Source organism: Streptomyces sp. NPDC002911, assembly GCF_053591835.1.
This window is the reverse complement of the sequence record NZ_JBSFUO010000017.1, coordinates 57,672-115,342: the sequence shown is the minus strand read 5'-3', so window position 1 is coordinate 115,342 and position 57,671 is coordinate 57,672. Positions and strand designations below refer to the sequence as shown.

8 protein-coding genes and 1 pseudogene (2 of these 9 cut by a window edge) are annotated in these 57,671 nt (G+C 72.2%); 2 read left to right on the top strand and 7 right to left on the bottom strand.

The window, feature by feature from the left end; all coding sequences use genetic code 11:
- From ACWD04_RS24020 to ACWD04_RS24010, 3 genes are all read right to left on the bottom strand, one after another.
- Positions 1-10,805: the 5' portion of an SDR family NAD(P)-dependent oxidoreductase gene (locus ACWD04_RS24020; protein ID WP_451135111.1), read on the bottom strand. Its footprint begins 4,522 nt before the window's first position; the window shows 10,805 of its 15,327 coding nt (coding positions 1-10,805); its start codon is at positions 10,803-10,805; its stop codon lies beyond the left edge, outside the window.
- A gap of 62 nt (positions 10,806-10,867) precedes the next feature.
- Positions 10,868-33,745 carry an amino acid adenylation domain-containing protein gene (locus ACWD04_RS24015; protein WP_451135109.1) on the bottom strand — a complete coding sequence of 7,626 codons (22,878 nt, stop codon included), beginning with the start codon at positions 33,743-33,745 and terminating at the stop codon, positions 10,868-10,870.
- A complete protein-coding gene (locus tag ACWD04_RS24010) occupies positions 33,742-48,420 on the bottom strand; it encodes an SDR family NAD(P)-dependent oxidoreductase (protein WP_451135107.1) in 14,679 nt (4,892 codons plus the stop codon). The genes ACWD04_RS24015 and ACWD04_RS24010 overlap by 4 nt, the downstream gene beginning before the upstream one ends.
- Before the next feature lie 655 nt (positions 48,421-49,075).
- On the opposite strand from ACWD04_RS24010, the gene ACWD04_RS24005 reads away from it, so the two are divergent.
- Both ACWD04_RS24005 and ACWD04_RS24000 read left to right on the top strand, forming a co-directional pair.
- Entirely contained in the window at positions 49,076-49,822 is a 747-nt protein-coding gene (locus tag ACWD04_RS24005) for a thioesterase II family protein (RefSeq protein ID WP_451135121.1), read from the top strand.
- A gap of 206 nt (positions 49,823-50,028) precedes the next feature.
- A pseudogene (locus ACWD04_RS24000) lies at positions 50,029-51,273 on the top strand (amidase); the annotation flags it as partial.
- Between the two features lie 51 nt (positions 51,274-51,324).
- Here ACWD04_RS24000 and ACWD04_RS23995 read toward each other — a convergent pair.
- From ACWD04_RS23995 to ACWD04_RS23980, 4 genes are all read right to left on the bottom strand, one after another.
- A complete protein-coding gene (locus tag ACWD04_RS23995) occupies positions 51,325-52,026 on the bottom strand; it encodes a 4'-phosphopantetheinyl transferase family protein (protein ID WP_451135119.1) in 702 nt (233 codons plus the stop codon).
- Positions 52,027-52,049: 23 nt separating this feature from the next.
- On the bottom strand, positions 52,050-52,328 hold the full coding sequence (locus ACWD04_RS23990) for a hypothetical protein (RefSeq protein WP_451135105.1): 279 nt from the start codon (positions 52,326-52,328) through the stop codon (positions 52,050-52,052).
- Between the two features lie 217 nt (positions 52,329-52,545).
- The gene (locus ACWD04_RS23985; RefSeq protein WP_451135103.1) at positions 52,546-54,804 is read right to left on the bottom strand and encodes a UvrD-helicase domain-containing protein; all 2,259 of its coding nucleotides are present in this window, start codon (positions 54,802-54,804) and stop codon (positions 52,546-52,548) included.
- A protein-coding gene (locus ACWD04_RS23980) for a DEAD/DEAH box helicase (protein WP_451135101.1) crosses the window boundary here: on the bottom strand, positions 54,801-57,671 show its end. Its footprint extends 3,885 nt past the window's final position; the window shows 2,871 of its 6,756 coding nt (coding positions 3,886-6,756); its start codon lies off the right edge, out of view — the gene reads right to left on this strand; it ends in the stop codon at positions 54,801-54,803. The genes ACWD04_RS23985 and ACWD04_RS23980 overlap by 4 nt, the downstream gene beginning before the upstream one ends.

Here is a 57,671-nt window from a genome sequence, read left to right as displayed (position 1 = left end):
ATCACGGCCGCCGTGTCCGGCGCCGCGGCGTCGTGGCGGACCAGACCGATCCCCGCCTGCAGGGCCCCGTCCAGGATGCTCGGGTGCAGGCACAGCCCCTCGGCCCCGGTCCGGGCGCCGTCCGGCGTGCTGAGGTCGGCGAAGACCTGCGAGCCGCCCTCGCCCGCGTCGTCGTCGCCGACAGTGAGACGCTCGATGCTCCGGTAGGCCGGGCCGTAGTGCAGGCCCTTGCCCGCGAAGTCCGCGTACACCCGGACACCGTCGAGCTGTTCCCCCGCGCACCGCGCCCGCAAGGTGTCCAGGGACACCTCGTACCGTCCGGGCACCTCCTGGAGGAGGGTCGCCCGGCCTCGTCCGGCCAGTTCCTCGTGATCGTCGACGCCGGTGCCCGTCACGTACAGCTCGTACTCGGTCTCGTCGCCCTCCAGCACCCGCAGCCGCAGGTTCAGCACCAGCTCGCCGCCCTCCAGGGCGACGGGCCGCAGCCACACGACGTCGTGCAGCCGGACTCGGCCGGGCTCGGTCAGCTCGAAGGCCCGGGCGACGGCCTCGCGGGCCATCTCCAGCTGCGCCACGGCCGGCAGCACATACCTGTCACCGACCCGGTGGTCGCGCAGGAAGGGCTCCGAACCGACGAATCGGGTACGGAAGGCCGGCGCGAAGGCCGTGGAGTCGTTGCGGTGCAGCAACGGGTGCAGGACCGCCTCGGACGTCCCGATCGCGCCGATCCGCGAGGCGACAGCCGCGTCGGTGTCGACGGTGATGTCGAGCCAGTGGCGCTCGCGTGCGAACGGGTAGCCGGGCAGGCCGATGCGCCGTGGCCGCGCCCCGCCCGCCGGGTACAGCCGCTCCCAAGCGACGGCCTCTCCCCCGACCCAACGGTGCGGCAACCCGTCGAGGCCGTTCTCGGCCTCCGGGTCCGCGTCGCCCTCTGCGAGGGCGACGCGGGTGTCCTGACCGGGTCGTATGCTGCCACGGGCCCAGTCGCCCGGCCCGGCGGGGTCGGCGAGGAACGCGTCGAGCCGCTGCTCGACGGATTCCAGCGAGCCGGCCGTGAAGGCCAGCCGTTCGTCGAGGGCGACGCGACCGGTCTGCAGCGTCCACGCGAGGGACGGCACGTCGTCGTCGGTCAGTTGGGCGATACGGGACCGAAGCCGCCGGGCCTGCTCCACCAGCTGCTCATCGGTCGCCGCCGAGAGCGGGAGCACGACGGTGCGGGGGACGGACGCCACGGCTGTGCGCGCCGGCTGCTCGCCCGCGGCCGGCTGGTACTCGGCGATGATCACATGGGCGTTCGAGCCACCCGCACCGAAACCGGAGACTCCTGCGATCCGCGGCCCGTTCCACGGCTCCAGCCGCTGCTGGACGCGGAACGGCGTCCCGTCGAAGTCGATGTGCGGGTTGAGCGTGCCGGAGTGCAGGCTCGGCACCAGCTCGCCATGGCGCATCTGGAGCAGCACCTTGGTGACACCGGCGATGCCGGCCGCGCTTTCGCAGTGGCCGATGTTGGACTTGACCGAGCCGATCGCGCAGCCCTGCGAGGACAACGCGCCGCCGGTACGCCGGAACGCCTTGACCAGGCCGGCGAGTTCGATCGGGTCGCCGAGCGAGGTGCCGGTGCCGTGCGCTTCGAGGTAGCTCATCGAGGCGGGGTCGACCCCGGCCCTGTCGAGCGCCCGGGCGATCACATCGCCCTGGGCGACGGGGCTGGGCACCGAGAAGCCATGGGTCCTGCCACCGTGGTTGAGTGCGGTGCCCTTGATGACTCCGTGGATCCGGTCGCCGTCGGCGAGGGCACGGGCCAGCGGCTTGAGCAGTACGGCGCCCACGCCCTCGCCGGGCACGTAGCCGTCGCCGCCCTCGCCGAAGCTGCGGCAGCGGCCGTCGCTCGCGGCGAACTTGCCCTGGCTCAGCATCAGGTACTTGTTCGGATGGACGCTGACATTGACACCGCCGGCGATCGCCGATTCGCACTGGCCGCTCTTGATCGCCTCACAGGCGAGGTGGATCGCGGTCAGCGAGGACGAGCACATGGTGTCGACGGCCATGCTCGGGCCGTGGAAGTCGTAGAAGTACGAGACCCGGTTGGCGATCGAGGACGGGCTGCCCGAGAGCGCGACCCGGTGCCCGCGCGCCTGCGCCTGGGCTCCGTGCAGCTGGTACTCCTCGTACATCACTCCGACGAACACGCCCACCTTGCCCGCCTGCACGACGGACGCCTCGGCGCCACGCTCGGCGGACTGCCGTGCGAGGAGTTCACCGGTGTATCCGGCGTCCTCCAGCGTGTGATGGACGCACTGGAGGAACAGCCGCTCCTGGGGGTCCAGGTACTCGGCCTCACGCGGCGAGATGCTGAAGAACAGGGGGTCGAATCGGTCGACTCCATCGAGGAAGCCTCCCCACTTGCAGGTGGCGTCACCGTAGTCGCGGTGGTCCCAGCGGTCCGCCGGTATCTCCGTGACGCAGTCACGGCCGGAGCGGAGGTTCCGCCAGAACTGGTCGAGGTCCTCGGCCTGCGGGTACCGGCCGCTGACCCCGACGATCGCGATGTCGGTCACCGCGTCGGCCGGACCCGGACCGGCCTCGACGGCCTGGCTGAGCGGTGCTGCGGCGGGCGCGGCCGCACCGGTGCCGGTGCCGGCATCGGCATCGGCATCGGCATCGGCATCGGCATCGGCGGCCAGCGCGGTGTGCAGTCCCTCCGCGTATTCCTCGGCGAAGTGCTCGCTCAGCGCGCGGATGGTCCGCACCTCGAAGAACAGCGTCTTGGGCAGCAGGCCGAAGGTGTCCTCCAGGTGGCGCGTGAGCTCCATGGCCATCATGGAGTCCATGCCGTAGTGCTCCAGCGGAGTGTCGACGTCCAGCCGTTCGGCGTCGACCTGGAGGGCCGTGGCGAGCTGGCGGCGCATGTAGGGCACGGCTCGGTCGACGAGCGGCGCTCCGCCCGGCGCGTCCTGGCCGGAGGGGGCCCCTGCAGGGGCGGACGCCGGCCCGGCAAGGGTCCTCGCGGGAGTGGGGGCCGGCTCGCCGGGGAGTACCCGTGCGCTCAGTCCGGTGAGTTCCACGCACACCCGCCCGTGCTCGTCGACGAGCGTGACGTCGAGCTTGGCCGCGGCGTCCCCGGGTCGGGCACCGGCCTGATACCTGATCCAGGCGTACGCGGTCGCCGGGGTCGCCGCGAGCACGTCGAGTCCCAGGAGCGCGAAGGGCAGCGCGGGCCGTGCCGCGCGCCCGTCACGGCCGTCTTCGCCGCCGGCCGGGAGCCCCAGGCCGATGGTGGCCTGGAGGGCTCCGTCGAGGATGCTGGGGTGGAGACCGTAGGACGCCGCTCCAGCATCCTCCGCGGACGGCGGCAGACGCAGTTCGGCCAGCACCTGGGGCCGTCCGGCGGCGTCAACGCCCACGGTCAGCCCGGCCAGCGAACGCTGCGCCGGGCCGTAGCCCATACCCACCCGGTCGTACAGGTCGTAGATCTCCGCCGAGGAGAAGGCGGACCCGGCGCATGCGCGGCGCAGCTCCCCGAGCGCGAGTGCCGGGCGGTCGGCCGGCGCGGCCGGCACAGTCGCCCGGCCCTGACTGCACAGGGCACGCGCGCCTTCGGCGTCGACGCTGTGGATGGTGTACGCGTACTCGGAGGCGGTCGTGTCCGAGCCCTCCGTCAGGAGCCGCAGGCTCAGCCGGAGGTCCAGCCGGTTCCCTCGGCAGACCGCGGGCCGCAGCCACACGACGTCGCCGAGGCGTAGGCGCTCCGCGGCGCCTTCGCCCAGGGCGCGGACGACCGCCGCCCGCGCCATTTCGAGGTGCGCGGCGCCGGGCAGCACAGGGGCACCCTGCACCTGGTGGTCCCTCAGGAACGGTTCGGTGCCGTCGAAGACGGATGCGTACAGCGACATGACGGTGCCGTCCGGGCCGTTGTCACCGTCGTCGGCCGGTACGTCGCGATGCAGCATCGGGTGGGCCCGCCCGGGACGGCGCGGCGTCGAGGGGTACTGCGTCGAGGGAGCCGCCGATGTCGCCGCGCCCTGCGCGCCCCGCCCGGCCCAATAGCTTTCCTGCGCGAACGGATAGGTCGGCAGGGCCGTGCGCCTCGGCCGTGGTGCCTGTGCGTACCACCGCTGCCAGTCGACGGGGTGGCCCGCCACCCATCGGGCGAGGGCGTGGTCGTACCGACCGGACGTGAGCCAGTGGTCAGCCTCGGCGAGCCGGCCGGCGTCGGGCCGGGCCGCCGTGGACGCGGAGGTCCGCCGGGGCACCGTGCCACGATGCCAGCCGTCGTGGACGTCGGGGTTCTCGACGAAGGAGGTGAGCCTGCGCTCCAGCTCCGCCACCGAGACGACGAGGGTCGCGAGCCGCTCCTCCATCACCTCGCGCCCCACCTGGAGCGTGAAGGCGAGGTCGGACAACTGCACGGCTCCGAGGGGCTGGTCCCTCAGGTGGTCGCGCAGCCGCCGGGCCTGCTCGGCCAGCTGCTGCCCGGTGCGGGCCGACAGGGTGACCAGGGCGGGACGGGAGGCGGAGCGCGAGTCCACGGACGACGCCCCGTTCCGCGAAGCGGGGGCGTACTCCTCCAGTACCAGATGGGCGTTCACGCCACCGAACCCGAAGGAACTGACACCGGCCCGGCGCGGGATGTCCCTGCCGTCGGCGTCACGGGGCCGCTCCCAGGGACGGCGCTCGCGGACGACCTCGAAGGGGCTTCCCTCGAAGTCCAGATAGGGGTTGAGCTCCTCGCAGTGCAGGCTCTCGGCCAGCGTGGCGTGGCGCATCTGGAGCAGCACCTTGATGACTCCGGCCACACCGGCGGCCAGTTCGAGGTGCCCGATGTTGCTCTTGACCGATCCGAGGCCGCAGGGGGCGGGTTCGGGCAGCGTGCCCGGCTTGCCCGCCGTCTCCTCGTACAGCGCCCCGAAAGCGCTCTTGAGTCCGTTGAGCTCGACAGGGTCGCCCAGCTCGGTGCCGGTGCCGTGCGCCTCGATGTAGGTCACGGTACGGGGGTCGATGTCCGCCTCGCGGTAGGCGGCCTTGAGCAGCTCCGCCTGCGCGTGGGGGTTGGGCGCGGTCAACGAGTGGGCCCGCCCGCCGTGATTGACGGCCGTACCGCGGATGACGCCGAGGATGCGGTCGCCGTCGCCTTCAGCCCGGTCCAGGGGCTTGAGGACCAGGATGCCCACGCCCTCGCCCCGCACATAGCCATTGGCCTGGGCCGAGAAGGTCTTGCAGCGGCCGTCCTCGCAGAGCATGCCCGCACGGCTGTACCCGATGTGCAGATCCGGGCTGACGATCGTGTTCACGCCGCCGACCAGGGCGAGGCCGCTCCGGCCGCTGCGCAGCAGCTCGACGCCGCGGTGGATGGCCACCAGCGAACTGGAGCACGCGGTCTCGACCGGCTCGCTCGGGCCGTGCAGATCGAGGAGATAGCTCACCCGGTTGGGGCCGACGGACCCGGAGACCCCGGTCGCCGCGTAGCCGTCCTCGCCCTGTCGTTCCTGGAGGACCTGGTTGCCGTAGCCGCTGGGGGCAGTGCCGACGATGACGGCGGTGTCGCTGCCCGCCAGGCTGGACGGCGCGTATCCGGCGTCCTCCAGTGCCTGCCATGCGTGGGTGAGCAGAAGCCGCTGCTGCGGGTCCATGGCGAGGGCCTCGCGCGGCGAGATGCCGAAGAAGAGCGGGTCGAAACGGTCCGCGCCGTCGAGGAAGCCGCCCCAGCGCACATGCTTCCTGTTGCTCGGCGTGGCCGGGTCGTCGTGCATGGCCCGCCAGTCCCAGCGGTCCTGGGGTATCTCGGTGATGCAGTCCCTGCCGTCGCGCAGGTTGTCCCAGAACGCGGCAAGGTCGGGGGCCTGCGGGAAGCTTCCACTGACGCCGATGACGGCGATCGGCATCGCCGTCCCCGACGGGGAGGCCGCCACGGGGCCGGGTACGGATACGGTGATCGGCTCGGGTACGGAGGCGTCGGCCGGTGCGGAGTCCACGTCCCCGATCGGGTCGGCGTACGTCGCGGCCAGGTGGGCGGCGACGCTGTCGACGGTCCGGTACTCGAAGAACACGGTGGGTGCCAGGCTCACACCGAAGCGGTCGCCGAGCCGGCCCGCCAGCTCCGTCAGACTGATCGAGTCGAAACCGTACTCACCGAACTCACCGTCCACGTCGATCTCGTCGGCCGGAACCTTCAGCAGCGCCGACACCTCCGCGATCAGCGTCCTACGGGCCGTTTCCAGCAGGTCGGGCGTGCCGGGAGTGCGGCCGGCCGCACCGGCGGCGACCCGCGGAGCGGACTCGGGGCCGCTGTGGGCGAGGTGTGCGGCGAGGCGGGCGGGTGTGGTGTGTTCGAAGAACACGGTCGGGGCCAGGCTCAGTCCGTAGCCGTCGCCGAGCCGGCCCGCCAGCTCCGTCAGACTGATCGAGTCGAAACCGTACTCACCGAACTCACCGTCCACGTCGATCTCGTCGGCCGGAACCTTCAGCAGCGCCGACACCTCCGCGACGAGGGTGCGCTGCCACATCTCCTGTATCTCGTATGTCGACGGACGCGGTGCGCCGGCGGCGTGGACCGAGGACGCCGCCAAGGGAGTCGCGGGCTGGGCGGGAGCGGAGACCGGCGAGGGGGGTGCGACTCCGACGGCAGCGGCGGTCCCGCCGATCCACGCCGACAGGCGGGTGAGCAGCAGCTCGCGGTCGCCGCAGAGCACCAGCGTGTGCCGGTGGCCGTCGGCGACGGCGGCCGTCAGCGCCCGCAGCGCGTCCTTGGTGCCCAGCGGGGTCACGCCCAGGTCGCGCAGCCGGGCCAGCATCGCGTCGTCGACGCGCATGCCGCCGTCCGCCCACAGCGGCCAGCCGATCGACAGGGCACGACCGGACCTGGTCCCCCGCGCGGCCAGTTCGCCGCGGTGCGCGACATAGGCGTCCATGAAGCCGTTGGCCGCCGCGTAATCCGCCTGCCCCGCGTTCCCCAGCGTGGCCACGGTGGACGAGAAGACGATCAGCTGGTCCAGCGGCTGGTCCGCGGTGGCCTCGTCCAGGTTCACCAGGCCCGAGGTCTTGGGCGCGAGGACGGCGCGCACGTGCTCGTCCGTCTTCGTGGCGAGGTAGCCGTCGTGGAGCACTCCGGCGCAGTGGACGATCCCGTGGATCGCACCGTGGCGGGACACGACATCGGCGACGAGGGCGTCGACGGCCCGGCGGTCGGTGACGTCGGCCCTGCGGTACTCGACGGCGACGCCCGGCGCTCCGACCGAACCGAGCGCACGCAACCGAGCGGTATCGGGTTCGGAGCGGCCGACCAGCACGATCGTGCCCCGGTGAAGGGTCCGGGACAGCTCTTCGGCGACGATCCGGCCCAGCCCGCCGAGTCCGCCCGTGACCAGGTGGACGCCGCCTTCGCGCCACGGAGCGGCAGCGGTGTCCCCGGCTCGCGGGTGCGGGAGGGGCTCCACCAGCCGGCGGACCTGCCGCCTTCCGCCGTGGTGGCGGATGTCGTGCTCGGCGTGGTCGCGGGCGTCCGCGTCGATGGCTCCGGCGAGCGTGGCTGCGGACGCCGGGTCGGTGTGATCGAAGCGGTCGAGGTACTCGACGCACTGGGTTCTCAGCCAGGGATGTTCGAGTGAGGCCGTGCGCAGCAGGCCGGACATGCCGGCCGGCACCCGGGCGGCGGAGGAGCCGTGGCCGAGGACGACGAGCTGCACGAGGTGCTCACCGGTGGCGCCGCGCTCGGCGACGCGGGTGCGTATCCCGCTCAGCAGGGTCTGCGTCAACCGCAGGTACTCGGCGTCCAGTGGACGATCGGCGGCCGGATCGAACGTCCGCAGTTCGGCGCCCCGGGGCAGCAACGCGGACAGGGCGCGTACCGAGGAGTCGGTGACACCGGCGCCGACCAGCCACACGTCGTGGCCGCCCGGGACAGCGGGCGCACCGGAGGGGGCGGGTCGCAGCTCCCAGCGCGGCTCCAGCGTCAGTACGGCGCCGCCGGCCGTGTCCGGCACGGGCGCCCGGTCGGCCGTGGCCGCGCCGTCGCCGGATCCGGTATCCCGCCGGGCGGTCCCCGACTCGTCGCGGGCCGTGTGCAGCCAGTAGGAGTCCTTGGCGAACGGATAGGTGGGCAGGGAGATCCTGCCCGGCCTGGGCCCGTCCGCGAACAGCAGCTCGAACGCGATGGCCCCGCCCTGCGCGTACTGCTCTGCGAGCGCTTCCAGGTGGCGCGGATCCGTCTGTTCCAGCGCCGTCCCGTCCGGCTTCCGCTGCGGGCGCCGGGGCTTGTCGTCACCGGTCCTGAGGGCCGGCGCGCTGCCGGATTCCAGCCAGGTGCGCAGCGTCCGGACGACCTGCCCGGGAGTGTTCGCCACGTAGGCCAGGCGGTGACGGAAGTGCTTGCGGCCCTGGAGCAGGGTGGCGCTGATGTCCCGCAGGCTCTCCCCGGGGTGGCCGTCGATGTGGACGACGAGCCGGCGCGCCTGCTCCTGGAGCTGCGCGGCGGTACGCGCGGACAGGACGATCAGACGGGCGCCGTCCTCCGGCCCGGGCGCGGGGGCCGTGGGGGCCGTGGGCGCTTCCGCCAGTACGAGGTGTGCGTTGGTCCCGCTGTAGCCGAACGAACTGACCGCGGCCAGACGGGGCCTGTCCCGGCGCTGCCAGGCACGCGCCCGGGTGTTCACGTAGAACGGGGTGCCGTCGAGGTCGATGTGGCCGTTGAGCCGCTCGTACTGGATGGTCGGGGGGAGTGTCGCGTGCTCCAGCGCGAGGATCGCCTTGATGGAGCCGGCCACGCCGGCGGCGCACGCGGTGTGCCCGATGTTGCTCTTCACCGAGCCCAGGGCACAGTGGCCGCGCCGGTCGGTGTGTGCCTCGAAGCTCCGCACGAGGCCGTCGATCTCCACCGGGTCGCCCAGGGCGGTGCCGGTGCCGTGCGCCTCGACGAGTTCGATGTCCGCCGGGTCGATGCCGAACCTGTCGTACACGCGCCGCTGGAGCTGGGTCTGTGCCTCGGCGCTGGGGGCGGTGATGCCGTTGGACCTGCCGTCCTGGTTGACACCCCAGCCCTTGATGACGGCGTGGACGCGGTCGCCGTCCGCCTGGGCGTCGGCCAGCCGCTTGAGGAGCAGGACGCCCACTCCCTCCGCGGGTACGAAACCGTTGGCCCGCTCGTCGAACGCGTAGCAGCGGCCGTCCGGGGACAGGGCCCGCAGCTGACTCATCGCCACATGCACGCCCGGCCCGGGTATGACCCATACACCGGCTGCCAGTGCCGTGTCGCTGTCGCCCAGGCAGAGGCTGTCGCAGGCGTTGGCGATCGCCACCAGGGACGAGGAGCACGAGGTGTCGATGGAGAGGCAGGGGCCCTTGAGGTTGAGCGTGTAGGAAACGCGGCTGGCGAGGACGGCGCTGTTGGTGCCGAGGTTCTGGTGCGCGCTCAGCTCGGTCTCGTCGAGCCTGCCGCCGTAGCCGTTCACCGAGCAGCCGACGAAGACACCGCACTGCGTGCCGGAAAGGGCCTCGGGGTTGTAACCGGCCTCTTCTATGCAGCGCCAGCTCTCCTGAAGGAGGACGCGCTGCTGCGGGTCCATGTACTCCGCCTCGCCGGGCGAGATGTTGAAGAACAGCGGGTCGAAGTGGTGGGCGTTCTCCAGTACGCCCATCCACTTGCTGTACGACTTGCCGGGCGTGCCGGGACGCTCGTCGTAGTACTCGCCCACCTCCCACCGGGAGGGGGGTACTTCGGAGACGCAGTCGCGGCCCGTGGAGATGTTCTGCCAGAACTCGTCGAGATCGTCCGCCTTGGGGAATGCCCCGGACATACCGATGACGGCGATGTCGACGAGTTCGATGCCGCGCCCGGCCGGCCGGCTCGCCGCCACGGGCTCGGGTGCGGCCTGCGGTGCCGGGACCGGCTCGGGTGCGGCCTGCGGTGCGGCCACGGGCTCGGGAGGCTTCACGTCGAGCTCTCCGGCCAGGTGCCGGGCCAGCTCGCCGATGGTCGGGTGGCCGTAGACCGTCGTCGCGGAGAGCGAGAGCCGCAGCCGGGTGTTGATGGTCCGGGTCCAGGTGACGCCGGTGATCGAGTCCAGTCCCAGCTCCACGAACGGCGTGTCGTCGTCGAGATCGGACTCGGCCAGCTCCAGCTCCCCGGCGAGACTCGCCCGCAGCCACGTCGCGAGTGCGGTCTCGGCCCCCACGAGGCTCTGCGGCCGTACCGCGGGGAACGGTTCGGCCCTCTGCGACCGGATCTCCTCCTCAGCCGCCGCCGTCCCGACGACCGGGGCGGTGGAGACGGCGGCCACCGGCGGGGCAGAGGGGTCGTGCGGCGACGACGAAGCGCCGGCCTCTCCGAGCAGATCCGCGAGGTGGCCCGCCAGCTCGTCGACCGTGGGGTGGCTGTAGACCTGGGTGGCGGAGAGCGACAGGCCGAAGTGCGTGTTCAGCCTGCGGGTCCAGGTGACGCCGGTGATCGAGTCCAGTCCCAGCTCCACGAACGGTGTGTCGTCGTCGATCGCCGACTCGTCCAGTTCCAGCTCCGCCGCCAGGCTCCGCCGTAGGTGTGCGGCAACGCCGTGCTCTGCGGAGAGGGAACCGCGCAGGGCAGCCGAGGGCCCAGAAGTCGTGTCACTCATCAGATCTCCCAAGGCGCCCTCGATCAGGGCGGACAACTGGCTGAACGTGGGGTGACCGAAGACATCGGCCATCGTGAGAGAAAGCCCGAGGGAGAGGTTGACCTCGCGCAGCCACACGACGCAGCTGATCGAGTCCAACCCCAGCTCCAAGAGATGCACGTCGCCGGAGACCGGAGCCCCTTCGGTTCCGATGACGCCGGTCAACGATTCCTGCAGGAACCGATGCAGATCGCTACCGGTCGGGATCTTAGTACGCGGTTCGGACATCATGCATCAGAGCCCTCTGCGGACGCCCCGCGTCCGCCGTCGTACCCGGCCCGTGGAACCATGCGGTCGATGCGCCGTCCGAGCAAGGCATTGAAGGTGTCGGGCGCCTCCAGCATCACGAAGTGCCCCACACCCTCGACCAGATCCACCTCCACGCCGTATCTGTGTGCGGCGGCGAGGTTCGTCGGCATCCAGGAGGTCGAGTTGACCAGAACCAGCGGGACGTCGAAGTGCTTCGGCACGTCCTGCAGGTACGTCAGCATCTCGCGGAACGCGGCCGAGACGATCGCCCCGCCCACCCGCGCACGCGTGCGCTCGACCAGCTCGATCAGATCCTGTCGCGCTGTGTCGAGGAAGAGTTCCCGGGCCTTCACCGGCTGGTCCGAGAACGACCGGACGAAACGGTCGAGTCGGGCGGCGTCCAGTCGCTCGGGGTCGAGGTTGTGGAGCGTGTCCACGCCGATCATGCCCTGGACCGATGCTCCCAGCAGCGGCGCGGCGGCCAGCATCACGGGCCCGCCCAGCGAGTGACCGATCAGGACCACGTCCCTCACCCCGGCGTGCTCGACGACGGCCGCCACATCCTGGGCGAACGCCTCGATGGTCCACTTCCGCCGGTCGTTGCCCGACCGGCCGTGCCCGGCGAGGTCCAGGGCGATCACGGTGAACCGCCCTTCGAAGGAGGGGATCTGGCGGTCCCAGTACGACGCGTCACAGCCCAGACCGTGAATGAGGACCAGTGCTGTGGGGCCGCTGCCCCGGACGCGGTAGTGGATCCGGGTTCCGTCGGCCGACCGCGCCTCGGCCGCACCCCCTCTCCCGGTCGTGGTCTCGGTCATGGTCGCGGCCTGCGGGAGGGTCGCGTGGGTGTGGGGTGCGGGCGGGCCCGTCGGCTTGCGCGCGATGATGCCCACATGCTCCATGTCCGGGCCGGGAGCGCCGTACGACTCCCGGTCCACTCCGACGGCGCCGAAGAACCCGGCGCGCTCCACGGCGAACCCGGCCGCCTCGCATTCCCTTCGGAAGACCTCGGGGTCGAGGGCGTTGATCAGGCTCGGTCCGCCGACGACATGGGCCGGGTCGAAGTGCGCGGCGACGTCGTCGATGTACCCGGGCCACGGGTCGCCCGCCCGCTTGCGCTCCTCGTAGTCGGCGGCCTTGGAGGCCCAGTACCCGAAATAGGGCGAGTCCGTGCTCAGGAACACCTTTCCGCCCGGGGTCAGCCAGCGGAACATCTTGCGCAGTATGAGCCGCACCCCGTCGGGGTCGAGGAAGTGCATGACACGGCCGGCGTGCACAGCGGTGAAGCGCTCGTCCTCGAAGTCGACGTCAGGCAGTGTGCCCCGTCGCAGAGTCAGGAGATGCCTGCTCTCGTCGTTGACGCGCTGCTCGAGGATGTCCAGGTGCTTCTGCTCCATATCCAGGGCGACGACCCGAGCCCCGCGCTCCAGCGCGGCGATGCTGGCGACGCCGTAGGCGCAGCCCATGTCCAGCACCTCCCCGCCTCGCAGGCCTGCGAAGTCGGCGAAGTCGGAGGAGTAGGGGATCAGGTGCTCGACCATGACGCCCGTGCGGTTGAGGGTGGCGACCATGCCGCCGAAATCTATGGCGGCGGCGGTCTTGAGATCCTCCAGGACGTCGTGCTCCCTGGTCACCGCGATCGGCGCCCTGGGCGGGGCGGCGGCCTCGGGTGCCGTTGGCTCCTGCGACGAGAGCGGCGTCAGGGACACCGTTCCGCGTGCGTGACGACGTTCCCGGCTGGCCCGGCCCGCGTCGCGGTCGCCCCGACGGACCTCGAGCCGGTGCGGTGTCTCCGCAAGATCGGTCAGTACGACAGGCTCACGTGACGCCGTCCGCGTCCCGTCGACGGGACGCGGCGCACCAGCCGTGGCGGGAACCGTGGACGTGGGCGCAACCGTGACCGTCGAGGCCGCTGTCGGTGTGGGCGTCGGCGACGGCGGGGAGACCGACGTGGTCGGGCCGGGCCGTTCGCCGCCCACCCAGTAGCGGTTCCTGGCGAACGGATATGCGGGCAGGCGCAGCCTCGTGGGACGGCTTTCGCCCGGCCGCGCTTCCGGGCCCGGGATGGTGTGACCCGCGACGTAGCGCTGGGCCAGGTCCACCAGTGCCTCACGGCGGTGGGCGAGGTCGAGCCGGGTGTCCAGGGAGTCTTCCAGCCGGGTCCGGATGTGCTCGGCGTCCGCCGCACGGGTGGTGAAGTCCCGGGGGACCGTGCCCCCGAACCACGCGTCGGCGCGCGCCGGGCGGTCGGACCGCGAGTGGCTGCCGGCCGTCCAGAGCGCGACGGCCTCGTCGAGGGAGCTCACGACGACGGCGCAGCGGTGGCGGAAGTGATGCCGCCCGGTGAGCAGCGTGGCGCTGAGTCGCGGCAGGTCGGCGTCGCTCGGTGCGCCGGTCGCGATCCGGTCGACCAGCCGGCGGACGACCTGCTCCAGGGCCGTTTCGGTCTTCGCCGAGAGAGGCAGCAGGTAGTACGGCTGTGCCGGGGCGGCCGGCGACGGCCCGCCGGTGTACTCGCGTACGACCACGTGGGCGTTGGTGCCGCTCATGCCGAAGGCGCTGACCGCGCCCGTGCGGGGCTTGCCCGGCGGCGGTGCCCACTCCTTGGTCGACTTGTTGACGTAGAACGGGCTCTCGCTCCAGTCGATGTACTCGTTGTCCTGCTCGCAGTGGAGGCTCGCCGGGATGGTGCCGTGACGCAGTGCCTCCGACAGGCAGATCAGGCCGACCAGGCCGGAGGCGGCGAAGGTGTGGCCGACGTTGGGCTTGGTCGAGGTGAGGGCGCAGAACCCCTGCTTGTCGGTGTGCGGGCGGAACGCCTCGCGCAGGGCGTTGACCTCGACGGGGTCGCCCAGCCTGGTCCCCGTTCCGTGGGTGACGATGTAGCCCAGGTCCTCGGGATCGACTCCGCCCCGGCGGTAGACGGTCTCCAGCAGCTCACGCTGTGCCTCTCCGGCGGGGGCGGTGATGCCGTTGGTCCTGCCGTCGTAGTTGATGCCGCCGGCGGTGATCACGCTGTGGACGGGGTCCCCCTCGGCTTCGGCCCGGTCGAGCGGGCGTAGCACCAGCGCCGTCACCGCCTCGCCGGGCACCATCCCGTCCGCGCGCCGGTCGAAGGTGGCGCAACGGCCTTCGGCCGACAGCATGCCCGCCCGGTTCATCGCGGCGAGCGACTGCGGGGTGAGGACGAAGTTGGCCGCGGCGACGACGGCGACGTCGCACTCGCCCCGGCGCAGACTCGCGCACGCCTGGTGCAGGGCGACCAGGCCGGACGAGCAGGACGTGTTGATGGCCAGCACGGGGCCCTTGAGGTCCAGGAAGTACGACAGTCGTGCGGCCAGCACGCCGTCGTGGTTGGAGGTGAGGCTGCCGCCGTCCCCGACCAGCAGCTGGTAGTCGCCCTGCTCCACGCCGACGAACACGCCGACGCGGCTGTTCTTCAGTTCCTCGGCGCCCAGGGCGGCGTCCTCCAGTGCCTTCCAGATCTCCTGGAGCAGATGCCGCTGGCGCGGGTCGATCGTGCGGGCCTCTTTGGGTGCGATCTCGAAGAAGGCCGCGTCGAATTCGTCCGCCCAGTCGATGCCGCCCACCCATGGGTAGCGTTTCGCCGCTTCCTCCTCCTGGTGCGCCCCGGCGGCGCCGAAGCGCACCGGCGGAACCTCGGTGACGAGGTCCCGGCCGTCGGTCAGCGCCTGCCAGAAGTCGTCGACGGACCGGCAGCCCGGGAAGATGCCGCTCATGCCGATGACGGCGATCGGCGCCTCGCCCGGAAGCGGTTCCCGCGGCTCGTCGGTGCCGGTGCGGCCATTCCCGGAGAACACCTCACGAGCACCGTCGAGGGCGGGCTCGGCGCACCCCTCGGACGCCGCTCGGCCTTCTGCGGGGGCGCCCTCGCCGGACGTGTCGTACCGGTCCGGCACCCCGCCCTGGCCGGATGCCTCGTACCCGCCGCCGGCCGCCTCGTTCGTGCCGGTCGTCTCGTCGGTTCCCGGAAGCGGCAGCCCTGCGGCCTGCTCGGTCAGGTGCCCGGTGAGGCGGCCGATGGTGGGGTGGTCGTACAGAACGGTGGGCAGGAGACGTGTGCCGAGGCGTTCCGACAGCCGGTGGGCGAGTTGCGTCAGCCGGATCGAGTCCAGGCCGAGGTCGACGAAGTTGCTGCCGTCGTCGAGCCTCTCCAGGGGTGTCTTCAGGACGTGCGCCACGCTCTCGCGGACCGCTGCCGCGAGTCCCGCGCGGAGCCCGTCGCGGCCGGCCGGGGTCTCCTCGATCGCAGACGGCCGGGTCACCGTGCCGGCGACGGCGCGGTCGACCAGCGACCGTGCCCGCTCGGCGGAGGCGTGCAGGACGAGGGGGGCGGCGGGAGCGGCCGTGAGGAAGCGCTCGAAGAGCGCGAGGCCGGTATCGGTGGCGAGCGGCTGCTGGCCGCTGGAGCCGAGGTAGGTCATGACGAGGTCACGGCCGGACCGTCCGTCCGGCTGCCGCTGGGCGGCCGCGCCCATTCCGCCCTCCTCCCAGAGGGGCCACTGGACGGCGAGGGTCCGGTGCGGGGACCGGCGCCCGTCCAGGGCACGTGCGTACGCCGCCTGGAAGCGGTTGGCCACCGCGTAGTCGCAGCTGCCGAAGTCGCCCAGAGTGGCGGAGCTCGACGAGAAGTGGCAGACGAACCGTGCAGGGCTCGGGCCCGGCACCCGGTCGAGCGCCCGCTCCAGCGCCAGCGTCCCGAGCACCTTGGCACGGAGGACGTCCTCGATCGCGTCGCGGGTCTTCTCGGTCAGCGGTAGTGCCTGCGCCGTGCCGGCGGCATGGATGACACCGTCGATGGCGCGCACGGAGGACGGCAGACCGTCCAGGAGCCGGACGAGCGCCTCCTCGTCGGACACATCGGCACGGCGGCAGACGATCTCTCCGCCGTCACGGCGCAGATGCTCCGCCCACGCCTCGTCGGCCGGCCGCAGCGGTGAGCGGCCCAGCAGCACCAGGTTCGCCCGGTACGCCCCGGCGAGGTGCTCCGCGAGACGGCGGCCCAGACCGCCGAAGGCTCCGGTGACGAGATACGTGCCGCCCTCCCGGAGGGCCGAAGGGCCGTGCGGCGCGGGGAGGCCGACGCTTTCGACCCGGCAGACATGGCGTCGGCCCGCTCGGTAGAGGGCACCTGCCTTGACCTCCTGGTGCTGTTCGGTGAGGAGCAGGCCGGCCCAGCGTTCGGCGTCCGCGACGCCGTCGTGCAGGACGACGCGCAGGGCGGTGCCGGGGAGCACCCTGGACAGCGAACGCTCGTAGCCGGTCAACGAGTCCAGGGCGGCCTGTTCCACGGCATCGCGGAAGTGCCCGGCCACGAGGACGTCGGGGACGTCCAGGGACGTGGCGGCGAGTGCGCGCACCAGCACACCGACGTCGGTCAGCTCGCGCAGGACGGCGACTCCGCCGTCCTGTTCGGTGGGCCACAGGTAGTGGATGGCGTCGATCCGGCCATGTGCCTCGGCGACGGCGCCGAGCACGCGTCGCCAGCTCCGTTCGTCGCTCCGGTGCACCGCGTGGGCGGAGGCAGGGGCGGCCGGGCCGCTCGCCTGTGCGACGAAGACCAGCCGGGCGCCCGGCGCGTGTTCGCGGGCGGCACGCCGGTAGGACTCCTGTGCCGTGCGGTCCGTGAGGAAGACCACGACGTTCTGCCCGGCGGACGCGGCTCGGCGCCGGCCGTCAGGTTCCGTCCCGGGAGGGCAGGGTACCCAGCGCTCCTCGAAGAAACGGGGTTGCGACATGTCATCGGCCGCCGGCGTGACGCGTTCCTGGCCGGTGACGTGTGCCCGGGGCACTCCTTGGGAGGTGTGCGGGGCGTCGGGCCCGTCCGGCTCCCCGGACAGCCAGTAGTACTCCTCGCTGAAGGGGTACGTCGGCATGCTGACCCGGTGCGGCCGCCGGCCGCTGTCGTACAGCAGGTCCCAGTCGACCGGATCGCCCGCCTCCCACAGCCGCGCCACCTTGTCGAGCCTGCGCTCGGCCAGCCACTGCCGTACGAGACCTCGTCGGTCCTCGTCGTCGAGCAGGGGCGACGGGGCCGCACCGGCCCCCTCGCGCACGGGCACGTCCGTACGGTCGGCGAAGTCCCGCAGCGCGCGGATGAGTTCGGGCACGGAGCGGACGACGAAGGCCACCCGCTCCGCCAGGGCGGTCCGCCCGACCTGGAAGGTGAAGGCGATGTCGGCGAGGCGGGGGACCGTCGACCGGGCCGTCTCCTCCTCGGCCAGTCGGTGCGCGAGGTCGCGTGCGTAACGGCGCAGGTTCTCGGTGGTCCGGGCCGACAGGGGTACGAGACGGGGTCCGGCGAGTACCGCGTCCCGGCCCGCCCGGGGCGGGGCCTCCTCCAGGATGGCGTGCACATTGGTGCCGCCGATGCCGAAGGAGCTCACCGCGGCCCGCAGTGGTGCGGCGCCGGGCGCCAGGGACGTCAGACGGTCCACCACGTGGAAGGGCGACTGTCCGAAGTCGATCTGCGGGTTGGGGGCGTCGTGGTTGATGGTCGGCGGCACCGTACGGCGGCCCACGACGAGGGCCGTCTTGACGAGTCCCGCGAGGCCCGCGGCGGCGTCGAGGTGGCCGAGGTTGGACTTCACGGAACCGATGCCGCAGAAACCGGTCGCGTCGGTGTGCCGCCGGTACGCCTCGGACACCGCCATGACCTCGATCGGGTCGCCGATCACCGTGCCGGTGCCGTGGGCCTCCAGGTACCTGATCGACTCGGGGTGGATGCCGGTTCTGTCGAGGACCGAGGCGACCAGCTCGGACTGGCCCGCGACGCTGGGCGCGTAGTAACCGGCTTTCCGTGCTCCGTCGTTGTTCATCCCCACGCCGCGCACCAGCGCGTGGATGTGGTCGCCGTCGCGGACGGCTGACACAGCGTCCTTGAGGAGGACCACGACGGCCCCCTCGCCGCCGATCATGCCGGTCGCGTCTGCCGAGAAGGGCTTGCAGTGCCCGTCGGAGGAGAGCGTCATGCCCTCCTCGTACAGGTAGCCGACGGTGTTCTCGCCGTACATGCCGCAGCCGCCGGCCAGGGCGTGCGTGGTCTGCCCGGAGAGGATGCCCTGGCAGGCGAGCGCCAGTCCGGCGAGCGAGGACGAGCAGTTGCTGTGGACGTACAGGCTGGGACCGCGCAGTCCGAGCTTGTGCGAGATGGTCGTCGGGATGGTCCCGGGCTGGGCCTGGAGGAAGCCGACCAGGGCCTCCGAGTCCCGCCGGGTGTCACGGCCTGCGACCGGGGCCTGGTAGAGGGCGTTGCTGGTGGACATGTAGACCGCCGCGTCCGCGACGTCGCCCGGCAGGTGGCCGGCGTCCTCGATCGCCTTCCACGAGTGCTGGAGCAGCTGCCGCAGCTGCGGGTCCATCAGTTCGGCGTCCCGCGCCGAGACCTGGAAGAAGCCCGGGTCGAAGAAGCCCTTGCCGCGCATGCTGGCGCGCACGGGCACGTGGGCCGGGTCCTGGATCAGCCGTTCGTCGATGCCGAGGCGGCGCATCTCGTCCGGCGGGCAGAACTCCACGCTCTCCTGGCCCGCGAGGAGGTTGCGCCAGAACTGGTGGTGGTCGTCGGCTCCGGGCAGTCCGACGGACATGCCGATGACGGCGACGCTGTCCGCGAGGTATGCGGGCGGTTCGGCAGGGGCGACGGTGTCGCCCACGGTGGTGCCGGCCTCACTCCTGTCGGTGCCGTGGCCGGGGCCGGTGTCCGAGGCCGGGGCGGGGGCCTCGGCGACCGGGACCGGCGCCGTGGTCAGGAGGGTGCGCAGGTGGGCACCCGTTCCCCGCGCGTGGGCGCAGCGGAAGACATCGGCCGCCGTGAAGGACACGTCGAACCGCTGGGCGACGCGATCGGCGAGCAGAACCGCCAGCACGGAGTTGCCGCCCGCCTCCAGGAAGGCGTCCGTGGGCCGGAGGTTGTCGACGCCCAGCACCTCACGCCAGAGGGTCAGTACGTCGTCCTCCTCCGGGGCCGCCACGGCGACGGCGCCGGCCGGCTCCTCGGGCAGCGTCACGGGCCGTCGCGCCAGCGTCAGGCGGTCGACCTTGCCGTTCGGGGTCTGCGGAAGCCTGTCGATCGGGAGGGCGAAGGCCGGAACCATGTGGTCCGGCACGCTGCGGCCCAGGTGCCGGAGCAGTTCCCGGGAGGTGGCGCGCGCGACGCCCGGGGCCTGGGTCCAGTACGCGACGAGCTGGGTGCCGCCGTCCGCCGTGCCTTCCCTGGCGACGACGGCGCACTCGCGCACGGCCGGGTGCCGGGTCAGGACGTGCTCGATCTCGCCGAGTTCGACGCGGAAGCCCCGGACCTTCACCTGGGAGTCGATACGGCCCAGGCACTCGATGGTGCCGTCGCTGAGCCGGCGCGCCAGGTCCCCGGTCCGGTACATCCTGCCGCCGGGCGGGAAGGGGTTGTCGGGGAACCGCTCCGCGGTCAGTCCGGGCTTGTTGAGGTAGCCGAGGGCGAGTCCCTCGCCCGCGACGCAAAGTTCGCCGGGTACGCCGACGGGGGCGATGCGACCCTGCCCGTCCACGATGTGGACCCAGGTGTTGTCGATGGGGCGGCCGATCGTGACGCGCTTGTCCGCCTCGATCCGTGCCACCGTGGACCACACCGTCGTCTCGGTGGGTCCGAACAGGTTCCAGACCTCGCAGTCGAGCGCGACCAGGCGCTCCTTCAGTGTCTCGGATAGCGCTTCACCGCCGCACAGGACGCGGACGCGTTCCTCGTTGGTCCAGCCCGAATGGAGCAGCATCGTCCAGGTCGCGGGCGTCGCCTGCATCACGGTCGGCCGTACGCGGGCGATCAGCTCCGTGAGCCGCCCCGCGTCGCGGGCGGTGGCGGCGTCGCTGAGATGGCACTGCGCTCCGGTGATCAGTGGCAGGTACAGCTCCAGGGCGGCGATGTCGAAGCTGTGCGTCGTCACCGCCAGGATCCGGTCGTCCGCGCACATTCCCGGCCGCTCGGCCATCGCGCACAGGAAGTTGGCGAGCGCGCTGTGGGGCACCACGACACCCTTGGGGCTGCCGGTGCTGCCCGAGGTGTAGATGACGTACGCAGGATCGGAACCGGTCACCCGGCTGTCGGCGTCCGCGCCGGTCGTCCGGAGGGCGGTCCCGTCGTGGTGCGCCCGGTCGGGCCCTGGGTCCGTACCGTCGATCAGGAGCACACGGCGGCCGTCGGTCTCGGCGCCCTGGTCGAGTTCCCGCAGCTGCCCGGCCAGCGCCGAGACGCTGAGGATCATGTGCGGCGCGGCGTCGTCGAGGATGTACGCGATCCGGTCCCTGGGGTACGCCGGGTCGAGCGGGATGTACGCGCCGCCGGCCCGCATCGTGGCCAGCAGCGCCACGACCAGCTCGGGCGACCGCTCCAGGTGGACGGCGACCAGGCTTCCGGGTCCGACGCCGAGCCCGCGCAGCCGGCCGGCGAGCCGGCTCGAACGCTCGTCGAGCTCCGCGTAGGTCAGGGTCTCGGTCCCGTCGGTGAGCGCGATCGCGTCCGGGGTGCGGGCGGCCCGCTCGGCGAACAGTTCGTGCGCCCACCGCTCCGGGCGGGTCACCACGGTGTCGTTCCACTCCACGGTGAGGGTGTGCAGTTCCTCCGGCGACACCAGCGAGCAGTCGTCGACGGCTCGCGCGGGTGCCGCGGCGGGGACGGTCTCCAGCAGGTGCACGTACTGGCGCAGCAGCCGGTCGGCCGTCTCCCGGTCGAACAGCGCGGGGTCGTACTTCCAGTTGACGGCGTACCGGTCCTCCGCTCCGTGCGGCTCGACGACCTCCAGGACGAGTTCGTACTCGCCCTCCTGGCGGATGTCCTCGACGTGGGTGAAGGAGGGGCTGTCCGCGGTGACGTCCTCGTGCCAGTCCTGGTACATGAAGGCGTGGCTGAAGACCGGCGCGGAGCCGTCCGTGGTGCCGAGGCCGAGCTCGCGGACGAGCGGCCCGAACGGGTAGCTGTGGGCGATGCCGTCGAAGAGTGTCTTCTGGACGTCCCTGCACAGGTCGGCGAAGGGCTGCCGCCCGGACATCCGGCTCCGGACGGGCACCATGGTGACGAAGTGGCCCACGGTGCCGTCGAAGCGCGCGCCGGTGCGGTTGCTGACCGGCATGCCGACCACGATGTCGTCCTGTCGGGTGTACTGGCGCAACAGCACGTTGTACGCCGCCAGGAACGCCGCCGACGGGTAGACGCCGTGGGTGCGGGCGAACCGCGACATCCGCTCGCTCAGCTCCGCCGTGAGGCGACGCGTCACGGTGGCGCCGAGCGCGCCGCGCCCGGGCGTGGCGCGCGGCCGGTCGGCGGGGAACGCGGGCGCGGGCAGCGGGCCGGCCAGCTGCTTCTGCCAGTACGCGAGCCGGGCCGTGCCCTCCTCGCCCCGCAGCAGCGCCGCCTCCTCGGCGACGAACTCCGCGTATTTCGCGCGCGCCCGGGGGTCGTCAGGCATCGGCAGACCCTCGGCCACGGCCCGGTGAGCGGCCAGGAGATCCTTCACGAGGACGACGGCGGAGGCGCCGTCGAGGACGAGGTGGTGGGCGTTCAGGAGGACCCACGATGCGTCGCCCTGGGTGCGGAAGACGGTGAGCGTGCAGAGCGGCCCGTTGTCCAGGTCGAACGGTTCCTTGGCGTGCCGGCGCAGCAGCGCGAGCGTCTCGTCGTGGTCGAGAGCGGGCAGCCCTCGCTCGGTGAAGGCGGGGCGGGGAGCGCCGGGCCGTGCCAGGACGAGTCGGCCGTGCTCCTCACGCACCACGCCCCCCAGGACGGGGTGGCGGACGACCATGTGCTCGAAGGCGCGGCGCAGAGCGTGGGTGTGGAGCCCGGTGACCCGGAAGCAGAGCGGCACGTTGTACACGCTCGCTCCGGGCGCTGCCCTCTGGAGGGCCCACAGGCCCTGCTGGTCCTCGGAGAGGGGGTGGCCCTCGGGGAGAGGGTGCGGCGCGGGCGTCCCGGATGGCTCGGGGGCCTGCGCACGGGGGTCGCCGCCCAGGTGGGCCGCCAGCTGGTCCACCGTCGTGTGCTCGAAGAGTGACGCGGACTCGAACGCCGGGTCGAGCTCCCGCTGGATCCGGCGGGCGAGGTGGACGAGGGCCGTCGAGGACAGCCCCAGCGCGAGGAAGTCCTGGTCGGTCCGCACCTCGTGGGGCGGGGTGTCCAGTTGCCCGCCGATCGCCCGGCGGAGCCATTCACGGGCCCCCGGGGCGGCAGCCGGCGCGGCGTGCGGCACCTCCGCTTCCCGCTCCGGCTTCTGCTGCGGCTGCGGCTGCGGCTGAGGCCGGTGCTCGTGCTCCGGCCGGTCCTCCCGCCCGGGTCCGTACGTCGCGGGCGACGGCTTCTCGTCCTCGTACCAGTACTCCTTCCGCCCGAAGGGGTACGTCGGCAGGCTGACACGGCGGGGCGGACGGGCTCCGTGGAACGCACGCCAGGGCACGCTCGCACCGGTCAGCCACAGCCGCGCCGATGCCCGGAGGTCCCCCGCGGCGACGGCCGCCGCCACACCCGGATCCGCCGCCTCGCCCGCGCGCCGCGACGGCGCACCGGTGAGTTCGCCGTACTCGCCCTCACCGACGCCGCCAGTGGTGAGGAACGCCGACAGCCGGCCGGCGAGCTCCACGGTGGAGTGGACGACGAGAGCGAGCCGGACGGGCAGCTCGTCGCGACCGGTCTGAAGGGTGTGCGCGAGGTCGCGCAGCGGCACCGGCCGCCCGGCGCGGTCCGCCTCCTCGAGGAAGTGCGACAGCCGCCCGGCCACAGCCCGCAGCTCCTCCGCAGTGCGCGCCGAGAGCGGCACCAGGCAGGCCTCGTGGGCCGATTCCTCGAACACACGGGCCGCGACGTCGTCTTGCATGTATTCCTCGATGATCACATGTGCGTTCGAGCCACCCGCGCCGAAGCAGGAGATGCCGGCGCGCCTCGGCAGAGGCCGCCCTTCCGCGTCGGACGGCGTCCAGGGAGCGAGCTCTCGCTGGACGAAGAACGGCGACCGCTTGAAGACGATGCCGGTGTTCAGGTCCTCGGCGTTGATGGAGGGCGCGAGCCGCGCGTGCCGCAGCTGCATCAGGACCTTGGTGAGCCCGGCGATGCCGGACGCGCTCTCGCAGTGGCCCAGGTTGGACTTGAGCGAGCCGATCGCGCAGTACTGCCCCTGGCGCGCCGTGCCGAAGGCCCGGGTCAGCGCCGAGACCTCCATGGAGTCGCCGAGGAGAGTCGCCGTGCCGTGGGCCTCGACGTAGCTGATCGTGTCGGGCGTGACACCGGCCTTCTCCATGGCCCGTACGACCACATCACGCTGGGCCGTCAGGCTGGGCATGCTGTAGCGGCTGGTACGGCCGCCGGAGTTGACTGCGCTGCCCTTGATGACACCGTAGATGTGGTCCCCGGCGGCGACCGCGTCCGCCAGTGGCCGCAGCACCACGGCTCCGACGCCCTCGGCCGCGAGGAACCCGTCGGCACGTTCGGAGAACGGACGGCACCGGTCGCCGGGCGACAGCAGTCCGTGCTCCTCCAGCACCTCGAAGTGGTCCGGGTCGAGCAGCAGATTGACCCCGCCCGCGATCGCGCAGTGGCTGTCACCGCTGTGGAGGCTTTCGACAGCCAGGTGGACGGCCGTCAGCGAGGCGGAGCACGCCGTGTCGACGGCGATGCTCGGCCCCTGGAAATCGAAGAGGTACGAGGTGCGGTTGGCGATCGACGAGTAGGCGGTCCGCCCGTTGTAGGTGGAGTTCATGACGCCCACGAACACACCGACACGGCCGCCCTCGGCCAGTGCCCCGGCGGTGTACCCGGCGTCCTGCACGGCACCGTGCACCGTCTCGATGAAGAGCCGCTCCTGGGGGTCCATGGCAGCCGCTTCCCGCGCGGGGATACCGAAGTACTCGGCGTCGAAGGAGGAGACGTTCGCCAGGAAGCCGCCCTGGGGACGCTCCTCGCCGTCCCAGCGGCACCACCATCGGTCCGTCGGGTAGGGGGCGGTGGCGCTCTCGCCGCGGGCCAGGTTCTGCCACAGCTCCTCGGGGCTGTCGGCTCCCGGGTAGCGCCCGCCGAGACCGACGACGGCGATGTCCCCGGTACGGGCCGGTGCGGAGTGGGCGGGGGCCGGTTCGCGGGTCCGCGCCGGTGCGGGGGTCTGCCGGAACCCGCCGTCCGCCGGGGCGGGCCGGAACTCCTGGACGGGCGGGGCAGCCGGGGTGGCCTGCGCAGCCGGGCCGGCCTGGCCGGCCGCCACCGTCGCGCCGCCCGCCAGTACCTCGGCGAGCCGCTCGGGATGCGACGCGGTGAAGTGCTCGGCCGCCTCCCGGATCGTCGGGCAGTCGAAGAACAGCGTGCTGCTCAGCTCGTCGAAGTCCCGGGACAGCATGTTGTTGAGCTGGATGACGAGGATCGAGTCGAGCCCGAGGTCGAAGAGGTCCGCGTCCTCGGCGAGTTGCTCGGGTGCCAGCCTCAGCGTCTGCGCGACGAGCCCGGTGAGGTACGCCGTGGCGCGGGCGGTGAGTGAAGCGCCACCACTGTCTCTGGCGTCCGGGGCGACAGCACCGGTCCACGGCTGCTGCTGTGCCTGCGGGAACAGGCTCAGCAGCTCCGGACGCCGGTCCGCGAGGAAGTGCTCGACGAGTTCGTCCAGCGTGCGCAGCTCGAAGAAGAGCGTGCTGCTGACGTCCTCGAAGTCCCTGGCGACGGCGCTGTTCATGCCGGACACCAGGATGGAGTCCAGCCCGTAGTCGTGCAGGTCCTTGTGCGGGTCGAGCTCCGTGTCCGCGAGGCGCAGGGCCTCACGTATCAGCCGTTCGAAATAGGCGGTGACGTGCGTGCGCAGAGATGCCTCCGAGGCAGCGGAGGCACCGGATGCATCGCCGGAACCGGGGTCGCGGCCGGAACCGACCGTCGTACCGGAGGCCGCCTCGGCCTTCCCCTCGGCTGCTTCGGCTCCTCCGGCTCTTTCCGGTCCTGTCCGGATGCGGAAGCGGCCGTCGCTCTCGGCGACGATCAGTTGCTGGCCGAGGGCGTGTGCGGCGGTGTCCGGCTGGGCGCCGGTACGGAAGCCGTCGTCCTCCAGGACCTCCAGCCAGCGGTCGGCCGCCAGCACGGGGCTTCCCGGAATGCGCAGGTCGGCGTCCCGGTACAGCCACCATCCGTCCAGCAGCCCGAACGTCAGGTGGGCCAGGATCGTGTTGCGGCTCATCTCGTTGACGAACAGCAGGCCGCCCCCGCGCATGGCCGCCTTGACGTTGCGCAGGGTGCCGGAGATGTCCGCGGTGGCGTGCAGCACGTTGGTGGCCACGACGATGTCGAAGCCGCCCGGCTCCACGCCCTGCTCCCCGGGTGGGCGTCCCGCGTCGAAGATCCGGGTCGTCAGGTACGGGTAGCGGGGGCGCAGCCGCTCCTCGGCGCGGAACAGGAACGCCTTGGACAGATCGGTGTAGCAGTACTCGGCGATGCGGTCGCCGAACGGCTCGAGGGCCTCCAGCACCTTCGCGCTCGTCGCACCGGTACCGGCTCCGACCTCGAGGATGCGCAGGCGTCTCGACGAGTCGGCACGGCTCCAGGCCCGTACGGCGTCGGCCAACAGGACGCTCAACCGGTCGTTGAAGTAGTCGGCGACCGGGTCGCCCCGGTAGATGCCCTCGACCCGTGACATGGAGGAGCCCGGGAAGAGGATCTCGGTGGCCGGCCGGGTGCCGGTCAGGACGTCGCCCAGAGCCAGCAGGCACGACTCGACCAGGTCGGCCTGTGCCCGCTGGTTCTCGTTGGGCTGCCATCCGTCGCGCTCGGCGTGCCACTGCCGCCACAGTCCGGCCCGGTCCAGACCGCGAGCGGCCGGCCCGGCTTGGCGGCGGTCGCCCACGAGCTCCACGAGTCCGGCGTGGGCGAGCAGCCGGTCGCTCTCCTCCATCCACCGGGCGTACTTGGCGAGCACACGCTGGTCCAGGCCCTCCAGGGCGTCCGGGCCCTCGGGACGGCCGGTCATGCTGTCCCGGCCCCGTGCAGCGAGGTCCCGGAGCGTGACGAAGAGCAGCTGGGCCGCCAGTTCGCACATACGCGGGTGGGGCAGGAACGCGTGCAGCCGCTCCACCTCGCCGCGCGGCGCACGGTGGGCCGCCACGATCTCGTCCCGTACGGACGGCAGGACGGCCGGATGACTGCCCTGCCGCTCGTCGAGCGCGAGTCCGCGCAGCGCCTCGTCATCGAAGGTCTGCATCAGCACGACCTGGCTGTGCTCGCTCCCGAGGAACGACTCCAGGGCGTTCAGCGCGTCGTCGGGGTCGAGCGAGTCGACGCCGACAGCCGCCATGCGCTCCTGGTAGAAGGGGTCGCTGACCACTCCGGTCACCCCCCAGTAGCCCCAGTTGACCGCCTTGACCAGCGGCAGTCCGCGCTGCTGGAGCTCGTGCGCCAGGGCGTCCTTGAAGGTGCATCCGGCCGCGTAGTTCGCCTGACCGGCGGCCCGCACGAAGCTTTCCACCGAGGAGAAGAAGAGGACGAAGTCCAGCGGCTCGGCGCTGAACACGTCGGCGATGTTGACGCCGACGTCGACCTTCGAAGTGAGCGCCGCACGGAAGACGTCCTCGTCCATGTGCGTCAGCGTCCTGTCGGCCAGCACGATCGCGGAGTGCACCACACCGTCGATGCGCGGGTGGTCCTCCTTGATCTGCCGGTACGCGGACAACAGGCTCTCGCGGTCACTCGCGTCGGCCGAGATGTAGCGGGGGGCCCGCGCGCCGACGGACCGGGCGCGTTCGGCGAGCCCGGCGAGCTTGCGTTCGATCGCTTCGTCCAGCGGTCGGCGGCCGATCCACACGATCGAGGCCTGGTATCGCTCGACCATGGAGCGGCTCCAGAGCTCACCGATACCGCCCGCGCCGCCCACGACGACGTGGACGCCGTGCCGGCGGTACGGGCCGGTGGCCGGTTCCGGATCGGTCACGGGGAGCAGTTCCTGCGAGAACCAACGCCCGCCGCGCAGGGCCAGGGTGGCGCCGGGCCGCACCCCGGTCAGTCGTCGTTCGCCGCCGAGCAGGGCGTCGACCGGTTCGCCGGAGAGCTCGTGGGGCAGATCGACGAGGTCGATCGTCCAACGGGTGTGTTCCTCGGCCAGGCTGCCCATCAGCCCGTGGACACCTGCGTGCGTCGCCGCGACCCTGTCCCGCTCGCGGACGAGCTGGGTACCGAAGGTGTACGTCGTCCAGGTCATCTCCCGGGTACCGTGGCCCAGCGCCAGCAGCGCCTTGACGATCCGGAAGACTTCGATCACGCCGCGTTCCTGGCCGCCGATCACGTCGCCGGGGTCCTCGGCCGGGGCCACCCAGACGACCTGCGCGATGCGGCCGGTGTTCCCCGGGCGTGCGGGGTCCGTGGATGCTTCGCGTATACGGTCGGCTGTTTCCTGGATCGAGGCGCCCGGCACAAGGCCGATCGCCCGGTGGCGGGGGTGAAGAGCCCGGAGTCCCGCGCTCAGCCGGCCGCCGGAGTCGAAGACGAGCACCTCGCCGTCCGTGGTCTGCGGGGATGCCTCGCCGGGATGCCTCGGCTCCCACACGGGCAGCAGGGTGCGCAGCCGCGACGCGCGGGCGGGACGGTCCACGGGCGCCTCGAGCTCCCGGTAGGCGAGTCCGCGCAGGACCGCGCAGACGCGGCCCCGCTCGTCGATGAGGTCGATGTCGAGCACCCGGCCCGCGCCGGTGGCCCGCTGTCCGGTTGCCGGCCGCACCCATGCGTACATCGTCACGCCGAAGGGCGCGTGGACGTCGAGCCGGTCGAGCGCGAACGGGACAGGGGTCGCCCCGCGCCCGTCGGAGGTGGTGTCCGGACCGGCGGCCGTGTCGAACGCGGGGTCCAGGCCGAGTGAGGCGTGGATCGCCGCGTCCAGGAAGCCCGGGTGAAGGGTGTAGTCGGCCAGTGAGCCGACCATGTACCCGGGCAACGACAGCTCGGCGAGCACCTCGCGGCGCCCGTCGGATTCTCCCCGGTGCAGGGTCCTCACGAGACGGAAGCCCGGCCCGTACTCGACGCCCGCGCGTGCGATGTGCGCGTAGCACTCCGCCCCGGACAGCGACCGCAGCCGAAGGCGCGAGCGCAGCCCGTCCAGTGCGATGTCCGGCGGGGCCACGGCGGGCTCGGTCACGGCCCGGCCCTGGACGTGCGAGCGGCCGCCGTCGCTCAGGAGCTCGAAGCGCAGCGGTCCCGCGCCCGTGGCACCGTCCGCCTCCTCCTGCGTGCGGCGCGGTTCCGGGGCAAGGGTGAACTCGATGGCGCGGCCCTCGTCGCCGACGACCACCGGGCGCACCCAGGTGACGTTCTTGAGGACGGTCCTCCCGCCCTCGCTCTCAGCGCCGGTCAGAGCACGCTGGACTGCGGTGTACGCCATCTCCAGGCCGGCCACGGCGGGCAGCAGCCGCCTGCCGCCGACGACGTGGTCGGCCAGCACGTACTCGTCGCCGGTGAAGCGGGAGCGGTAGCGCTGTCCGTCCGGTCCGGACACGTTCTCGTGGAGCAGCGGGTGCAGTCGCGCGGGCGGCTCGCCGTCCGTCGTGGCCCCCCGCCGCGTCGGTGTCCCGGGGAGCTCCCGTGGAGTACGCCGGGCCGGTGCGGGCCACGGGTGGGCCACGGGCCCGAAGGCGTACCCCGGCAGGCTGACGCGCCGGGCCGCACGCGGACGGGGCAGGAGGCTCCAGTCGGCTTCGGCGCCGTCCGCCCACGCCTTGGCGGCCTTCTTGAGCTTGCCTTCGGCCAGTCGGCGCGCGAGCTTGGCGTCCCGGGTCCTCGCGTCCTGCCGCTCGGTCGCCCGGCCCCCGTTCCCCGGCCGCCCGCCCGTGAAGCGCCGGGGCGATCCGTCACCGGTCGGGTCCTGGACGAACGCCTCCAGCTCGGCCGCCAGTCGGCGCGGGTCGCGCACGACGAACGCCACCCGGCAGGCCATCGCCACCCGGCCCACCTGGAGTGTGTGAGCCAGGTCGTCCAGGCGCGCCGAGGCGCCCCGGGGGCCGCGCAGGTACCGCAGCAGCCCGGCGGCCGCGCGCACGAGGTCGTCGGCCGTGCGGGCCGAGAGCGGCACCAGCTGGGGCACGGAGTCGCCGCCGGTGTCCGCGGCCGCCCTCTTCTCCGTGGTGGCCGGGCCGCCGTCGCGTACGTATTCCTCGAAGACGGCGTGCGCGTTGGACCCGCCGAGCCCGATGGAGCTCTGCGCGGCGCGGCGCGGGGTGTCGCCGGCCGGCCAGACCTGCAGCCGGTCCACGACCTGGAACGGTGAAGTGTCCAGCCGCAGCTGCGGGTTCGGCCGGTTGTAGTGCAGGGTCGGCGGGATCTGCCCGTGGTAGAGGCTGAGGAGGACCTTGACGGTGCCCGCGAGTCCGGCGGCCGTGTCGAGGTGGCCGATGTTCGACTTCACCGAGCCGATGCCGCAGTAGCCGGTGTCGTCCGTGTGCTCCCGGTACGCCTCGGTCAGCGCCGCCAGCTCGACGGGGTCGCCCAGCTTCGTACCGGTGCCGTGCGCCTCGACGTAGCCGATGGAACGGGGGGCGACGCCGGTGCGTTCCAGAACCGTCCGGATCAGCCGGCTCTGCCCGTTGACGCTGGGGCTGTAGAAGCCGGTGGCGTCCCCGCCGTCGTTGTTGGTGGCGATACCGCGCAGCAGGCCGTAGATGTGGTCGCCGTCGGCGACGGCGTCGGACGCGCGGCGGATCAGCAGGGCCACGGCTCCCTCACCGCCGACCATGCCGTCGGCATCGGCGTCGAACGCCTTGACGTGTCCGTCGCCGGAGAGGTTGAGACCCGGCTGGTGGATGTAGCCGAGGCCGTCGACGCTGTTCGCGGAGGCGGCCGCCACGAGCGCGAAGCCCGACTCCCCCGCCAGCACCGCGCGGGCCGCCAGGGAGAGCGCGGTCAGCGAGGAGGAGCAGTTGGAGTGCACGGACATGCTCGGTCCGCCGAAGCCGAGCTGGTACGAGATCATCGAGGCGACCGTGCCGCTCTGGCTCATGACCCAGGACAGGTACTGGCGGGGGTCGTCGAGCACGGCGGCAGGGTTCTCGGCGGTGTCGTCCGGCGCACCGTAGAAGTGGTTGCCGGTGGAGACGTAGACGGCGGTGTCGGGGATGTCGCGGTGGTCGTGACCCGCGTCCTCGACGGCCTTCCAGGCGTGCAGCAGGAGTTGACGGAACTGCGGGTCCATCAGCTCCACGTGGTTCGGGGAGAGCCGGAAGAACTCTCCGTCGAAGTCCTCCTTGCCCTCGATGGAGGAGCGCAAGGGGACGTAGGCCGGGTCGCGCAGCACGTGCTCGGGCACACGGGCCTCGCGCAGCTCCTCCTCCGTCCAGCGGCGCACGGCCTCGTCGCCCCGCTTGAGGTTCTCCCAGAACTCCCAGTGATCGCGGGCTCCCGGGAAGCGGCAGGCGATGCCGACGATCGCCACCGCGTCCTCGGGCACGGGCCCTCCACCGGTCCCGGCCTTCGGCTGGGACACGGGCTCCGGTTCCGGGACACGTACGGCATCCGGCGCGGGGGCCGCAGTCGGCGCGGGGGCGACGGCCCGCGCCCGCGCCGCGATGCTGCGCACGGTGGCGTACTTGAACAGATCGGCGGCCGCGAACGGCATCCCGAGCCGCCGGCTGATCCGGTCGGCGAGGACGACGGCCGACAGGGAGTTGCCGCCCACCTCGAAGAAGGAGGCGGTGGGGGCGAGGTCCCGTACCTTGAGGACGTCCTGCCAGATGGCGAGGACCTCCTTCTCGGCGTCGGCCCCGGCATCGGTCCCGGCGGCCCCCGGCGCCCGGGAAACCGCGTGCGTCGCGGGATCCACGGGCACCGGCGGGGCCCCGGCCGACGACACCTCCCGCGCGATCAGGTCGTTGCGGTCCACCTTGCCGCTGCCCGTCAGCGGGACGGCGTCGATCGCCACGAAGAAGTCGGGAACCATGTACGCCGGCAGCAGCCCGCGCAGATGCTCCTTGAACGTCCCGGAGGGGTCACCCGCGGGTCCCGCGAGGCGCGGGACGTAGTACGCGACAAGCTGCTTGGCGCCGTCCTCGCCGCGCGCCACGACCACGCACCGGGCGACGTCCTGATGCCTGCCCAGGTGGTATTCGATGTCACCCGGTTCGATCCGGTACCCACGGATCTTCACCTGGAAGTCCAGCCGGCCGAGGTAGTCGATCTCGCCGTCCCCGGTCCAGCGGGCCAGGTCTCCGGTGCGGTAGAGCTTGCCGCCGGGCACGAGGTCGTGGTCGATGAAGTTCTTCGCGGTCAGGTCGGGACGGTTCACGTAGCCCCGGGCCACTCCGGTACCGGCGACACACAGTTCACCGGTCTCCCCGGCCGCCACCGGCCGCAGCCGCTCGTCGAGGATGTGGACCCGGGCGCCGGCGACCGGCCTGCCGATGGTGGTCGGGGCGTCGAAGCGAATGCGTCCGCCCGTGGCGTAGACGGTGGTCTCCGTCGGCCCGTACAGGTTCCACGCCTCGCAGCCGGTGTCCCGGAAGTACTCCTTCAGCGTCCTGGGCAGTGCCTCGCCGCCGCAGAGGATCCGTACGCCCTCATGATTGCGCCAGCCGGAGTGGAAGAGCATGCTCCAGGTCGCGGGCGTCGCCTGCATGACGGTGGGCCGCACCGTGGCGACGCGCTCCTTGAGGCGCTCGACGTCCTTGATCGTCGGGCTGTCGCAGACATAGCAGCGGGCACCGCTGACCAGGGGCAGGAACAGCTCGACCTGTGCCATGTCGAAGCTGATGGTGGTGACGGCGAAGAGGGTGTCCGCCGCGCCCATGCCGGGCTCCCGCCGCATCGAGCGCAGCAGATCGCCGAAGCCCCGGTGGGCGATCATCACGCCCTTGGGGCGGCCCGTGCTCCCGGAGGTGTAGATGACGTAGGCGAGGTCGTCCCCGCTCACCTCGACCCGCACCGGCCCGTCGGCCGGGGCGGCGGCCGCTGTCCGCTCCCGCTGTTCGTCGATCACCAGCAGCGAGGGCGGCACCGCCTCGGCGCCACCGGCGCGCGGACGGCCGTCGAACAGGTCCCGGGCGCGGTCCTTGTGACGTGCCTGGGTGACGATCAGGACGGTGCCGCTGTCGGCGACGATGTCGGTCAGCCGGGCGACGGGCAGCTCCGGATCGAGGGGCACGAAGGCCGCGCCCGACTTGAGGATCCCGAGCAGCGTGACGACCATGTCGGCCGACCTGTCGAGCAGGACGGCCACCAGGTCGTTGCGCCGCACCCCCCGCTCCACGAGGTACGCGGCCAGGGCGTCGCTGCGGCGGCTCAGCGCCTCGTAGGTCAGCACCTCCTCCTGACTGGCGACCGCGATCGCGTCGGGGGTCCGGCGCGCCGCCTCCTCGAAGAGGCCGTGCACGCAGGTCTCTTCGGTACCGGCCGTGTCCGCGAACCGCTCGCACAGCTCGGCCAGGGGCGTTCCGGGCTCGTCGCACACCGCCGTCAGGACGCGTACGAAACGCTCCCCGAGCCGCTCGACGAAGGAGCGGCTGTAGAGCTCCGGCTGGTACTTCCAGTACAAGGTGAAGGCGTCGCCGCTGCCCCAGACCTCCAGTGAGAGCTCGTACTCCCCCTCCTGGTGAAGCTCCTCGACGAGTTCGTACGGCCGGCCAGGACCGGAGATGCCGTCGAGGACGTCCTGGAAGACGAACGCCGCCTGGAACACCGGGGAGCGGCCGGGGGGCGTGTCCGGCCGGAGTTCCCGGACCAGCGCGGAGAAGGGGTGGCTGTGCAGCATGTCGTCGGCGACGTCGCGCTGCACGGCGGAGACGATCTCACCGAACGTGGCCCCGTCCGGCAGCGCGACGCGGACCGGCACCATGTTGATCATCAGCCCCATGGCCTCGGCGAGCTCCTCGCCGCCGCGCTCGTTCACCGGCATTCCGACGATCAGCTCGCGCCGGGCCTCGGCCGCCCCGGAATCGCCGGAGTACGAGGCAAGGGTCGCCGCGTAGGCGGTGAGCATCGCCGTCGAGACGAAGACGCGCAGGCCGGCGGCCGTCTCCCTGATGCGGGTGACGAGTTCCGCGGGCACCCGGTCGGCACGGGTGTCCCCGGCGAAGCGGTCCGTCAGCACCGTGTGGGCCCGGTCGGTCGGCAGGTCCAGAACGGGCAGCGGTCCGGCGAGCCGGTCGCGCCAGTACGGGAGGAGCTCCCCGCCGCGCTCGGCCAGAGTCCGCCGTTCCCCGTCCACGAAGTCGTGGAAGCCCGCGCCGGTCCCGCTCCCGGGATCCGTGGGCGCCACCGGCCCGGCCCCGCCCCGCAGCGCCTCGTACGCCTCGAACAGCGCGGTCATCAGCAGCCTCGCCGAGCTGCCGTCGAAGATGACGTGGTGGACGGTGATCAGCACGATCGACCCGTGCGCCGGGCGGTCGAAGACACGGACCCGGAACAGGCCCTCTCCGTCCGCGGAGGTGCCGTCCATGACGAACGGCCTCTTGCTCTCGCGTCGGACGGCCGCCAGCGCCTCGCCCTCGTCGGCGACACCTGTCAGATCGACCCGGGCGAAGTCGGGCTCCCGGCCGGGGTCGACCGACTGGCAGGGGGTGTCCCCCTCCCGGTGGATCACCGTGCTGAGCACCGGATGACGTGCCACCAGCGCCCGGCATGCCTTCTGGAAGGCAGGTACGTCCAGGTGGAGGACGCGGAAGCACAGCGGCACGTTGTACGCGGCCATGTCCGGGTACGCCCGCTGGAGCGCCCACAGACCGTGCTGTCCCTCGGAGAGCCCGTAGGTGCGCGCCCCCGAGCCGGACGGCGCGGGACGCCCCTGCGGCGGCTGCCGCCGCAGCTCACGCAGCAGATCCCCGACCTCACTGCCGCTGATCCTGCCCGCCCGGTAGTCCGCGATGAGGGCGTTGAGCTCGTGCTTCACTTCTCGTTTCTTCCTGTGTCGAGGAGCGCGATGGCGTCGTCCAGGTGCAGGGCGCCGGTCTGCAGGCGCTCGAGCACCGCCAGGACCTCCGGCTTCGGGCCGTCCGCCCGCTCGGGCCGCTGGAGGCGGGGCTGTTCCTCTGTTCTCGCGGCCACCAGGCGCGACAGTTCCGCACGGCGCCGCACGGCCAGGTGCGCGGCCAGCTCGGCGATCGTGCCGTGCTCGAACAGCGTGCTGGGCAGGAACCCCGGGTCGACCGTGGCGACCAGGTCCCTGGTCAGGCCGACGGCCCCCAGCGAGGTCAGCCCCGTGGCGATCAGGCCGTCGTGGGCGCCGATCTCGCGGACCGGCCGTCCCAGACGCGCGGCGACCAGCTGACGCAGGAAGCCCCGCGCCCTCTCCTCGGCCGTGTGCCCGGGGCGCGCCGTGTCCATGGACGGTGCGGGCAGTTCCTCGTCCTCGGGGACGAACCGCCAGTGGACGCCGCCGTCCTCCGGCACACCCACGGGCCCCTCGCTCGACGCCTCGGTGGTCGCGGCGCGCGTCCGCTCGGACGCGCCTGCCTCGCCGCGGCGGGGGGTGACCCAGTGCCGCTGCCCGGCGAAGGGATAGGTGGGCAGGTGCATGCGACGCGGTGACAACGTGTCGTGCAGGACGCTCCAGTCGACCGTGTAGCCGCCGAGCCAGAGTTCGGCGATCTTGTCCCACCTGCCCTGGGCCGACCATCGGCCGACCAGTTCCGCGCGCAGGTCGTCCTCGTCCAGGAGCCGTCCGTCCTGGAGCTGCTCGACTCCGCGCCCCCGCCACACGTTCCCGGCACCGGTCTCGGCGCCCCGGGCGATGCCGTCGAGGGCGCTCTTCAGCTCGTGGATCCCGTGGGCGAGGATCACGGCGCGTTCCGCCAGGGCGACCCGGCCGGTCCGGAGGGTGTGGGCCAGCGCCGCGAGATCCGCCGCCGCTCCTTCCTCCGTCTCCAGGAAGCGCGCCAGCTTGGCGGCGTAGGAACGCAGCCGTTCGTCGTTCGTTGCCGACAGCGGTACGAGCACGGGTGCCGGCAGGTCCTCGCGCACGTCCCTCACCGTCGGCCCGGCCACCGAGGGCGCCTCTTCGAGGACGATGTGCGCGTTGGCGCCGGTGGCACCGAAGGCGCTCACCCCGGCCCGGCGCGGCGTGCCGGGGCCGCCCGCCGGCCACTCCTGCAGTTCCGTCTGCAGACGGAACGGCGAGTCGTCGAGGGCGAGGTAAGGATTGGTCCGCTCCGCACGCACCAACGGGGTCAGCGTCCGGTGGTGCAGCTGGAGCACCGCCTTGGTCAGCCCGCTGATCCCGGCTGCGGCCTCGGCGTGCCCGATGGCGGACTTGACGGATCCCAGCGAGCAGAAGCGCTTGGCGTCCGTGTACTTCTCGAACGCCCGCCTCAGTGCCTGGATCTCGATCAGGTCACCGATCTCCGTGCCCGTGCCATGGGCTTCGAGGCAGCCCAGGGAAGCCGGGTCGACGCCCGCGCGGTTCAGGCAGTCCTCGACGACGGCGGCCTGTGCGGCGACGGAGGGCACCCGGATGCCCGGCGTCCGACCGGAGTGGTTGACGGCGCTGCCCTTGATGACGGCGTAGACCGCGTCACCGTCCGCGAGCGCCGACGCCAGCGGCTTGAGCAGGACCGCCCCGACGCCTTCGGCGGAGACGTAGCCGTCTCCCCCGGCGCCGAACGAGCGGGCCGGTGCCTCGCTCGCGAGCAGTTCCAGCGCGCCGTAGGTCCGGTACTTGTCCGGGTGCAGCGAAAGGTTCACCCCGCCCGCGAGGGCCGCCCGGCACTCCCCGCGCCGCAGGCTCTCGACCGCGAGGTGCACGGCGCTGAGCGAGGAGGCGCACACGGTGTCGACGGCCATCGACGGGCCGCTGAAGTCGCAGAAGTACGAGACCCGGTTGGCGATGGACGCGGCGTTCAGTGACAACGGAGCGGACGCCCGCCCGGTGCGGCCGTCCGGCCGGGCGGCCTCGTGCTGAACCAGCACGTAGTCCTTGTGCATGACACCGGCGAAGACGCCGACCGCCCGGCGCGGGCCGTCACCACCGGAGGCGGTGAGACCGGCGGGTGTGTACCCGGCGTCCTCGATCGCCTCCCAGCAGACCTCCAGGAACATCCGTTCCTGGGGGTCGAGGAGGGCCGCCTCGTCCGCCGGGATCCCGAAGAACTCGGCGTCGAAGCGGTCGACGTCGTCGATGAAGCCGCCCCAGGCGGACATCTTCCGTCCGGACGGCGTGCGCTCCCCCTCGAAGGTGTCACGGGGCCACCGGCTCTCGGGCACCTCGGTGACGCAGTCCCGTCCGGCCTTGAGGTTCTCCCAGAACTCGGCGACGTTCGCCGCCTTCGGGTACCGGCCGGCCATGCCCACGATCGCGATGTCGCCCTCGCCGTACCCGCGCGCCGTCCCGGCGGGCGGCTCCCCGCCGCCCACGGCCGGCGCGGCGGGCACCACGGATGACACGGACGGCGCCGGTGCGACCGGCTGCGTGGCCCGGACAGGGCTCGCCGGACCCGGACGGTGGTCGCGTACGAGATGAGCGACCAGTTCGGCCGCCGTCGGGTGTTCGAACAGCAGCGTCGGCGACAGCCTCGTCCCGAGCCGCTCCCCGATCTCCCCCGCCGTCCGCAGGAGGGTGGCGGAGTCGAGGCCGAGGGCGTAGTAACTCGTGTGCATGCCCACCTGGTCCGCCGGGACACCGAGCCGGGCGGCGAGGACCGAGGTCACCGCGGCTCCGATCCCGTCGGGCGGGAGCAGCGCCGCGTCCCGGCCGGCGGATCCGGTCCCCGTGCGGGTCCCGGTGCCCGTTCCCGCTCGGGCGGCAAAATCGGTTTTTGGCCCGTCGTCGCGGCGTGCGGGATCGATGTGTCCGGCGTCGCGCACCACCTTCGTGGTGAGGTCCGCCAGTTCGCCGATCCTGTGCCCCTCGCTGTCGAAGAACTCCATGCTGAAGGTGAGCAGTTCCTCCCGCCGCTCGATCGAGTCGCGCCGCACCCGCGTGTAACAGGCGCGGCCCAGCGAGGCGCCGGCCCGGAACGAGGCGTAGTGGAGCGGCAGGAACAGGCGCTTCTCGCCGTCCACCGGGTCACCGCCCGCAGGCACCTCACCGAGGGCCACCGCGCAGGCCGCCACCGCGCTGCCGTCGATCAGGGCGGGGTGGAACAGCCGTTCGCTCCGCTCACCGCTCGCGGCCCGCTCGTCGACGGCGACCCGCAGCCAGATGTCGTCGAACCCGGTGTACGCGGCGCCGACCGCCTTCATCAGGCCGGCATGGACGAGCTCCTGCGCACGGAAGTCCCGGTAGATCTCCTCGAGGTCGCGTACCCGCCCGCCGGGGTCGCGCAGCACGGCTCGCACCTCGTCCGGAATGTTCGTCGCGAAGCCCGTGGCCCCGCCCGCCGACCGGTGCATCTCCGCCGTGACGTAGGGCGCCGCCCCCGGACCGGCGGCGTGGCCCTGCGCCGGGGCGTCGGTCACCGTGATGCGCCAGGTATCCGGGGTCTCGGCGCGCGCCTCGACGCGGATCTCCACGGCACTGTCGGCGTCCACGGCCAGCGGCCGGTAGATGGTCACGTCCAGGAGGGAGAGTTCGCGGTACGCAGGCCCCGTCGTGATCTCCGCGAAACAGCCGTACAGCAGGTCGATCCATGCCAGGCCGGGCAACAGCCGCCGCCCGTGGACACGGTGGCCGTCCAGGACTGCGTCCCGGGCGTCGATGCGCCGTGTCCACACCATCGGCGAGGCGGCGGCGCCGACGCGTTCACCGGTGCGCGCATCGGTCCGGTTGAGCGCGGGGAGCTCGACCGGGCGGCGCCGCACCGGAAAGCGAGGCACGTGGTGTCCCACGACGACGTGACCGTTGGTACCGCCGTCGGCGAAGCTGCTCAGTGCCGCGCACGGCAGGTCCGTCGCCCCCGCGTGCCTCGGGAAGACGAGGCGCGTGGGGTCGGGCGCGTAGTGCTCCATGGGCCGGGCGCCGGACAGGAACGGCACCGTGCGCTGGTGGTGGACCATGAGCGCCACCTTGATGAAGGCGGCGATGCCTTCGGCGCAGAGCGGGTGCCCGATGTTGGGCTTCATCGAGCCGAGGCCCAGAGGTCTGGTCCGGTCCTGCCCGTAGACCGCCTCGACGGCCTTGAGTTCGAGGAGGTCGGTCATCTCGGAACCGGAGCCGTTGACGTCCAGGTGGGCGACCTGGTCCGGCCGGCGGCCGGCCAGACGGAGCGCTTCCCTCATGACCTCCTTCTGGGCGGTCAGGTTGGGGGTCGCCGGTCCGGCGGTCCGGCCGTCGTTGTTGATGGCCACGCCTTCTACGACGGCGTACACCGTGTCACCGTCCCGCTCGGCCTGGGTCAGCGGTTTGAGGACCACGACGCCCGCGCCCTCGCCCAGGACGACGCCGCCGGCCCTGCGGTCGAAGATGTGGAACTCCCCGTCCTCCCGGAGCAGTCCACGGCGGCGGAACAGCTCATGGGCGGAGGGGTCGGCCAGCAGGCTGACGCCCGCGACCAGAGCCAGGTCGACCGAGCCCGCCGCCAGCGCGTCGGTGGCGACCTTCATCGCCACCAGCGAGGACGAGCAGGCCGTGTCCATGACCATGGCGGGGCCGTGCCAGTTGAAGAACTGGGACACATTGGCGGCCAGGTAGTTCTGCCCGACGGTCATGATCGGGTTGCGCGCCTCGACGACGAGGGCGTCGTCGGCCCGGCTGCGGCTGCGGGCGCCGACATACACACCCGTACGGGTACCGTCCAGCTCCCCGAGCCGGTACCCGGCGTGGTGGACGGCCTTGAGGCTCTCCTCCAGCAGCACCAGGGCCTGGGGGTCCATGGCGCGGACGTCCTCGGCGTGCAGCATGAAGTAGCCGGGATCGAAGCCGAACACGTCGTCGATCAGTCCGGCGTGGAAGCCGGTGGGGCGTCCCCAGCGGCTCGTGGGGACCTCACGGACGGCGGAGCGGCCCTGGGAGAGCAGGTCCCAGTAGGCGTCGACATCGGGTGCGCCGGGCAGTCGGCAGGCCATGCCGATGACGGCGACGGCCGTGCCGCGCGCACCGTCGAACGCGGCCTCGGCCCCGATCTCGGCAGCCGCCACGGCCGCGCGGGAGGCCGGCGCGGTCCGCGCAGCGGGTTCGGCCGGGGCAGGTGATGCGGCAGGCCACCCTGTTTCCGGGGCGCCGGGCGGCTTCTCGTCCACGCGCCTCGCCGTCTCCTCGTCCAGGGCTGCGTGTTGCGGCTCGTCACCGAACCCCGAGGCGATCTCCGTCGGGTATGTGGTGAGCAGCCATGTTGCGAGTTCGCTCAGGGTCGGATACTCCAGGAGCGTCGACGGGTCGAGCCGGACGTCGAGGCGCTGCCGGATCTGTTGGAGGACCTGCGCCAGCAGAATGGAGTCGGCGCCGTAGTCCGCGTACGAGGTCTCGGCGTCCAGCTGGCCCGGCTCGAGCTTGAGCTGGCCTTCGAACGTACCGCTGAGGAAGTCGGTGAGCCGCCTCGTCAGGGGCCCGCCGGCGGTGGGCGCGGGGGCGGACACGGTCGCCGGTGCCGTCGCGGCGGCGGCAGGCGTCCGGGGTGCGGGGACGGCGGGCGACGCCGGGCGCGCGGCCAGCAGCGCACCCGGGTCGAAGAGCCCGGCGTCGACCCGGACCGGCATGACGACCGGACCGCGCCGCACGGCCAGGATCTCGTCCAGGAACGACAGTCCCTCGGCGTTCGTGATGCTCAGGATCCCCGTGTCGGTGTACGCCTGGTTCGTCACCTCACCGAAGCCGGCCTCCTGCCAACTCGGCCACTGGACGCTGGTGACCGGCAGGTCGGCGGCGCACGCCCGCGCGAAGTAGTCCATGAAGGCGTTGCCCATCGCGTAGTCGCTCTGGCCCACGCCCAGCGTGGGGACGACCCCGGAGACCGACGAGAAGAGCACGGCGAACCTCAGCGACCGCGCGTCGAGGGCGGCCAGCAGGTTCCGGGTGCCCTCGATCTTCGGGGAGACGACGCGGGCGATGTCCGCGACGGGCTTCCGGACGAACGCGGGATTACGGGTGTCGACCAGCCCGGCGGCGTGGATGACACCCGTGACACGCCCCAGTGTCGCCTCGATCGTCGCGATGCCCGCGGCCACCTCGTCGGCGCGGTCCAGCGGCAGCGCGAGGACGCGCACCGTGACGCCACGTGCCTCCAGCGCCAGGACGGCTTCGATCTTCTCGCGTACCGAAGGCGGGCAGGCGTCGGCCCACCGGGCACGCGGGGGGAGGGCTTCACGGCCCGTCAGGACCAGTCGGCGTACACCGTAGTGCTCGACCAGATGTCGTGCGGACAACAGGCCCAGGCCGCGCGTTCCGCCCGTCACGAGGAGGACCTCGTCGTCGGCGAAGTCGGGCCGGGCGGTTCGCGCCGCGACCGGCGCGCTCTCCTCGAGCACCGGGGCGTGCCGCACTCCCGCGCGGTAGCAGACCTCGGCCTCACCGCTCCCGGCGCCGAGTTCGCGGTGGATGACCGCCGCGAGTTCGGCGTCCTCACGCACGGCGGGATCCAGGTCGGCGTGGCACGACGTGAGGCCCCGGTACTCGCTCTGGAGCAACCGGTAGAGCGCGGCACGCGCGGCACCGGCCAGGTTCACCCGCTCACCGTCCGGCCCGGACGCCGGTACCGGTGCGTGCGCCGGGACGGGAGGGGACACGTCCGGTGTCTCCAGGCCCTGGGTCACGTACAGCAGTCGGATGTCCCGGGACGCCTTGGCGTCGAGGGCGCGCTGCAGCAGCGCCAGCGCCCGGCCGGACGGCCGGTGTTCGCTGATCCCGTCGTCCGCGTCCGCCCCAGGGTCGCCGGCGGTGCGCGCCGCCATGCCGGTGAGGTCGATCCAGGCCGAACACCTGCCGATGTGCTGGGCGAGCGCGGTCTCGGCGCCCGGGACGGCCTCCAGCAGTGTCGCGTCGTCGAACAGGGCCGAGAGGGCTTCGGCGAGACGCCGGGTGGACCTGTCGTGCAGGACGACGACGGCGGTGTGCCGCGTCCGTGCCGTACCGATCGGGGCCGGCCGCCACTGCTTGGTCAGGAACAGGGCCTCACGGGCCGGGGGTTCGAGCCCGGTCGGGGAACCGGCGCCGGCCTCGGTCGCGCGCACGGTCGCTGCCGCGGGCACGGGCCGGGTGCCGTGCGCGAGACCGGCCCGCGTCTTCGGCCCGGCCTCGGCCATCTGTGCCGTTTCCGGTACCCAGTGCCGTTCACGGGCGAACGGGTAGGTCGGCGCACTGATCATGCGGGGGACGGGGGTCGTACGGGTGTGCAGTCGCTGCCAGTCGGGCGTCGCCCCGCGCACCCACAGTCCCAGGAGCTCGGCCGACTTGCCGCGCTGTACGAGCCTGCCGAGGGTCTCCGCGAGCTCTTCGGCGGGGATGAGCGAGAGGGCCTGCCTGTCCCGCTTGGCGTTGCCCCGGTACAGGCCTTCGACGCCGTCCTCGCCCGCCAGGTACCGCTCGAGCTTCCCGGCGAGCGCCGCGAACGAGTCGGCGATCACACCGAGCCGCTCGTCCATCGCCTCGCGCCCTGTCTGCAGGGTGTAGGCCAGGTCCGCCGGGGTGGCCCTCGGGGAGCCGGTCTCGTCCGCGTCGCGGGCGAAGCGCAGCAGTTCGACCGCGTACGCCCGCAGCCGCTCCTCGTTCTTGGCGGAGAGCGGGAAGAGCAGCGGTGTCCGCGTCCCCGTCGACGGTGCGGGACGCATGTCCACGTGTTCGGCCACCACCAGGTGCGCGTTCGAGCCGCCGGCGCCGAACGAGGAGATGCCGGCGGTCCTCGGGTGCGTACGGCCGTCGACGACCGGGCGCTCCCAGTCGCGCAGTTCCTGGTTGACGACGAACGGGGTACGGGTGAAGTCGATGTCCGGGTTCAGCGTCGCGGAGTGCAGCGACGGCGCGATCCGGCCGTGCTGGAGCTGGAGCAGCACCTTGGTGAGCCCCGCGATCCCGGCGGCGCTTTCGCAGTGTCCGATGTTGGACTTCGCGGAACCGAGGTAGCAGTACCGGCTGTCGGCGGTGCCGGTCGCGGACGCGGTCCTGAACGCCTGGCTCAGTCCGGCGATCTCGATGGGGTCGCCGAGCTTGGTTCCCGTGCCGTGCGCCTCGACGTAGCTGACGGTCCTCGGGTCGACCCCGGCCTCGCGCAGCGCGCCGTGGATCGCGGCCTGCTGCGCGCGCGGGTTCGGCACCGTGTAGCCGTTGGTGCGGCCGCCGTGCGACATGCCGCTGCCCTTGACGACCCCGTAGATGTGGTCGCCGTCGCGCTCCGCGTCGTGCAGCGGCTTCAGCAGGACGACACCGACACCCTCACCGGGGATGTAGCCGTCCCCGCCGATGCCGAAGCTCTCGCAGTGGCCCTTGCCGGAGATGAACTGCCCGGTGCTCAGCGCCAGGTACTTGTTCGGGTGGACCGTCACGTTCACCCCGCCCGCGAAAGCCAGCTTGGTGCGGCCCTGGCGGAGGTCCCGGCAGGCCAGCTCCACCGCGGTGAGCGAGCTGGAGCACATGGTGTCCACGGTCATGCTGGGGCCGTGCAGGTTCATCACGAACGAGACGCGGTTCGCGACGCTGGCATAGCTGCTGCCGATCGCGTTCGGGTTGCCGGGGACGGCGTCCCCGCCGGGGAACAGCAGCTGGTACTGACCCCACATCACTCCCGCGTACACGCCGACCTGGCCGTCACCGGCCTCACCGCCGGTGCGCCGCAGCCGCTCCCGGGTGTAGCCGGCGTCCTCCATCGCCGTCCAGGCGTGCTCCAGGAACAACCGCTCCTGGGGGTCGAGGTAGTCCGCCTCGTGCGGCGAGATGTTGAAGAACAACGGGTCGAACCGGTCGACCTCGGCGATGAACCCGCCCCACCTGCTGTAGTGACGGCCGGGCCGGGTGCGGTCCTCGGAGTAGTACGCGCGCCAGTCCCAGCGGTCCTCCGGGACCTCGACGACACAGTCGCGTCCGTCCCGCAGGTTCTGCCAGTACTCCCGCACGTCGCGCGATTCGGGATAGCGGCCGGAGAGGCCGATGATCGCGATGTCCAGCGCTGCGGACTGCTGGGACCCGGCGCCGTGGGCGACCTCGCGAACGGCGCCGGCGGGGGACACGGGGGCAGGAGCCGCAGCGGTTTTAGGGGCGGCCTGAGCAACCGGTGCTCCGGTCCGGGCGAACAGCGTGTCCAAGGTGGTGCGGTGGCCGGCCACGAAGTAGGCGCCCAGCTCGGCGAGGGTGTGGTACTCGAAGAGGAGCGTCATGGACAGCGAGCCGAACGTCGTCGCCAGCCCGGACGTCAGCTCGGTCGCCAGTATCGAGTCCATGCCGTACGAACCGAGCGGCTCGTCCTCGTCCAGCTCGGCGAGCGGCAGCTGGGTGATGCGCGACAGCTCCTCCTTGAGGAAGCGCACCGTCCGCGCCTCGAGCGCACGGTCGTCCTCGGCAGCATCCACACCGTCGGCCTCACCCGTGCCGGGCTGATGAGCGGCGGGCCCGTCCGATCGGCTGTGCTCCTCGTCCCCGTCCAGGAGGGCCAGGAGGCGCGCCTCCTCCCCCGCTCCTACGACCACATGGGTCTCGCCGCTGACCAGCGCACGGTGGAAGGCCGCGACCCCGGCCTCGGTCGTCATGGGCAGCAGCCCGCTGCGCACCCGCAGCACCCGGCGGGTGGCCTCGTCGGCCCCCATTCCTCCGCCGTGCCACAACGGCCACCCGATGGCCACCGTACGACCGCTGCGCCGGCCCGCGTCGACCAGCGCGCCGCGCTGCCGCGCGAACTCGTCGAGGAAGGCGTTGGCCACGGCGTAATCGCCCTGCCCGACGTTTCCGGTCGCGCCCGTGATGGACGAGAACAGTACGAAGAAGTCCAGGTCGGCGTCCTTGGTCGCCTCGTCGAGACTGCGGCAGCCGTCGAGCTTCGGCGCCAGGACACGGCGGAACTCCGCCACCGGCTTCTTCGTGAGGAAGTTGTCCTGGATCACGCCCGCGGCATGGATCACGCCGCGCAGCGCGCCGTGGCGTCGCTCCAGGTCGGCGACGAGTCTCCCGGTGGCCGGTCCGTCGGCCGCGTCCAGGACGTGGTACTCCGCCTCGGCGCCCCCGGCACGCAGCGCGTCGAGCACGGCGTCCCTCTCCGGGCTCAGCGGGGACCGGCCGGTCAGGCAGATCACAGCGCCCTTCGCCCGCCGGGCGATCTCCTCGGCGAAGACCGGCCCCAGGCCGCCCGCGCCACCGGTGATGAGGTACACGCCGCCGGCTCGCCACCGCACCGGGCGGGGAGTCACCGGGACCTCGGTCCCGGTGACTCCGGCAGCATCGGCGTCGGGGAGGGGCTCCCAGCCGAGGACGGTACGGCGGTCACCCTCGGCATGGCTGATCCGGTGGTCCTCGGGCGAGCGGGCGTCCTCCTCCAGCTTCGCGACCAGATACGGGGCCGGGGAGCCGTCGGGTACCGCGATGACCTGCCCGATCAGGGCGGGGTTCTCCTGTCGCGCCGTCCTCAGCAGGCCGGACAGCGCCTGGTACGTCGCTCCCTCACCGTGCGAGGGAGTCAGCACCTGGAGGAGCACGGAACCCGTGGGCCTGCCGAGCAGGAGGCCCTTGACCGTGCGAAGCAGCTCGACCGCCCACTCCGCGACCGTGGCCAGGGCGGGAGCGGCGGACCCGTCCTCCTCGGGCGGTTCCACGAACGACAGGTACGGTGCCAGGGCACGCAGCTCACCCAGCCGGTCCTCGAAGCCGCAGGCGAGGACCAGCCGCACGGCGTGGCCGGAGTCCGCGTCCGGGGCCGACGCGCGGGTGGGGGCGGGCTGTTCGCGCCATACGGGCCTAAACAGCGTCACTTCTCCTGTGGCGGCCGTCTCGGCCGGTTCCGTGGTCTTCCGCATGGAGTAGCCCCGAAGTGACGCGAAGATGTTTCCCCGTTCGTCGCAGAGGTCGAGGTCCCGTCGCCGCACCTGGCTCGACGTGCCCGGGACCTCGCGTATCCAGACGCATGCGGATGCGGGCGTGTCCGCGAACACGTCGAGACGGTCCAGGGCGAAGGGCAGGGGCGCGCTCCAGGCCCCTGCTGCGGCGTGGAGCTCCGGTGCGAACGCCGCCTGCAGCGCGCCGTCGAGCACGCTGGGGTGCAGCACGTAGTCGCCCCGGGTCCGGACGGCGGCCGAGGGCAGGGTGAGGAAGGCCAGCAGCTCCCCTTCTCCCAGGTGTACCGACCGTACGGCGCGGTGGGTGTCGCCGTAGTCGAGCCCCGCGGCGCGCAACGCCGCGTAGTAGTCGTCGGCTCCGAGAACCGCCGCGCGCATGCGGGACTTCAGTTCCTCGATCGGTAGCGGAGCCGGCGGGGTGACGCGTCGGCGTGACCCGACGCCTCGCGAGTGCACCACGTGCGCACCCTCGGCCTCGGAGAGGGAACCGGTGCGGATCTCGTACGACATGCGGCCTGCCGTGTCGGGCTCGGTCCCCGACGAGCCGTGCTCGGCGACATCCGCGCCGCCCGTCAGGACGGTGCGGACCGTTCGTCCCTCGTCCCGCACGGCGATGGGCCGGGTCCACACCACGTTCTCAAGGCACAGCGCGAAGGCCCCGCCCTGGGCCGCCGGCAGCGTACGGTCGAGGGCCTCACGTGCCATCTCCAGGTACGCGACGGCCGGCAGCACCGGCTCGCCGCCCACACGGTGGTCACGCAGGAAGGGTTCCTGCGGGGTGAACGTCGAAGCGAAGACGGCGATGTCCGTGCCGCCCGGCGCGGCTTCGCGCTGGAGCAGCGGGTGCCGCCGCTGGTGTGCCGGCACGTCCACGGCGGCGGTCTGGTCGAACCAGTAGCGCTTCTTCGCGAAGGCGTGGGTGGGCAAGGGGACGCGCCGTGGGCGCTCGACGCCCTGGTGGAGCGCTTCCCAGTCGGCCTTCGCGCCCCGCACCCACGCGGCCAGCACCTCGCCGGGCGAGCGGTCCGGGCCCGCAGAGCCTTCCGGGCCCTCGGGGCCGGTGACCGGGGTCGTCGCGCCGTTCCTCTTCGCGCGTCCCCGCAGGACGGCGGGCGGGAGCGTGTCACCCGACACGAAGGCTTCCAGGAGGCTTTCCAGCGAAGCGACATCCGTCGCCAGCAGCCCGAGACGCTCGCTCAGGGCCTCGCGGCCCACTTGCGTCGTGTAGGCGAGGTCCCTGAGACCGGCGTCGGTCGGCCGTTCGCGCCGCAGATGAGCGAGCAGGAGCTCCGCCTGGCGTACGAGCTGCGGCTCGGTCTCCGCCGACAGCACGACCACGGACGCAACACGTTCGTCCGAGGCCGGTTCACCGCGCCCGGCCGCCTTCTCCCGGGCGGGGGCGGGGGCCTGCGCGACGATCACGTGGGCGTTGCTGCCGCCCGAGCCGAAGCTGCTGACCCCGGCGAGGCGGGCGGGACGGCCGTCGAGTTCCCAGTCCGCGAGCCGTCGCGCGACGGAGAACGGCGTGCCGTCCAGGGTGATCTTCGGATTGAGCCGCGAGAAGTGGAGCGAGGCGGGAAGCTTTTGATGCCGCATGGACAGCACGATCTTCATCAGTCCGGTGATGCCCGCGGCGGCTTCCAGGTGCCCCAGGTTCGTCTTCACCGATCCGATCGCGCAGGGTGCCTCGCTCGTCCCGAAGGCCCGGGCGAGTCCCTGGACTTCGATGGGATCGCCGAGCGCCGTGCCGGTGCCGTGCGCTTCGACGTAGCTGATGTCGGAGGGGGCCACCCCCGCGTCGGCGAGCGCCGTCCGGACCAGGCTCGCCTGCATGGACGCGCTGGGGACGGTCAGGCCGCCCGCCTGGCCACCGTGGTTGGTGGCGCTGCCCTTGATGACGGCGTGCACGTGGTCGCCGTCGTCGAGCGCCGCCGCCAGCGGCTTCAGCAGCAGGACGGCTCCGCCCTCGGAGCGCACGTAGCCGTTCGCCGACTCGTCGAAGGTCTTGCACAAGCCGTCGGGCGACAGCATGCCCGCCTGGTGGTAGGCGATGCTGTCGGCCGGGTGGCACAGGAGGTTGACGCCACCGACCAGGGCCGTGGTGCACTCCCCCGCGCGCAGAGCGCGCACCGCCGAGTGCACGGCCACCAGGGAGCTGGAGCACGCGGTGTCCAGCTGGACGCTCGGGCCGCGCAGGTCGTAGAAGTAGGAGACGCGGTTGGCGATGATCGCCATGGACGTCGCCAGTCCGCTGTGCGCCCGCACGGGCAGCCGGTCCGTGTCCATGGTCCGCTGGTAGTCCGACCCGCTGGCACCGACGAAGACGCCCATCGGCGCGCCGGCTACCGCTCCCGCCGGATATCCGGCGTCCTCCAGGCAGGCCCAGGCCAGTTCCAGCATCCAGCGCTGCTGCGGGTCCATGCGGTGCCCTTCGTGGGGCGTGATGCGGAAGAGGGGCGCCTCGAAGGACCCCGCGTCGGCGACGAATCCGCCGCGGTCGATCCCGGGGTGGGTGTCGGGGCCGACCCCTGCGGGCCACTGCCAGCGTCCGTCAGGCAGCGTCCCGACCGCGCAGCGCTCTTCTTCGAGGAGCTGCCACAGCGCGGTGGGGTCCTCGATGCCACCGGGCAGCCGGCAGGCCATGCCGATGATCGCGATGTCGCGGTCATCGTGCTGTCCCGTGACGGCGGGACGAGCCACGGCCTTGTCCCGGTCGGAATCCCCGGCACGGCGCACGCCCCGGTCGGCAGATCTGGCCCGCGCGGCAGGTCCGGCAGGGTGACGGGGCTCGGCGGAGCCCCCGGGTTCCTCGGATGCGGCGACCGGCCCCGTTCGGATCGGCCGCGGGATGTCCGGCGTGTGGCTCGATTCCTCTCCCCTGAGGCCATCGAGATACGAAATGATCCGTGCGCCGGTGTTGTGCTCGAAGAAGAAGAGCGATTCGAGTTGAATTCCGAACCGGGCCTGCATCCTGTCCTGAAGATCAAGGAGTCCTGCGGAATCGAGTCCCAGCTCGAAAAGCGGGCTCTCCAGCGGGTTCGCGATTCCCTCGTATTCGGCCGGACCGCCGAGTGCCTCGTCGATGAAACCCAGTATCTCGCTGTGCAGTTGACTGGTTTCGGGGATATCGACGGACCGCGCCGAGGCATCCTGCGACAGCTGCCGAACCCGCTCCTGACGACCGGGGAGATCGTAGGCCACGAGGACGCCGTTGCCTCCGTTGACGAGATCATTGGGACGATATCCCGGAACGAGACGGCGCACCTCGGCCCCGTGCAGCTGATGCATGCGCAATACGGTGTCCAGACAACGCCCTTGCGCGTTCGTCGCCCCGATGTACTCATGCAGTTCGAACTCGGGATGCCGCTTGACGTCACGGCAGCGGGTCACCCCTACCACCAGCTCGGTGTTCCCGTCGTCATGGCACCAGGTCAGCAGGTGTTCCAGCAGCATGTCGCCGTGTCCTGAACCCTGCTCGCGGGGATCGATGTTCAGCGAGAGCACATGCGCGACCGCGCCGTCGGGCCGGTGAAGCCGGTCGGCCGTGTCGAATCGGACGGACAGCAAGTCGTCCGCGTGGTCGATGCGCTGGGAGTAGACGACACCTCGCACGACACCGTCGGATTCGACGACCCACTGCCCCACGGGGTGCGTCAGAAGGCGCTGCCTGATGACCTGTTCAGGTATTCGAAGACCCTCGGACCAGCAGAGACTTTCCAGCTCCATGAGCCGACGCATATCGGAGAGACGAGCGCCACGGACGGTGCCACTTCGATTCTTGCGCATGATTGAGTCCGACCCGCCCCTCGCGCCCGGCACTTCACAGTGTCCGAACGACCGTCTTTCTCGCCCCTGAAGGCCGTACCGAATGTTCCGCGCGAGCGGGCCCCAGGTTGATGCCGGGCGGCTCGCCTCCCCTGCCCCGCCCCCCTGTCACCGATGTGACGAGCCGAAGCTCCGACAAAACCGGTCACAATGAAAGGAAGTCTTACAGGAACAAGCGAACAAGACAAGCATAACGGGTGGCTGAAATTGATCTACGAACCGCTCCGTGATCTCGGACACGTTCCCGTCACGCGGCGAGGGCGTGATCCGGTACCGATTCCGGTGGCGCCGACGGGTGTCGCGAGGGACGAGTCAGGTTCGCCCGGAAGGCCTTGACGAGGTCAGGCCCGCCCTCACGGTCTTCGTAGCGGACGCTTGCACTGCCCGGGCGGAGCGCATGTTCAGATGGAGGCCACCCCGGCGCGCGCCGGGCACCGGCCCGTGTGATCGGGTTCGACGCATCGTTCGATATCGGATGTTAAAGATCAAGTTAGGGTAGCCGTCGCTTCAGTAAGAGCTTGTACGTCGAAGGGTGAGAGCTGTGGCTGAACTGCCCATGAGCAGCGGCTGGATCCGCCGGTTCCACGCGGCGCCGGAGGCAGGTACCCGTCTGGTCTGCTTCCCGCACGCCGGTGGGTCGGCCACGTTCTACTTCCCCGTCTCCCGGGCGATGGCCCCCGGCGTCGACGTTCTGGCGGTGCAGTACCCGGGCCGGCAGGACCGCATGAACGAACCGCATGTGGACGACATCGCGACCCTGGCCGACCGGATCACCGAGGAGCTCGTGCGCTGGGCGGACCGGCCGCTGACCCTGTTCGGCCACAGCATGGGGGCGACGATAGCCTTCGAGGTCGCGCGGCGGCTCGAAGTACGGGGGATCGTGCCGCTGGGGCTGTTCGCGTCCGGGCGCACGGCGCCCTCGCGTCATCGCAGCGAACGGGTCCATCTGCTCGATGACGACGGGCTCGTCAGGGAGTTGCGGCGGCTGAGCGGCACCGACATGGAGGTGCTCGCCGACGAGGCGGTCCTGCGGATGGTCCTGCCGGCCATGCGCAGCGACTACCGTGCCGTCGAGACGTACCGCTACGAGCCGGGGCCCCCGCTGAACTGCCCGGTCGTCGCCCTGACGGCCGACGACGACCCCTTGGTGGACGTGGCTGAGGCCAGGGCGTGGGCGCAGCACACGGTCGCCCCGTTCCGCATCCGGGTCTTCACCGGCGGGCACTTCTTCGTCAGCGCACATGCGGAGAGCGTCGTGGGCGAGATCACCAGGCACATCGAGACCGCGAAGACGCGGCACTGACCACACGTCGGCAACGAGGCCAGGAGCTGGGACCACTGGAACTCCACGAGTACGCGTCCTTCGACGCGGTCGGTCTGCGGAAGCTGATCCGGGACGGGGAGGTGAGCGCGGCCGAGGTGGAGCAGGTGGCACGGCTTGCGCTGGAGCGGGCCGACGCCGATCTCAACGCGTTGACCCGGCCGTTGTTCGACCCGTCCCTGGCTCATGAGCCCGACGGGCCGCTGGGCGGGATCCCCTTCGTCATCAAGGACAGCGGCCCCTTCGCCCAGGGCGTGCCGTTCACGCTCGGCAGCCGCAGCATCAACGGCGCCTACGCGGTGGTCGACCACGACCTGATGGCCCGGTTCCGTGCCGCGGGCCTGGCGGCGCTCGGGCAGAGCACCGCTCCGGAGTTCGGGCTGAACTTCGCGACCGAGTCGGTGCGCTACGGCCCCACCCGCAATCCCTGGAACCCCGGGCGCGGCGTGGGCGGGTCGAGCGGTGGCGCGGCCGCGCTCGTCGCCGCGGGCGCGGTACCGCTGGCGCACGCCAACGACGCGGGCGGCTCCATTCGCGTCCCGGCGTCCTCCTGCGGTCTCGTCGGCCTCAAGCCGGGGATCGGGCGCACCCCTTGCGGGCCGCTGAGCGGTGAGGTCGCCTTCGGGCAGCTCGTGGAGTTCGCGGTGACCCGTACCGTGCGGGACACGGCGCATCTGCTGGACGCGGTCGGCGCGCCCCCGGTCGGCGACAAGTACCAGGCGCCACCGCCGGTACGCCCGTATGCCGAGGCCATCCGTACCGATCCGGGGCGGCTGAGGGTGGCACTCACCACCTCGGCGTGGACGGGCGGGTCTGTGGACGCGCAGGTGGCGGAGGCCACGGTGACCGTCGGCAAGGTGCTGGAGTGGATCGGTCACACGGTGACCGAGACCGGGCTGGACGTCGATGGTGAGGCGGTCGTCGAGGCCGCCATGCTCACCGCCGTCACCACAGGTGCCGCAGTGCTGCGGGGCGCACCCCGCCGGCCCGACGTCTCGTCGCTGGAAGCGGTGTCGCGGCGTGTGCTCGCCGAGACCGAGGCGTTCACCGTGCAGGACGTCATGAAGGCGATGGAGGCCCAGAACCGGGTGACCCGGCCCGTGGGCCGGTTCTTCCAGGAGTACGACCTGCTGGTCACGCCGACGCTGGCCCGGCTGCCCGCTCCGCACGCCACCCTGAACTACGACGGTCCACACCATTCGGTGCGCTCCTGGCTGAGTCACATCTTCACGCACGGGCCGTTCACGGCCACCTTCAACGTCTCGGGGAACCCGGCCGTCAGTCTGCCTCTCGGCCAGAGCGTGGAGGGTTTGCCGATCGGGGTGCAGCTCGTCGCGGCGCACGGCCGGGAGGATCTCCTGCTCCAGGTGGCCGCGCAGTTGGAGCAGGCCGTGCCGTGGAAGGACCGCCAGCCGCCGGCGTACGTGGGCTGACCCCCGGGCCGGCCGGGAGGGCGTGCCGCGAGCGGGAGCCGGAGCGCGGAGTCAGGACAGCGGATCTCGCCCACGGACGACGACCGCCGTGGCCAGGAGGCCGGTGCCCTCACCGGCCGAGCTGTGCCACCACCCCTCGAAGCGGTCGATCTGTTTCCCGGAGACGACCGGTCCGGGGACCTTGAGGGTGCCTGTGAAGGTTCCCCGGTCCGGATCAGGCTCGATCACACAATCGCTGAAGTCCAGCCAGCGGCCGGTCAGCGGGTACCAAGCCTTGAAGACGCTCTCCTTGGCGCTGAACAGCAGCCTGTCCCAGGCGATCGCGGGTTCGGCCGCGACGAGCCGTTCGAGGATGCCGCGCTCCTCGGGCAGCACCACCAGGTCCTCCACGCCGTCGGGCAGGGGGGCGTTCGGTTCGGCGTCCACTCCCACCGAGGCGATCGCCGAACGGCGCGCCACCGCCGCGGCGCGGTATCCGTCGCAGTGCGTCATGCTTCCGACCACGCCGTCGGGCCACTTCGGCGCGCGGCTCGCCCACGCCGGACCTTCTCGGGCGGGCAGGATCGGCCCGGGTGCCACGCCGAGCCGGGCCAGGGCGGTGCGCGCGCACCGCCGTACGGTCGCGAACTCCCGCTGTCGTGACTCGACGGCGCCGGCCACGACCTCGGCCTCCTGCGGGAACAGCGCGACGTCCGGTGGGTCGGTGAACAGCTCACTGATCAGCACGTCGTCGATGGACAACCGGGTGAGCAGCCCGCGTCGGCCGGCGGCGGCGGTCACCGCAGGGCCCCCGGTGCGGGAAGCACGCGGCAGAGCCCGGCGGGCCCGACCGGCCGGCTGTGCCACTCGCGCGGGTGACCGGGCGACACCGCGCGGTGGGGCACGCCGTCGCACGCGATCGTGCGCGGGATGTGCGGAAGCCCGTAGACGACGCCGGCCGCGCGGTACCGCACGTGCCCGTCGGCCGTGGCCTCGGTGCCGCACCACGACGCGAACTCCGGGTAGTGCGGGATGCGGGTGGGCTCACGCACCGGCGGGACGTGGTCGACGCTCATCTCGGTGCCCCCGCCGCACCGTGACGGCCGCACTGCCCGTCCTCGTACATACCGCTTCCCCGTCCATGTCCTCTGCGCACACTGCGTCCGCGCACGCCCCGTCCCTGCGCGCCGCCGGCCCGCGACGCGCGGGCGGCACACCGTCGCCCCACTCTATGTGCCCCGGTTCCGGGTGCCCGGGGCACATGGCATGACGCCCGGCGTGCAGCGCCCCCTTTCACCGGGGCGGAAGCAGCGGTACCAGGAAGCGGCTCGGCTCACCGTGCCACGTGATGGTGAGCGCGTCACGGGCGCGGGTCGCCGCGACGAAGAGCAGCGAGCGTGCCCGGTGCAGTTCACGCTGGTGGCGGCTCGGGTCCGTGCGTTCCCAGGCATCCACGGAGGCGCGGGGTACGAGTCCTTCGGCCACCCCGGCGATGATCAGGCAGCGGTACTCCAGCCCCTTGAACCGGTACATGGTGCCGATGTGGACGCCCTGGTCGTTGCGCGGTCCGTCCTGGGTGATCTCGGTCGGCGTGATGCCGCGCCGGGCGAGACGGTCCGCGAGCTGGGTGACCATGTCGTTGGTGGGGACGCAGATCGCCGTGGATTCGCGGGGCACGTCGTGCCATTCACGCAGCTGCTCGACGACGAGGTCCATCTCCTCGTCCCAACTGCGTGCACCACGCAGGGACGGGCTCGAGCCCTGGAGGACGGAGCGGTATCCGGCGATCGTCTCCGCACTGCCGTCGAGGTCGTCGTACTCCGCGTCGTCCAGGACCCGGATGGCGTCGCGCAGGATCTCCCGCGTGGTGCGGTAGCTGAGGGTCAGCCGGGAGGACCGGCCGCGGATGTGGACACCGAGGCTGCCGAGTGTGACCTGGTTGTCGTAGATCCGCTGGTGCGTGTCGCCGACGAGGAAGATGTCGTCGGGCTCGGCCGGCACCATGGCGCGCAGCATCTTCCAGTGGGCGGCGCTGAGGTCCTGCGCCTCGTCGACCACGATGTGCCGGTAGCGGTAACGCAGCCAGGCGCCGGAGCCGGCCTCGACGTGAAGGTTGTCCAGGCCTCCCCGGTCGTCGCGTTCCTCCGACCGCCGGTCGATTCTGGCCTTGCGGGCGATCTCCAGCCGTGCCGCCCGCTCGGCGACCTGCCGGTGGGTCTCCAGCCCCTTGGTCTCCAGGCGCTGGGTGAAACGTTCGGAGAGCTGCCAGATTCCGGCTCGCTCGGCACGGGTGACGCTGCGTCCTCGACCCGCGCGCCGGGCGGCGAAGTAGTCGCTCCGGGAGGTCACCGCCTGACCGAGGATGACCTGGTTCCACTCGTCGCTGAGGAATTCGGCGCTCCAGCGGGCCTCCCCCGCCTCCAACAGCAGCTCCCGCCACTCACGCAAGGCTGCCGTGTCGTCGATCCGCCGCTTGGCACTGCCCGGGTCGGCCTCGCTGACGAGGCGGGTGGCGAGCTGGTCGACGTGGGCGATGTCGACCCGGGCGAGTATGTCGGGGCCGCCGAGTGAGAGAAGCCGGGCGCGCAGGTCGGCGGCGAGGTTCTTGTTGAAGGTGGTGAAGAGGACGGGCTTGTTGCGACCGGGCGGGAGCGCGCTCACCAGGTGGCACACACGGTGGAGGGCGACGATCGTCTTGCCCGTCCCCGGCCCGCCGCCGACCCGTGCCGGGCCGGAGTAGCGCCGGTGGACCAGCTTCTCCTGGGTGGGGTGGAGAAAGATCTTCCACCGCCCGAAGTCGCCCTCCTCCAGGATGCTCTGCAGGGACTCGTCGTCGGTGATCACCACGGTCTGGGAGCGGTCGACGGCCGCCTGCCAGTCGTCGGTGTCCAGGTTCTGCTCGGGTTCGCGCACGGCGACGGGCGCGGTGACCTGGTCCATGACCGCGTCGTAGGGAACACCGTCGTGCAGCCGCAGGAGGACTTCCCCGGTGTGGCGGGGCGCGTACTCGGCGAGACCGAGCAGCTCGTCGTCCGTGGTGAGTTTCCGGACGACCGGGATGAGCGGTTCGGCGACACCGAGGTCCGCGAGCTGTTCGTGGGTGTACGCGGCGAACAGGGGCTGTTCCACCGGCTCGCGCGGAAGGGCGGGTTCCGGAGCGGGCGGCGCGGGTTCGCGGCGCTGCACGTTCTCCTCGACGACCTGGAGGTCGACGTACTCGATGGCGCCGGTGATGTGGTTGATGCCGTAGTTGAGCCGGTCCAGGTTCTTGTGGACGTGGCTGCGGTGCTTGACGGAGACGAGAAGCCAGTCGTCACCGCCGAGGCGGATCATCAGGGCCCGCCACTCGCGGTTGACGCGCGCCGACCAGAGCCGGTCGTGGCCTTCCAGCTGTTTGAGGTCGAAGCCCCCGGCGTCCGGGTTGCGGCGGAAGTCGTGCTGGAACTTGTAGAACGCGCCGAGGACGGCTCGGTCCAGTTTGACGATTTCCTTGTCGGCCTTGTCCAGCAGGCGCAGGGTCACGCCCGCCCTGGGCGCGCCGGTGACCGTCATCGCTCGTTCTCCTCGTGTTCGTCCGTGGCCGGGCCGGCGGCTCCGCTCACCAGTCCGGCGAGTTCGCCGGCGTCCCATTCCGTCGCGGTGCGGACCTGCCAGCCCGCGTCCCGGTAGGCCCGGTCGCGTTGTTCGGCGTCGATGTCCCGGTTGCTGCCCGGGTCCGGCCGGTGCGCGAGGACGACACCGGTCCGCCGCTCCGGCCAGGCGAGTTCGGCGGGCCAGGCGGCTGCTCCGAGTTCGTAGCCGGCCTCGGGTGCGGGCAGGCCGAGGCCGGCGAGGGCGCGGGCGAGGCCGGGGAGCCCGGGGTCGTCGATGAGGTACTCGATGACCTCGTCCCAGGCGGGATCGCGGGCGGCCGCGGGGGCTTCCCCGGCGGTCTGCCCGACGGCCTCGGGTTCATCCGCCCGCCGCTGGGAGGTGAGCCACCCGGCGCCGCCGGTGACCGACAGTCCGGCCGGGTCGAACCCCGGCAGCATGCCGGCCGTGAGCTGGACCCCGTCTCCGTCGCCCGCGTCCAGGAACTGGAGCAGGTTGCTCCAGTAGAGCCAGGCCTGCCAGCGCCGCCGGTGTGCGGCCTCGTCCGCCGTGACCGTGTCCGTGCTGTCGTCGAGCACCGTCAGTGCGGTCCAGACCGCTCCGGTCTGCCCCCTGCGCAGGTCGAGCGCGATGGTGAGCGGACACCCTGACAGGTCCCGGGTCGCCATGACCTGCACGGCGCCCTGTCCTCCGGCGAGCCGCCGCCCGTGCAGCGCCTCGCCGATCCTGCGGCCGGTCTCCTCGCCGTCGGCCAGCGCCCTGCTGGTCGCCGACACGGCGGCGAAGCCCGCGAGCGCGCTCTGGGTGCGGCGCCGCCAGGCGTCGGGGTCCGGGTCGGTGAGGTACCCGATCAGTGTCTCGACGGGGTTGGCCCACACGAAGCGCGACAGGTCCCGGGTGTCTCCTCCGTGCATGCGTCGGTGCACGTCCATGGCCGTCTTCTGCGCGGTGTTCGGGTACGGCTTCCAGACGGGGTCGGCCTGAGGCTTCGTCCGCCCCGTCCACGCCTGCACGTCGTCCCAGGTGAGCTGGAACACCTGCCAGCCTTCCGCCCGCAGGCGGGTGCGTTTGTCCGCGTCGTCCTCGGCGGTGAGGTGCTCGGGGCTCGCGTGGTAGCGGTAGCCGTCGAGGTAGACGGCCACCCGCCGGTCGTCGTCGGTGCTGTGGAAGACGACGTCGGGCCGGGTGAAGCCGAGCGGTGTCTGCGTCTCCATCTGCCAGCCGCGGACCGTGCCGTCGGGTGCGGTGAAGCGCAGGGTCGTGTCCCTGGTGCCGTCGGCGGTGAGCGCGGTGCGCACGCTGACCTCGTCCACCCGCTCGGCCCATTCGAGCAGCCCACGCCGGAAGAGCGCCTCCAGTTCGCTCTCCACCTGGTGCACGAGGGTGATGTCCCTTGCGGTGGCGACGGGTTCGGTACTCCACCGGTCGGCGGTGCGGCCGAAGAGGTCACCGAGCATGTCCAGCGCGTGCTCACGGGAGACGAGTTCGTACTCGCCGTCGGTGACGTGCCGCAGCAGGCAGCGGTGGCACGCGGGACGGCCCTGGCCGACGCACACGCAGGTCTCGATCACCTGGCGGGCGTCGTCCAGGACGCCCCTCAGACCGTCCTGGCCCGCGAGGCGGTGCAGATATCCGGTGCCGCCGGGCAGCGTGTCGTACAGCACGAGGAAGTGACGGCGCAGGGCGGCGTCGCCGTGTTCCTCGGGCATCGAGTCGGTGACGACGGCGAGGTGGTCGGGGTCGCCGCCGTAGCTGCGGGCGATACCGGCCAGCAGCAGCGCCTTGAAGGAGGCGAGCCGTTCCTGGGTGTGGGCGGTGACGGCGGGGATGAGGATGCGCAGGGCGTCGGTGCGCAGCTCGTGGGCGAGCAGCACCTTCTCGCCCCGCCGGGCGGTATCCGCCCCGCCGCGCCGCCTGGGGCACCAGGGCCGGTGGTACTTGCCGTAGACGGCCGCGTCACCGGTGTCCTGGGCGGCGGGGCCGCCGTCGGGGTCCGCGAAGCCGCACGCGTCGCACACCCAGAAGGGGTTGAGGCGGACCTCCCGCCCGGCGAAGGCCGTGTCGGTGCCGCCGTCCACCCGGGTGGCTCCGGTGTTGATGTGGCGGATGCGCGCCTGTCGGGTGAACTCCCATCCGAAGGTGGCGTGTTCGTGCTTCCACGCCTGTTCGACGTCTTTCGCGTCGATGTCGACGGCGGGCACGACGGTGTAGTGCCGCCTCTCCCGCTCGTCGCTGTCGTCGCGGACGCGGACGTCGTCGCGTTCGTCCCGGGAGGTGACGCGGCGCGGCACCAGGACCTTGTGCAGGCAGCCGACGTCACCGATGGCCGCGGACCGGCAGCGGGGGCAGGGCGAGGGGTCCTGCTCGGCACGGTGGGTGCGGACGTGCCCGCAGTCGGGGCATACGCGCCACCAGATCCATGCCGGACGGCCGGGACTGCCGATGTCCAGTCCGGTGACACGGTGCTTGTAGCCCTGGGCGTAGTAGTGGTTGCCGGGGGCGAACTCGGAGAGGGCGAGGCGCGCGGGGCGACTGTGGTGGAGGGTCTTGCTGTGGTCCTTACGGCTGCCGTCGGGCCGCTTCTCCGACCAGGTGAGGGTGGCCTCCAGTTCGGTGGCCGAGTCGATCAGGCTGTAGTTCGGCAGCAGACCGAGATCGACGAGCGCGCCGTGCGCGGTGGTGCGGCTGATCTCGCGGGAGACGCGTGCCACGTCCCGGCGCTCCGCGCGCAGTTCACGTCCCTGCCGTTCGTGGTCGGGGTCGCCTGCGACGAGCAGGCCGTGGGCCCGGTCGATGGCCTCGGTCCGGCGCTGCAGGTCGGCACGGCG

Coding starts and splice junctions, on each gene's coding strand:
- ACWD04_RS23990 (WP_451135105.1), bottom strand. CDS start 52,328: ATGAGCGTCGACCACGTCCCGCCGGTGCGTGAGCCCACCCGCATCCCG.
- ACWD04_RS24010 (WP_451135107.1), bottom strand. CDS start 48,420: ATGGAGCTGGAAAGTCTCTGCTGGTCCGAGGGTCTTCGAATACCTGAA.
- ACWD04_RS23985 (WP_451135103.1), bottom strand. CDS start 54,804: ATGACGGTCACCGGCGCGCCCAGGGCGGGCGTGACCCTGCGCCTGCTG.
- ACWD04_RS24005 (WP_451135121.1), top strand. CDS start 49,076: ATGAGCAGCGGCTGGATCCGCCGGTTCCACGCGGCGCCGGAGGCAGGT.